At 66.6% G+C, this 55709-nt stretch carries 54 protein-coding genes (1 of these 54 running past the window's edge); 24 read left to right on the top strand and 30 right to left on the bottom strand.

Features of this window, described 5'->3' with window-relative positions; genetic code table 11:
- The 4 genes from Q0Q36_RS11630 to Q0Q36_RS11615 all read left to right on the top strand — a co-directional run.
- On the top strand, positions 1 to 1645 hold the 3' portion of the coding sequence (locus tag Q0Q36_RS11630) for a xanthine dehydrogenase family protein molybdopterin-binding subunit (protein WP_293798294.1). Its footprint begins 665 nt before the window's first position; the window shows 1645 of its 2310 coding nt (coding positions 666-2310); its start codon lies off the left edge, out of view; the stop codon is at positions 1643 to 1645.
- Positions 1646 to 1775: 130 nt separating this feature from the next.
- Positions 1776 to 2207, top strand: a complete 432-nt coding sequence (locus Q0Q36_RS11625; protein ID WP_293798292.1) for a cytochrome c — start codon at positions 1776 to 1778, stop codon at positions 2205 to 2207.
- A 182-nt stretch (positions 2208 to 2389) separates the two neighbouring features.
- Complete coding sequence (locus Q0Q36_RS11620) at positions 2390 to 3331, top strand: cytochrome c (protein WP_293798290.1); 942 nt, start codon at positions 2390 to 2392, stop codon at positions 3329 to 3331.
- 20 nt (positions 3332 to 3351) lie between these two features.
- A complete protein-coding gene (locus Q0Q36_RS11615; RefSeq protein ID WP_293798289.1) occupies positions 3352 to 3972 on the top strand; it encodes an HAD-IA family hydrolase in 621 nt (206 codons plus the stop codon).
- Here Q0Q36_RS11615 and Q0Q36_RS11610 read toward each other — a convergent pair.
- Entirely contained in the window at positions 3969 to 5138 is a 1170-nt protein-coding gene (locus Q0Q36_RS11610; RefSeq protein WP_293798288.1) for a diguanylate cyclase, read from the bottom strand. The genes Q0Q36_RS11615 and Q0Q36_RS11610 overlap by 4 nt on opposite strands.
- 165 nt (positions 5139 to 5303) lie before the next feature.
- Between Q0Q36_RS11610 and Q0Q36_RS11605 the strand changes: the two genes are divergently transcribed.
- Positions 5304 to 5687, top strand: a complete 384-nt coding sequence (locus Q0Q36_RS11605) for an SgcJ/EcaC family oxidoreductase (RefSeq protein ID WP_293798286.1) — start codon at positions 5304 to 5306, stop codon at positions 5685 to 5687.
- A gap of 30 nt (positions 5688 to 5717) precedes the next feature.
- On the opposite strand, the gene Q0Q36_RS11600 is transcribed toward Q0Q36_RS11605, so the two are convergent.
- The 3 genes from Q0Q36_RS11600 to Q0Q36_RS11590 all read right to left on the bottom strand — a co-directional run bounded on the left by Q0Q36_RS11600 (position 5718) and on the right by Q0Q36_RS11590 (position 8262).
- On the bottom strand, positions 5718 to 6338 hold the full coding sequence (locus Q0Q36_RS11600) for an XRE family transcriptional regulator (RefSeq protein WP_293798285.1): 621 nt from the start codon (positions 6336 to 6338) through the stop codon (positions 5718 to 5720).
- Between the two features lie 99 nt (positions 6339 to 6437).
- On the bottom strand, positions 6438 to 7361 hold the full coding sequence (locus tag Q0Q36_RS11595) for a DMT family transporter (RefSeq protein ID WP_293798284.1): 924 nt from the start codon (positions 7359 to 7361) through the stop codon (positions 6438 to 6440).
- 121 nt (positions 7362 to 7482) lie between these two features.
- Positions 7483 to 8262 (bottom strand): SDR family oxidoreductase, encoded by a 780-nt coding sequence (locus Q0Q36_RS11590; RefSeq protein WP_293798283.1) that lies wholly within the window; start codon positions 8260 to 8262, stop codon positions 7483 to 7485.
- Between the two features lie 394 nt (positions 8263 to 8656).
- Between Q0Q36_RS11590 and Q0Q36_RS11585 the strand changes: the two genes are divergently transcribed.
- Together Q0Q36_RS11585 and Q0Q36_RS11580 are read left to right on the top strand one after the other, a co-directional pair.
- Entirely contained in the window at positions 8657 to 9487 is an 831-nt protein-coding gene (locus Q0Q36_RS11585) for a UDP-2,3-diacylglucosamine diphosphatase (protein ID WP_293798282.1), read from the top strand.
- On the top strand, positions 9487 to 10599 hold the full coding sequence (locus tag Q0Q36_RS11580; protein WP_293798281.1) for a glycosyltransferase family 1 protein: 1113 nt from the start codon (positions 9487 to 9489) through the stop codon (positions 10597 to 10599). The genes Q0Q36_RS11585 and Q0Q36_RS11580 overlap by 1 nt, the downstream gene beginning before the upstream one ends.
- On the opposite strand, the gene Q0Q36_RS11575 is transcribed toward Q0Q36_RS11580, so the two are convergent.
- Positions 10535 to 12328: a cation:proton antiporter gene (locus Q0Q36_RS11575; RefSeq protein ID WP_293798280.1), complete on the bottom strand. Its 1794-nt coding sequence runs from the start codon at positions 12326 to 12328 to the stop codon at positions 10535 to 10537. The two genes, Q0Q36_RS11580 and Q0Q36_RS11575, sit on opposite strands and share 65 nt — an antisense overlap.
- A 216-nt stretch (positions 12329 to 12544) precedes the next feature.
- On the opposite strand from Q0Q36_RS11575, the gene Q0Q36_RS11570 reads away from it, so the two are divergent.
- The 7 genes from Q0Q36_RS11570 to Q0Q36_RS11540 all read left to right on the top strand — a co-directional run bounded on the left by Q0Q36_RS11570 (position 12545) and on the right by Q0Q36_RS11540 (position 21547).
- On the top strand, positions 12545 to 13390 hold the full coding sequence (locus tag Q0Q36_RS11570) for a MoxR family ATPase (RefSeq protein ID WP_293798279.1): 846 nt from the start codon (positions 12545 to 12547) through the stop codon (positions 13388 to 13390).
- Positions 13391 to 13434: 44 nt separating this feature from the next.
- On the top strand, positions 13435 to 13962 hold the full coding sequence (locus Q0Q36_RS11565) for a histidine phosphatase family protein (RefSeq protein ID WP_293798278.1): 528 nt from the start codon (positions 13435 to 13437) through the stop codon (positions 13960 to 13962).
- Between the two features lie 73 nt (positions 13963 to 14035).
- Positions 14036 to 15421, top strand: coding sequence for a YcjX family protein (locus Q0Q36_RS11560; RefSeq protein ID WP_293798341.1), 1386 nt, complete (start codon positions 14036 to 14038; stop codon positions 15419 to 15421).
- 13 nt (positions 15422 to 15434) lie between these two features.
- Entirely contained in the window at positions 15435 to 16451 is a 1017-nt protein-coding gene (locus tag Q0Q36_RS11555; protein WP_293798277.1) for a YcjF family protein, read from the top strand.
- Positions 16452 to 16627: 176 nt separating this feature from the next.
- Complete coding sequence (locus tag Q0Q36_RS11550) at positions 16628 to 18028, top strand: flagellar hook protein FlgE (RefSeq protein WP_293798275.1); 1401 nt, start codon at positions 16628 to 16630, stop codon at positions 18026 to 18028.
- A 59-nt stretch (positions 18029 to 18087) separates the two neighbouring features.
- Positions 18088 to 19959, top strand: a complete 1872-nt coding sequence (flgK, locus tag Q0Q36_RS11545) for a flagellar hook-associated protein FlgK (RefSeq protein WP_293798274.1) — start codon at positions 18088 to 18090, stop codon at positions 19957 to 19959.
- Between the two features lie 7 nt (positions 19960 to 19966).
- Positions 19967 to 21547 (top strand): flagellin, encoded by a 1581-nt coding sequence (locus tag Q0Q36_RS11540; RefSeq protein ID WP_293798273.1) that lies wholly within the window; start codon positions 19967 to 19969, stop codon positions 21545 to 21547.
- Between the two features lie 83 nt (positions 21548 to 21630).
- Here Q0Q36_RS11540 and flaF read toward each other — a convergent pair whose 3' ends face one another.
- The 8 genes from flaF to Q0Q36_RS11500 form a co-directional block, all read right to left on the bottom strand.
- Positions 21631 to 22002, bottom strand: coding sequence for a flagellar biosynthesis regulator FlaF (gene flaF, locus Q0Q36_RS11535; protein ID WP_265060141.1), 372 nt, complete (start codon positions 22000 to 22002; stop codon positions 21631 to 21633).
- Positions 21986 to 22378 (bottom strand): flagellar biosynthesis repressor FlbT, encoded by a 393-nt coding sequence (gene flbT / locus Q0Q36_RS11530; RefSeq protein WP_199092993.1) that lies wholly within the window; start codon positions 22376 to 22378, stop codon positions 21986 to 21988. Before flbT ends, flaF begins: the two co-directional genes overlap by 17 nt.
- Positions 22379 to 22427: 49 nt before the next feature.
- Complete coding sequence (locus Q0Q36_RS11525) at positions 22428 to 23777, bottom strand: flagellin (protein ID WP_265060140.1); 1350 nt, start codon at positions 23775 to 23777, stop codon at positions 22428 to 22430.
- 223 nt (positions 23778 to 24000) lie between these two features.
- Positions 24001 to 25320 (bottom strand): flagellin, encoded by a 1320-nt coding sequence (locus Q0Q36_RS11520; RefSeq protein WP_265060139.1) that lies wholly within the window; start codon positions 25318 to 25320, stop codon positions 24001 to 24003.
- 245 nt (positions 25321 to 25565) lie between these two features.
- Positions 25566 to 26018 (bottom strand): hypothetical protein, encoded by a 453-nt coding sequence (locus Q0Q36_RS11515; RefSeq protein WP_293798271.1) that lies wholly within the window; start codon positions 26016 to 26018, stop codon positions 25566 to 25568.
- Between the two features lie 231 nt (positions 26019 to 26249).
- Positions 26250 to 26738, bottom strand: coding sequence for a hypothetical protein (locus tag Q0Q36_RS11510; protein WP_293798269.1), 489 nt, complete (start codon positions 26736 to 26738; stop codon positions 26250 to 26252).
- A complete protein-coding gene (locus Q0Q36_RS11505; RefSeq protein ID WP_293798268.1) occupies positions 26725 to 27081 on the bottom strand; it encodes a rod-binding protein in 357 nt (118 codons plus the stop codon). The genes Q0Q36_RS11510 and Q0Q36_RS11505 overlap by 14 nt, the downstream gene beginning before the upstream one ends.
- Positions 27081 to 28166, bottom strand: a complete 1086-nt coding sequence (locus Q0Q36_RS11500; protein WP_293798340.1) for a flagellar basal body P-ring protein FlgI — start codon at positions 28164 to 28166, stop codon at positions 27081 to 27083. Before Q0Q36_RS11500 ends, Q0Q36_RS11505 begins: the two co-directional genes overlap by 1 nt.
- A 369-nt stretch (positions 28167 to 28535) precedes the next feature.
- Here Q0Q36_RS11500 and Q0Q36_RS11495 point away from each other — a divergent pair, with 369 nt between their 5' ends.
- Complete coding sequence (locus Q0Q36_RS11495) at positions 28536 to 28943, top strand: flagellar assembly protein FliX (protein WP_293798267.1); 408 nt, start codon at positions 28536 to 28538, stop codon at positions 28941 to 28943.
- Positions 28944 to 29056: 113 nt separating this feature from the next.
- On the opposite strand, the gene Q0Q36_RS11490 is transcribed toward Q0Q36_RS11495, so the two are convergent.
- The 3 genes from Q0Q36_RS11490 to Q0Q36_RS11480 all read right to left on the bottom strand — a co-directional run bounded on the left by Q0Q36_RS11490 (position 29057) and on the right by Q0Q36_RS11480 (position 31330).
- A complete protein-coding gene (locus Q0Q36_RS11490) occupies positions 29057 to 29602 on the bottom strand; it encodes a 2,4'-dihydroxyacetophenone dioxygenase family protein (protein WP_293798265.1) in 546 nt (181 codons plus the stop codon).
- A 90-nt stretch (positions 29603 to 29692) separates the two neighbouring features.
- A complete protein-coding gene (locus Q0Q36_RS11485; RefSeq protein ID WP_293798264.1) occupies positions 29693 to 30430 on the bottom strand; it encodes an SDR family oxidoreductase in 738 nt (245 codons plus the stop codon).
- A 78-nt stretch (positions 30431 to 30508) separates the two neighbouring features.
- The gene (locus tag Q0Q36_RS11480) at positions 30509 to 31330 is read right to left on the bottom strand and encodes a hypothetical protein (RefSeq protein WP_293798262.1); all 822 of its coding nucleotides are present in this window, start codon (positions 31328 to 31330) and stop codon (positions 30509 to 30511) included.
- 326 nt (positions 31331 to 31656) lie between these two features.
- Between Q0Q36_RS11480 and Q0Q36_RS11475 the strand changes: the two genes are divergently transcribed.
- Positions 31657 to 32871, top strand: coding sequence for an NADP-dependent isocitrate dehydrogenase (locus tag Q0Q36_RS11475; protein ID WP_293798260.1), 1215 nt, complete (start codon positions 31657 to 31659; stop codon positions 32869 to 32871).
- 80 nt (positions 32872 to 32951) lie between these two features.
- Here Q0Q36_RS11475 and Q0Q36_RS11470 read toward each other — a convergent pair whose 3' ends face one another.
- The 11 genes from Q0Q36_RS11470 to flgB form a co-directional block, all read right to left on the bottom strand.
- Positions 32952 to 33587, bottom strand: coding sequence for a bifunctional 2-polyprenyl-6-hydroxyphenol methylase/3-demethylubiquinol 3-O-methyltransferase UbiG (locus tag Q0Q36_RS11470; RefSeq protein ID WP_293798259.1), 636 nt, complete (start codon positions 33585 to 33587; stop codon positions 32952 to 32954).
- An 84-nt stretch (positions 33588 to 33671) separates the two neighbouring features.
- Positions 33672 to 34331 (bottom strand): hypothetical protein, encoded by a 660-nt coding sequence (locus Q0Q36_RS11465; RefSeq protein ID WP_293798257.1) that lies wholly within the window; start codon positions 34329 to 34331, stop codon positions 33672 to 33674.
- Positions 34331 to 36973, bottom strand: a complete 2643-nt coding sequence (gene alaS, locus Q0Q36_RS11460) for an alanine--tRNA ligase (protein WP_293798255.1) — start codon at positions 36971 to 36973, stop codon at positions 34331 to 34333. The genes Q0Q36_RS11465 and alaS overlap by 1 nt, the downstream gene beginning before the upstream one ends.
- 188 nt (positions 36974 to 37161) lie before the next feature.
- Entirely contained in the window at positions 37162 to 38247 is a 1086-nt protein-coding gene (recA, locus tag Q0Q36_RS11455; RefSeq protein WP_293798253.1) for a recombinase RecA, read from the bottom strand.
- Between the two features lie 191 nt (positions 38248 to 38438).
- Positions 38439 to 40943 (bottom strand): cell cycle histidine kinase CckA, encoded by a 2505-nt coding sequence (gene cckA / locus Q0Q36_RS11450; RefSeq protein WP_293798251.1) that lies wholly within the window; start codon positions 40941 to 40943, stop codon positions 38439 to 38441.
- 72 nt (positions 40944 to 41015) lie between these two features.
- Positions 41016 to 42083, bottom strand: a complete 1068-nt coding sequence (gene flhB / locus Q0Q36_RS11445) for a flagellar biosynthesis protein FlhB (protein WP_293798249.1) — start codon at positions 42081 to 42083, stop codon at positions 41016 to 41018.
- A 7-nt stretch (positions 42084 to 42090) separates the two neighbouring features.
- Entirely contained in the window at positions 42091 to 42846 is a 756-nt protein-coding gene (fliR, locus tag Q0Q36_RS11440; RefSeq protein WP_293798339.1) for a flagellar biosynthetic protein FliR, read from the bottom strand.
- A 77-nt stretch (positions 42847 to 42923) separates the two neighbouring features.
- Positions 42924 to 43190: a flagellar biosynthesis protein FliQ gene (gene fliQ, locus Q0Q36_RS11435; protein ID WP_265060125.1), complete on the bottom strand. Its 267-nt coding sequence runs from the start codon at positions 43188 to 43190 to the stop codon at positions 42924 to 42926.
- A 24-nt stretch (positions 43191 to 43214) separates the two neighbouring features.
- Entirely contained in the window at positions 43215 to 43538 is a 324-nt protein-coding gene (locus tag Q0Q36_RS11430; protein WP_265060124.1) for a flagellar hook-basal body complex protein FliE, read from the bottom strand.
- A 44-nt stretch (positions 43539 to 43582) separates the two neighbouring features.
- Positions 43583 to 43993 carry a flagellar basal body rod protein FlgC gene (gene flgC, locus Q0Q36_RS11425; RefSeq protein ID WP_293798248.1) on the bottom strand — a complete coding sequence of 137 codons (411 nt, stop codon included), beginning with the start codon at positions 43991 to 43993 and terminating at the stop codon, positions 43583 to 43585.
- Between the two features lie 17 nt (positions 43994 to 44010).
- Positions 44011 to 44412, bottom strand: a complete 402-nt coding sequence (flgB, locus tag Q0Q36_RS11420; protein ID WP_265060122.1) for a flagellar basal body rod protein FlgB — start codon at positions 44410 to 44412, stop codon at positions 44011 to 44013.
- Between the two features lie 218 nt (positions 44413 to 44630).
- Between flgB and Q0Q36_RS11415 the strand changes: the two genes are divergently transcribed.
- Together Q0Q36_RS11415 and fliP are read left to right on the top strand one after the other, a co-directional pair.
- On the top strand, positions 44631 to 45971 hold the full coding sequence (locus Q0Q36_RS11415) for a flagellar biosynthetic protein FliO (protein WP_293798247.1): 1341 nt from the start codon (positions 44631 to 44633) through the stop codon (positions 45969 to 45971).
- Between the two features lie 206 nt (positions 45972 to 46177).
- Positions 46178 to 46900 carry a flagellar type III secretion system pore protein FliP gene (gene fliP, locus Q0Q36_RS11410; RefSeq protein WP_293798337.1) on the top strand — a complete coding sequence of 241 codons (723 nt, stop codon included), beginning with the start codon at positions 46178 to 46180 and terminating at the stop codon, positions 46898 to 46900.
- 132 nt (positions 46901 to 47032) lie between these two features.
- On the opposite strand, the gene rnd is transcribed toward fliP, so the two are convergent.
- Complete coding sequence (rnd, locus tag Q0Q36_RS11405) at positions 47033 to 48172, bottom strand: ribonuclease D (RefSeq protein ID WP_293798246.1); 1140 nt, start codon at positions 48170 to 48172, stop codon at positions 47033 to 47035.
- A 142-nt stretch (positions 48173 to 48314) separates the two neighbouring features.
- Between rnd and aspS the strand changes: the two genes are divergently transcribed.
- The 5 genes from aspS to Q0Q36_RS11380 are packed head-to-tail and all read left to right on the top strand — an operon-like array spanning position 48315 to position 52750.
- Positions 48315 to 50093, top strand: coding sequence for an aspartate--tRNA ligase (gene aspS, locus Q0Q36_RS11400; protein WP_293798335.1), 1779 nt, complete (start codon positions 48315 to 48317; stop codon positions 50091 to 50093).
- A 5-nt stretch (positions 50094 to 50098) separates the two neighbouring features.
- Positions 50099 to 50467, top strand: a complete 369-nt coding sequence (locus Q0Q36_RS11395; RefSeq protein WP_293798245.1) for a hypothetical protein — start codon at positions 50099 to 50101, stop codon at positions 50465 to 50467.
- 7 nt (positions 50468 to 50474) lie between these two features.
- Entirely contained in the window at positions 50475 to 50783 is a 309-nt protein-coding gene (locus tag Q0Q36_RS11390; RefSeq protein WP_293798244.1) for a hypothetical protein, read from the top strand.
- 42 nt (positions 50784 to 50825) lie between these two features.
- Positions 50826 to 51707: a glycosyltransferase family 2 protein gene (locus Q0Q36_RS11385; protein WP_293798243.1), complete on the top strand. Its 882-nt coding sequence runs from the start codon at positions 50826 to 50828 to the stop codon at positions 51705 to 51707.
- The gene (locus tag Q0Q36_RS11380; RefSeq protein ID WP_293798241.1) at positions 51704 to 52750 is read left to right on the top strand and encodes an acyltransferase; all 1047 of its coding nucleotides are present in this window, start codon (positions 51704 to 51706) and stop codon (positions 52748 to 52750) included. Before Q0Q36_RS11385 ends, Q0Q36_RS11380 begins: the two co-directional genes overlap by 4 nt.
- Here Q0Q36_RS11380 and Q0Q36_RS11375 read toward each other — a convergent pair.
- Positions 52722 to 53435 (bottom strand): CatB-related O-acetyltransferase, encoded by a 714-nt coding sequence (locus Q0Q36_RS11375; RefSeq protein ID WP_293798240.1) that lies wholly within the window; start codon positions 53433 to 53435, stop codon positions 52722 to 52724. The genes Q0Q36_RS11380 and Q0Q36_RS11375 overlap by 29 nt on opposite strands.
- Positions 53425 to 55263: a hypothetical protein gene (locus Q0Q36_RS11370; protein ID WP_293798238.1), complete on the bottom strand. Its 1839-nt coding sequence runs from the start codon at positions 55261 to 55263 to the stop codon at positions 53425 to 53427. The genes Q0Q36_RS11375 and Q0Q36_RS11370 overlap by 11 nt, the downstream gene beginning before the upstream one ends.
- Positions 55264 to 55468: 205 nt before the next feature.
- Here Q0Q36_RS11370 and Q0Q36_RS11365 point away from each other — a divergent pair.
- On the top strand, positions 55469 to 55709 hold a 241-nt coding region (locus Q0Q36_RS11365; RefSeq protein ID WP_293798236.1), incomplete at its 3' end, for a DUF192 domain-containing protein.

Here is a 55709-nt window from a genome sequence, read left to right as displayed (position 1 = left end):
TAGCCAGGGCAGCCACGGCATGCGCGATCTGATCGCGACCTATGTGCTCAAGGTCGACCCCAAGCGCATCCGCGTGGTGACGCCGGATGTCGGTGGTGGCTTCGGCACCAAGATCTTCCTCTATCGCGAATATCCGCTGGCGATGATCGCGGCCGAGAAGCTGAAGCGGCCGGTGCGCTGGGTCGCCGATCGCAACGAGCACTTCCTCGCCGACACGCATGGCCGCGCCAATCTCGCGACGGCGACGATGGCGCTCGACGCCAAGGGCAAGTTCATCGGCCTCAAGGTCGATCTCTCGGCCGAGATGGGCGCTTACCTCTCGCAATATGGGCCCTTCATTCCTTGGGTCGGCACCACGATGACGCCGGGCTGCTACAACATCCCGGCCGTGCATGTCGTGTTCCGGGGCGTGCTCACTCACACCACCCCGGTCGATGCCTATCGCGGTGCCGGCCGTCCCGAGGCCGCCTATCTGATCGAGCGGCTGGTCGATGCGATCGCGCGCGAGACCGGCAAGGCGCCGGATGCGGTGCGCGCCCAGAACTTCGTCAAGCCGACGGAAATGCCGCACAAGACGCAGACCGGCCCGGTCTATGATTCCGGCGAATTCGAGGGCCATATGCGCCGCGCCATGGATGTGGCGGACTGGAAGGGCTTCAAGGCCCGCCAGAAGGCCTCGGCCAAGGCCGGTAAGATCCGCGGCATCGGCCTCGCCAGCTATATCGAGGCCTGCGGCGGCGGCGGGCCGGAGAGTTCGACCGTCATCCTCGAGAAGGACGGCATGGTCACCGTGCTGATCGGCACGCAGTCGAACGGGCAGGGGCATGAGACGGCCTATTCGCAGCTCGTCTCGCAGCATCTCGACATCCCGATGGACCGCATCCGAGTCGTCCAGGGCGATACCGATCGGGTCGAGACCGGCTCGGGTACCGGCGGCTCGCGCTCGATTCCGGTCGGCGGCGCCGCACTCGACAAGGCGACGGGCATTCTGACCGACAACCTCAAGCAGCTCGCCTCCGAGAAGCTCGAGGCGGCGGTGGGCGATCTCGAGATCGCCGATGGTGCGGTGCGGATCGTCGGCACCGACAAGTCGCTCGACCTCGCCGCGATCGCGGCACTGCCTGGCGCGACGCCGGCCATGCTCAAGGTCCATCAGAGCTGGACGCCGCCGGAGGCGACTTATCCGAACGGCACTCATGTCTGCGAGCTGGAGATTGATCCGGGTACCGGCGGCACGGAGATCCTCAACTATGTCGTGGTCGACGATTTCGGTGTGACGCTGAACCCGCTGATGCTGCAGGGCCAGGTCCATGGCGGCTCCGCGCAGGGGATCGGCCAGGCGCTGATGGAGGAGATCCGCTTCGATCCGGACGGGCAGATGCTGACCGCGACCTTCATGGACTATGCTCTGCCGCGCGCCGTCGACATCCCGAATTTCCATTTCGAGACGCGCAATGTCCGCTGCCTGACCAACGCCATTGGTGTGAAGGGGGCGGGCGAGGCGGGTGCGATCGGTGCCTGCCCGGCGGTCATGAATGCGGTGGTCGATGCGCTCGACCGGGCTGCCGGTATCAAGGCTATGGACATGCCGGCGACGCCGCTCAAGGTGTTCACGGCGCTGAAGGAGGCCGGTTATCGGCTTTGATGCAAGAAAGAGCTTGCGATCCCGCAAGCTCTTTCACGCAAAAGCGACTTGGCTCTGTTGCGATCATCGTTTGATCTGGACAAGTTCGAAATTGCGCATCTCGCGCGGACTTGTCTTTGAGGGGAACTGAATGATCCGTACTGCTCTCGTTCTTGCCGGCCTCGGGCTTGGCCTCACCGCCGTGATGGCGCAGTCGAACCCGATCGCGGAGCGCCAGCAGACGATGAAGGCCGTCGGCGCGGCGACGCGCGAGGGCGCGGCCATGGCCAAGGGCGATGCTGCCTTCGATGCGACGAAGGCGCAGGCCGTCTTCAAGACCTATGCGGATGCGGCCAAGAAGATGCCGACCCTGTTCCCCGATTCTTCCAAGACCGGCGGCGAGACCACGGCCGCACCGAAGATCTGGGAGGATCAGGCCGGGTTCAAGGCGGCTTTCGCCAAGTTCGAGACCGATGCGTCCGCCGGCGCGACCGTCGCGAATCTCGACGGCTTCCGCACCGCATTCGGTGCGGCGACGAAGAATTGCGGCACCTGCCACGAGGCCTATCGCATCAAGAAGTGACCGGCCTCACGGCTGATCGAGCGAGCGGGCGCCAGCGATGGTCGCCCGCTTTTTCATGTCTAGCGGAGCCATCCGTGGCTCACGGGCGTTGGAAAACGGGCAGTTTGGAATTGCTGCGTTTTCAGGGTTGCCGACGCGAGGCCGGCCCGTCCAATCTGTCGACCTGCCGACGGGAGACCTCGATGCTGCTGCTGCGCCGCCTTTTCGTGACCCTCGTGCTGCTGGCAGTCGTGGGCTTCGCGGGCTTCTACGTGCTCACCGATCCGCGCGTGGTCTCGCCCTCGCCGGAGATCGGGGCTCTGCCGGCGGCGGATGTCGAGAACGGCAAGCTGCTGTTCTCGGCCGGCGGCTGCACCTCCTGCCACGCGACGCCGGGGCAGGACGACAAGTGGAGGCTGGGTGGCGGGCTCGCGCTCGAATCGCCCTTCGGCACCTTCCACGCACCGAACATCTCGCCGCATACGCGCGACGGCATCGGCAATTGGGGCGTGCAGGATTTCGTCGATGCGATGGCGGCGGGCGTCTCGCCCTCCGGGCAGCATCTCTACCCGTCCTTCCCCTATACCTCCTACCGGCTAATGCCGCCCAAGGCGCTGGCCGATCTCTTCGCCTATATCCGCACGCTGCCGCCGGTCGAGGGGAAGGCTGCGCCGCATGACTTGCGCTTCCCCTTCAACATCCGCCGCGTGGTCGGCGGCTGGAAGCTGCTGTTCTTCGAGCGCGCGCCGTTCCGGCCCGACCCGGCCAAGAGCGAGGCCTGGAACCGCGGCGCCTACCTGGTGAACGGTCCCGGCCATTGCGCCGAGTGCCATTCCGCCCGCAATGCACTGGGCGCCATCGTCCCCTCGACCCGCTTCGCCGGCGGGCCGGACCCTGAGGGCAAGGGCTGGGTGCCAAACATCACCCAGTCCGAGAAAGGGCTGGCCAAATGGTCGAAGGAGGAGATCGCCGAGCTCCTGAAGACCGGCTTCACGCCGAGCTTCGACAATGTCGGCGGTTCGATGGCTGCGGTGGTGCGCAATATCGCGCAATTGCCCGAGGCGGACCGGATGGCGATGGCGGAATACCTGAAATCGTTGCCGGCAATCGAGGGACCGGAACGCCCGCAGGCCAAGGCGCCCTGAGGCAGCGGGCGAGGAGCGGCATGCGCTTCAAGGCTGTGATGGTCGATGTCGACGGCGTCGTGATCGTGCATCCGGATCCAAGGGGCTGGGCGGCCTATCTGGAGCGCGATCTCGGCCTGTCGCCGGCACTGCTGCAATCCGCGTTCTTTGCGCCGCATTGGCCGGATGTCATCCTCGGCCGTGCCGGTTTGCGCGATCGTCTTGTGCCAGTGCTGGCCGAGATCGCGCCGAAACTAAGCGCCGACGCGCTGATCCGGTACTGGTTCGAGAACGACGCCCATCTCGACCAAAGCCTGCTGGCGCAGCTGGCGTCGATCCGGGCGAGCGGCGTGAAGCTCCATCTCGCCACCGTGCAGGAACACGAGCGTGCGCGCTACGTCTGGGGAGAGCTTGCGCTGAAGCAGCATTTCGATGCGATGCATTATGCGGCGGAGCTCGGTTGGGCCAAGCCCGCGGGGGAGTTCTTCCGCGCTGCCGCTGCGCGGTCCGGCTTCGCGCCGCACGAGATCTTTTTCATCGACGACAAGCAGGCGAATGTCGACGCGGCGCGCGGAGAAGGATGGAGTGCGGCCCTCTGGGACGGCTCACGGCCGCTCGGGGATCTGATCACCGAAGCGGCGAGCGCCAAACAGGGACTTTAGGCCGCTCGCGCGACCCGCTCCGGCTTCGCGATCTCGATGCGGTTACGGCCAAGCGTCTTGGCCTGGTAGAGCGCGCGGTCGGCGGCAGCCAGAAGGGTCGCGAGGTCGGGCTCGCTGCCGCTGGTCTCGGCAAGGCCGATGCTGACGGTCGCGGGGATGCCGAGCCCGTCGCTTCGCGCAGCCGTCTCGGTGAAGCTGCGGGCAATGCTTTGCCCGATCGCATGGGCATCCGCGCCCCTGGTCTGCGGCAGCAGGATCGCGAACTCCTCGCCGCCGAGCCGGGCGCTCATGGCCCGCTGACCCGCCACCTCGCGCGCGATATCGGCGAAGAGCTTGAGAACGCGGTCGCCCACATCGTGACCGTAACGGTCGTTGATGGTCTTGAAGTGATCGAGGTCGAAGGCGAGCAGGGAATGCGCGGCGTCCCTGCTCGCACCGCTCAGGTGTCGGGGACCGAGTTCGAAGAAGCCCTGGCGGTTGTTCAGCGTGGTCAGGAAGTCGGTGCGCGCGGTTGCCAGGAGGCTCGCCCGGTCCTCCTCCCGCACAAGCGCCAGAAGCGACATCGGCATCGCAACGGTGACCAGCACGGCCTCGTACATCGTGATCTCCGCCACGAGCGCGAGCACGTCCTCGCCATGGATCGCGGTGATCACGGGAACGACGAAGGTACGGGCGGCGTAGAACAGGCCGTGTCCGGCGAAAACGGCGACGGCGATCGGGCGCGAGCGCAGCGCCCGTACGGTCCGGCTGCGCAGCAAGGCGAGCGCCGTCAGGCCCGAGACCACTGCGATCGGAAATGCGCTGACATGATTCCAGAGGAGACCGGCCGCATCGACGCCGGCGGAGAACCAGGCGATGCCGATGGCGGTGAGCAGTCCGGCAATGAGGAGAGGGTGGAGCCTGCGGCCGTCCAGTGCCAAGGCGCCCTGAAGCATCACGAGATAGCCGAGCATCATCACGACATTGGTGACGGCGAAGCCGGTTATGCCTGGAAGTGTGTTGCGATTCATGGCCAGAACGCAGCCGATCGCGAAGACGGCGTAGGCGGTGGCCCAGAGGCCGAGTTCGCGTGCGCGCTGGGCGTGTGCCTTGCGCTCCCACAGGGTCATGACTGCGGCGATGAGCGCCGTTCCCGTCGTCAGATACCAGAGGGTTGCGAGATCCATCGCTATCGCCGTCAGTGCTGCCAGCGTCCGGCTTCAGGCATGATCAACTGCTCCCACGCACCCAAGCCAGAGTTCTACCTACGCGAGAGAAGTTAACTCCAGCTTGTGCCGATACGCGACCGAGGGGGTATCCTGACGGAGCGCAGAGGAAGAAGGAGGAACGACATGAACGATGACAAACGGGCGATCCGGCAGGTCGTCGAGACCTGGATGGCGGCGAGCCGGAGCGGCAACCTCGATACCGTCCTCGGCCTTATGACCGAGGATGTCGTCTTCATGGTTCCCGGGCAGGAGCCCTTCGGGAAGGCGGCTTTCGCGGCGCTCTCGAAGGGGGCGAGCGGAAGCGGGATCGAAGGTACGAGCGAGATTGTCGAGCTCAAGATCCTCGGGGAGTGGGCATTCATCCGCAACCGCATCGCGATGCAGATGACGCCACCGGGCGGCGAGGCCATCCGTCGTGCGGGCTATGCACTGACCCTGTTGCGCAAGGAGGCCGACGGCCAGTGGCGGCTCGCGCGCGACGCGAACCTGCTGACCTTGCAGAGCTGATTGCGGGTTCCGCCGAGCGGGAGCGGGCGGCTACTCCATCACCGCCGCTTTGAGGATACAGACCATCAGGGCCGTTCCGGCCTCGTTGCCGACGCAGCGGACGACGTGGCGGCGGTCGCAACGGTAGCGCAGGGTCTCACCGGCCTTGGCGCGCTGGACGATGTCGCCGACCTCGACCTCGAATTCGCCGGAGGTCACCGAGAGCGATTCGATCGAGCCGCGCTGGTGGCCCTCGGAATCGAGCTCGCCGCCGGGCTCGGCGCTGACCTCGTACCATTGCAGCCACTCGACCGTCTTGATCCAGCCGACGATGGCGAGGCGCAGCTTGCCGTCCTCGGAGACGAGGATCGGCGTGTCGGCGCGGGTGGTCTTCTCGATGAAGGGCTCTTCCTCGCCGCTGGAGAGCACGCGCTCGATCGAGATGTCGAGGGCCTGCGACAGCCGCCAGATCGTCGCCAGCGTCGGATTGGTCTCGTTGCGCTCGATCTGGCTGATGATCGACTTGGCCACGCCGGACTGCTCGGCGAGGTCGGAGAGCGAGAAATTATACGCTTTGCGCAGGCGCTGGATGGTCTTGCCGAGCTGGCCCGAGATCACCTGAGCCCCGGATTCAAGCTCCCGCCCGCCGCGCTCTTTCGTCTCGATTCCCATCCGTCCGGCCCCTTTTCGACTGTGATGTCGTTTGTAACGGCGGACGATCGTTTGAACAAGCGAACTGTGCCTGACGCAGACCTTTCGGTTCTCCGGCGGTCAGGTCATGCGGCTGGGGCCGACCTCGCGCTGCTCGCGGCGGGCGAGGCCGAGCTGGCGCTCGCGCAGGATCACGTAGATGCCCGAGGCGATCACAATGGTGGCGCCGATCAGGATCGTCAGGGGCGGCCATTCGCCGAACCAGAACCAGCCGATGGCCACGGCCCAGAGCATGGTCGAGTATTCGAAGGGCGCGACCAGCGAGGCGTCGCCATAGCGATAGGCCTGGACGATCAGGATCTGGCCGAGGCCGCCGAGAATACCGATCACCACCATCATCACGGCATCCCGGAGGTCTGGGATATGCCAGCCGAGCAGGATGGTCGTGAGGCCGAGCAGACTGGTCAGCAGCATGAAGTAGAAGACGATGGCGCCTGTCCGTTCCGTCGCGGTCAGGAGGCGCACCTCCACCGAGGCGAAGGCCGAGCAGAAGGCGCCGGCAAGTCCGAGCATGGCTCCGATCGCGGCATTGCTGCCGACCGGATGGGTGCCGGCGCCCAGATGTGGCGAGAGCATGATGAGCACGCCGACGAAGCCGATCGTCACAGCCGTCCAGCGATAGATGCGGACCCGTTCCTTGAGGACGAGTGCGGCCAGCACCACCACTGCGAGCGGCGCGGCGTAGCCGATCGCGACAGCCTCTGAAAGGGGCAGGAACTGCAGGGCCGCGAAGCCGCAGAACATGCCGGTCGAGCCCATGATGCCGCGCTTGAGATGGCCGCGCAGGTTGCTGGTCTTCAGAGCGGCTGGCAGCTCGGCGCGCCATACCAGCCAGATGAGGAGCGGGATCATCGCGAAGAAGGAGCGGATGAAGACGATTTCGCCGGTCGGATAGCGCGTCGAGATCGACTTGATGCCGGCCGACATCAGCGTGAAGGCCAGCGCCGAGACCAGCTTGAGGGTGATGCCGAGAAGAGGGGACAAAGCGCGCGGCCGGAGAGCTGGGACGGTTTCGGGCGAAACCGTCCCTCTTTAGATCATGTCGAATCCGGGAAGCGAAGCGTGAACTCTGCAACCCGGCTAGGCCATTGGTGTGGGGCTTGTGTCAGAACGTGCCGCGGAAGGCGCCGCCGTCGATCAGGAAGTTCTGGCCAGTGAGGTAGCCGGCATGGGCGCTGGCGACGAAGGCGCAGAGCTTGCCGAACTCGTCGGGCGTGCCGAGGCGGCCGGCGGGCACCGCCGCGAGCCTGCGCTTCACGGCCTCGTCCATGCTGATGCCCTGCATCTCCGCGGCCTTGGTGGTCGCGACCTTGATCCGGTCGGTGTCGAAGACGCCCGGCAGGATGTTGTTGATGGTGACATTGGCATGCGCGACCTCGCGGGCGACGCCCGAGAGGAAGGCCGTGAGGCCGGCACGCGCGGCCGAGGAGACGTCGAGCCCGGTCAGCGGGGTCACGACGCTCGCCGAGGTGATGTTGATGATGCGACCGAAGCCGCGCTCGACCATGCCATCGATGACGCGCTGCACCAGCTCCAGCGGGGTTGCCATGTTCTGGACGATGCCTTCGAGCAGGCCTTCGCGCGTCACCTGGCGGAAGGGCTTGGGCGGCGGGCCGCCATTGTTGTTGACGAGGATGTCGGGGTTCGGTGCCGCAGCCAGCAAGGCATCCTGGCCGGCCTTGGTCGAGACATCGGCGACGACGGCGACGACCGTCGCGCCGGTTGCAGCGCGGATCGCGGCGGCGGTGGCTTCCAGGGTGGTGGCGTCGCGACCGTTGATCACGACGGTGCAGCCGGCCTGCGCCAGCGCCTCGGCGCAGCCGCGGCCCAGCCCCTTGCTGGAGGCGCAGACGATGGCCGTGCGGCCGGCAATTCCCAGATCCATGATGGTCTCCGATCAGCGTGGAGGTGTTCGAGGCTTAGAGCCTCCGACAAAATCCTGAGGGGTCTCGACGCCGGCAATTCGTCCGCTCCGCCAGGAGCGGGGTGAAGCCGATACCGTTGGTATCGGCAAGCGCCGCGACGCCGCGGGCGGTCGAATTCCCGGCGCCGAAGGTGGGCTTTGGAGGGCCGCCTGCGGCGTCGGAGCGACTTGCCGATATCGATGGATATCGGCTGCGCGCTCCTCCTGGCATTCGGCTCCTCCAATGCCCATCGAGACCCCTCAGGATTTTGTCGGAGGCTCTTATACCCTGAGCACGGATTGGCCGCGCCGTCATCAAAGCGCAACGCAAATCAGACACACGGCCCTCGCATCGCAGCAGCAGGGGCTTTCCGGCATGAGCGACGAGGACGATACCAAGCGGGTCCGCAGCATCTTCATTTCGGATCTGCATCTGGGCACCCGTGGGGCCCAGGCCGATCTCGTGCTGGAGTTCCTGCGCGCCTATGATGCGCCGCAGATCTATCTCGTCGGCGACATCATCGATGGCTGGCGGCTGAAGAGCGGCTGGTATTTCCCGCAGACTCATAACGACGTGATCCAGAAGCTGCTGCGCAAGGTGCGCAAGGGCTCGAAGCTGATCTACGTCACCGGCAATCACGACGATTTCCTGCGCGACTTCACCGGCCTGCAGTTCGGCGGCATCACGCTGGTCGACGAGATCGTCCACGAGGCGGCCGACGGCAAGCGCATGCTCGTCATCCATGGCGACCTGTTCGATCTCGTCGTGCGCAATGCCAAATGGCTCGCGCTGCTCGGCGACTGGGCCTATACGGTCGCGCTCGCGCTCAACATGGCGATCAACCGGGTGCGCCGTGTCCTGCGCCTGCCGCACTGGTCGCTTTCGGCCTGGGCCAAGGCCAAGGTCAAGAATGCCGTGAACTATATCGGCGAGTTCGAGACCTGCCTTGCCGCCGAGGCGCGCCGCCACAAGGCCGACGGCGTGATCTGTGGCCATATCCACCATGCCGCCCAGCGCGAGATCGAGGGCCTGACCTATATCAATACCGGCGACTGGGTCGAAAGCTGCACCGCCTTCGTCGAGCACGAGGACGGTCGCTTCGAATTGATCCGCTGGCCGCAGGGCCGGTTGAACACGACGCCTGCGGTGCCTGTATCAGTGCCGGCACGGCCGGCTCCGGTCCGGGACCTGATCGAGGCCGCGTGATGCGCGTGCTGGTCGCGACCGATGCCTGGCGGCCGCAGGTCAACGGCGTCGTGCGCTCGCTGGAGCAGATGATCGCGGCGGCGCCTGGCCTCGGCATCACGGCCCACGCGCTGACGCCGGAAGGCTTCCATCAGGTCGGCCTGCCGAGCTATCCCGATATCCGGCTGGCGCTGGCGACGCGCCGGACGCTTGCCGCGCGGATCGCCGATTTCGCGCCCGATCATATCCATATCGCGACGGAGGGGCCGATCGGCTGGCTGACGCGGGCGGTGTGCCTTGCCCAGAAGCGCCCGTTCACGACGAGCTACCATACGCGCTTCCCGCAATATATCGCGGCACGCTGGCCGATACCCGAGAGCTGGAGCTATCGGCTGCTGCGCCGCTTCCACGGTCCTGCGGCCGCCGTGATGGTCTCCACCGGGACGGTGGAGGAAGAACTGCGCCAGCAGGGCTTCGAGAAGCTGGTGCGCTGGGGGCGGGGCGTCGATCTCAGCCTTTTCCATCCGCGCCCGCAGAGCCTGCTCGACCTGCCGCGGCCGATCTTCCTCTATGTCGGCCGCGTCGCAGTCGAGAAGAATGTCGAGGCTTTCCTGTCGCTCAAGCTGCCAGGCAGCAAGGTCGTGGTCGGCGACGGGCCGGCGCGGGCCGATCTCGAACGGGCCTTTCCCGAGGCCCGCTTCCTCGGCCTGAAGGAGGGCGAGGAGCTGGCGGGGATTTATGCGTCGTCGGATGTCTTCGTCTTCCCAAGCCTGACAGACACCTTCGGAATAGTCTTGCTGGAAGCGGCGGCGAGCGGTTTGCCCGTTGCCGCCTTCCCGGTGCAGGGGCCGCGCGACGTCTTTGCCGGCAGCGGGGCCGCGGTGCTGGACGAGGATCTGCGCAGCGCCGCCATGCGGGCGCTCAGGGTGCCGCGCGAGGCCTGCCTCGAATTCGCGGCGCGCCATAGCTGGGCGGCGAGCGCGGCGCAGTTCTATGGGCATATCCGGCGCGTGGCGCGTGAGGCCGGCTATTTCCCGCGCGAGCCGGAAACTCCGGCTGCCACGACGCTTACAGCCTTCGCGAGCGGGCGTGGCGTGGAAGGGCGCGTGCTGCCGCGGCGCCTGCCGGCTTGAGCTGGGCGCGGAAGCCGTCGCGCCGTTCGTGAACCGAGGCGATGACGAGGCCCATCGGCACGCCAAGCCCGACCAGCGCGGCTTCCGACAATTGCAGGCTGGCCTCGATGGTTTCGGGCACCGCGTCGTTGACGCCGATCTCGTAGAGATGGCGGGCATGCGCCGCGTCGCGGGCGCGGGCGACGATGACGATGTCCTGCCGCAGCGAGCGGGCGGCGAGGACGATGGCATCGACGGCGCGCGAATTGTCGATCGTCACGATCAGCGCCGTCGCTTCCTCCAGGCCGCACAGGCGCAGGAATTCGGGTTTGGTCGCATCGCCGTAATAGGCCGGGCGGCCGGCGCGACGCTGCGCCGTGATCAGCGTCGCATCGGAGTCGATGACGATATGGGACTTCCCGTGCTCGTCCAGCATCGAACCGACGAGCCGGCCGACGCGTCCGCCGCCGACGACGATGGCGCGGGGCGCATGGTCGTCCGGCGGCAGGACCGCAGCCTCGTCGGGCAGAGCCACGGGGGTAGCGAGCTTCTGGGCGAGGTTGCGGGCGACCCGTGCCAGCAGCGGCAGGGCGACCATGGTGAGTGAGACTGCAGTCAGGACGATGCTGGTGGCGCCGGGGTCGATCAGCTTGGCGCCTGTCGCGGCATTGAGCAGCACGAAGGCGAATTCGCCGCCGGGCGCGACCATGATCGCGGTTTCCAGCGCTGTCGCAGGCGCGAGCCGGAACCGGCGGGCCAGCACGAAGATGAGGGCGCCCTTCACCAGGACGAGGCCGATCGCCCCGCCGACGATGGCGAAGGGATGGGCCGCGATATCGGCCGGATTCACGCCCATGCCGACGGTGAGGAAGAAGACGCCGATCAGCAGTGACTTGAACGGATCGATCGTGACTTCGATGGCGCGGCGGAACTCGGTCTCGGCGAGGAGCAGCCCGGCGATGAAGGCGCCCAAGCCCATCGACAGGCCGGCGGTGGCGGCGATCAGGCCGGTGCCGAGCGCGGTCAAGAGCGTCGCTGCCATGAAGCTCTCGGTCGAATCGGTCGAGGCGACCAGCCGGAAGAGCGGGCGCAGCGCCAGCCGGCCGATGACGACGATGACGGCGATCGCGACGAAAGCCTGGATGAAGGCCTGCGCCAGGCCGGCGAGCAGGGAGCCCGAACCGTTCTGCGAATCGAGCACGCTGATCAGGAACAGCAGCGGGATGACGGCCAGGTCCTGGCACAGCAGGATCGCGAAGCTGGACCGACCGGCCGAGGTCGTCATCCGCTTCTTCGCCGCCAGCAATTCGACCACCATCGCCGTCGAGGACAGGGCGAGGCCAAAGCCGATGATGAGGGCGGCCGCCGCCGGCTGGCCGAGCGCATAGGCGAAAAGTCCGATCGCGGCGGCGCAGAACCCGACCTGTCCGAGGCCGAGGCCGAAGACGAGGCGCTTCATCGTCATCAGACGCTCGAAGGAGAGCTCCAGCCCGATGACGAAAAGCAGGAAAGCGACGCCGAGCTCGGCCGGCCCGGCGAGCGCCTCGGCATTCGAGACGGTGATCGTGCTCAGCAGCGGGACCTTGGAGACCAGCCCGCCGAGGCCAAACGGGCCGAGCAGGGCGCCGCAGGCGACGAAGGCGATGATCGAGTTGACCTTGAGGCTCTTGGCCAGCGGCACGACCACGCCGGCCGTCGCGAGCACGACGACGGCATCCTTGTAGACGGAAGGGTCGACTGTGCCGGCCAAAGGGCTGCCTTGCGATTCGAGGGCTTGCGGGATGCGTCTGCAATTCTTGCGGTTTGCGGCGGCGCAGCACAACCTTGGAATCGTCATGACCGGCAGAAATTCGCCTTGCGGTGCGAGCCTTTAGGCGAGAGGGCTAAGATGCCCCCGGCGAAAAAGCGGTTTCCGCGCGCGAGACGAATGGGATAGCGTCCCGCCAATCGTTCAGAAGGACCGTCCATGCGCTTTGCCGGCACCGAAAACTACGTCGCGACAGAGGACCTCACCGTCGCCGTCAATGCCGCGATCCGGCTGGAGCGTCCGCTGCTGGTGAAGGGCGAACCCGGCACCGGCAAGACGGTGCTGGCCGAAGAGATCGCGGCGGCGCTCGGCGCGCCGCTGATTACCTGGCACATCAAGTCGACGACCAAGGCGCAGCAGGGCCTCTACGAATACGACGCGGTGAGCCGCCTGCGCGACAGCCAGCTCGGCGACCCCCGCGTCTCCGACATCGCCAACTACATCAAGCGCGGCAAGCTCTGGGAGGCCTTCGAGGCGCCGGTGCGCCCGGTGCTGCTGATCGACGAGATCGACAAGGCCGATATCGAATTCCCGAACGACCTGCTGCTGGAACTCGATCGCATGGAATTCCATGTCTACGAGACTGGCGAGACGATCAAGGCGGCGCAGCGGCCGGTGATGATCATCACCTCCAACAACGAGAAGGAATTGCCGGATGCGTTCCTGCGCCGCTGCTTCTTCCACTATATCCGCTTCCCCGATGCCGAGACGATGCAGGCCATCGTCGAGGTGCATTTCCCCGGCATCAAGAAGCGCCTGATGGAGGAGGCTCTGCGCCTGTTCTTCGAGGTGCGCGAGGTGCCCGGCATCAAGAAGAAACCCTCGACCTCCGAACTGCTCGACTGGCTGAAGCTGCTTGTCGCCGAGGATATCGGACCGGAGGTGCTGCGCGAGCGCGATCCGCGCAAGCTGATCCCGCCGCTGCACGGAGCGCTGCTCAAGAACGAGCAGGACGTCTCGCTGTTCGAGAAGCTCGCCTTCATGGCGCGGCGCGAGAGTCGCTGAGACTGCCCCTCGCAAATCGGCTCCGTCATCGCTAGGTTCTCTCCATGCGACGCCTCATGCTTCTGCGCCATGCCAAGTCCCACTGGCCCACGGGTGTGGCCGATCGCGACCGGCCGCTCGCGGCGCGCGGACGCGAGGCCGCCCCGGTGATGGGGCGCTATCTTGCCGATGAATTGCTCCTGCCCGATCTCGTGCTGATCTCGCCGGCCAAGCGCACGGTCGAGACCTGGGAGATGGTCGCGCCGATGCTGCCCGAGAAGCCGGCGACGCAATACGAGCCGCGCATCTACGAGGCCAAGGTCGAGCGCCTGCTGGATGTCGTGCAGGAAGTCGAGGGCGAAGTCCGCACGCTGCTGATGATCGGCCATAATCCCGGCTTCGAGGAATTGGCCCATCTGCTGACCGGCCATGGTGACCGCTACGCCTCGGCGCGGATGAGCCAGAAATACCCGACCTGCGGGCTTGCTGTGATCGATTTCGCGGTCGAGCACTGGTACGCGGTCGCGGCGCGCGAAGGCCGGCTCGATCGCTTCGTCACGCCTGGATCACTTGGTGAGGGGCCGGACGAATGAGCGCTGCGGCGCCGTGAGCGATACCTCCTATCTCGACAGCGCTCGCAACGCAGCGCTTGCCTTCGGGGACAGTCTGCTGGGGCTTGCGCGCCCGCGCCTGCGGATCGGCGTCACCGGACTGTCGCGCTCGGGCAAGACGGTCTTCACCACCGCGCTGATCCAGAACCTGATCGAGGGGGCGAAGCTGCCGGTGCTGAAGGCTGCCTCCGAGGGGCGGATCGCCCGCGTGCGTCTGGTGCCGCAGCCCGACCCGGACGTGCCGCGCTTTCCTTACGAGGCGCATCGCGCCGCCATGAACGGGCAGGACCGGCGCTGGCCGGAATCGACGCGGCGCATCTCGGAGCTCAGGGTCGAGATCGATTACGAGCGGGCCGCCGGCTGGTTCAAGGGGCCGGCGACGCTGACGCTCGACATCGTCGACTATCCCGGCGAGTGGCTGCTCGATCTCGCGCTGATCGGGCAGGACTACAAGGCATGGTCGGCGCAGGCGGTGGCTGACGCTCGCAAAGCCCATCGGCGCGAGGCTGCGGCGGAGTGGCTTGCCGACTTGCCTGGGCGGAACCCGGACGGAGCACCGGATGAGCTTGCGGCGGAAGCTGCGAGCGATCTGTTCAAGGGCTATCTCGCCCGGTTGCGTGCCGATCCGGAGGCCGTGGCTGTGACGCCGCCGGGGCGCTTCCTGATGCCGGGCGATCTCGAGGGGTCACCCGCCCTGACCTTCGCGCCGCTCGATCTCGGCCATGATCGGGACGTACGGCCGGGCACGCTTGCGGCGCTGATGGCGGACCGGTTCGAGGCTTATAAGCGCGTCGTGGTGACGCCGTTCTTCCGCGATCATTTCGCAAGGCTCGACCGGCAGATCGTGCTGGTCGACGTTCTCGCTGCGCTCGATGCCGGGGCACCGGCCCTCGCCGATCTTGAAACCGCCTTGGGGCAGGCGCTCACGGCCTTCTCGGTCGGGCGCAATTCCTGGCTCACGAGCCTGTTCGCACCGCGGATCGAGCGCGTGCTCTTCGCCGCGACCAAGGCCGATCATATCCACCATTCGAGCCACGACCGGCTGGCGGCGGTGATGTCGCATCTGGTCGGGCGGGCGCTGTCGCGGGCACAAGGAGCCGGCGCAACGGTGGAAGCGATGGCGCTGGCTGCGGTCAGGGCGACGCATGAGGTCCGGATCAAGGAAGGGCGCGAGGAATTGCCGGCCATCGCCGGCGTTCCGGAAGCGGGCGAGACGATCGACGGGCAGGTCTTCGACGGCGTCGCGGAAGCGGCGATCTTCCCCGGCGAATTGCCGGAGCGGCCCGAAGCGATCTTCGATCCCAAGGTGCATTGGCAGGTGCGGGCGCCACGCTTCCGGCCGCCGCTGGTCGCAGCCGACGCGGGCGGGCGCCTCAAGCCGCCGCCGCAGATCCGCCTCGACCGTGCGCTGGAATTCCTGATCGGCGACAAGCTGGCATGAACGGGGTTTCGCGATGAGCAAGGCGCCGCGCGCGATCCGCCTCGACAACGCTCAGCCGGGCGAGCCGCTCGGCGAGGCTCCGCTGCGGCAGGGCGATCTCGCGATCATGCCGGAGAGCGAGCCAATCGATGCCGCCGCGCCGGCAGTTCCCATCAAAGCCAAGCGCGGCTTCTCCTGGGGCTCGCTGTTCGTGGCCGGCTTGTCCGGCTTCCTGGCGCTGGCGGCCGGAGTCTGGGCCGAGAACACCATCCGCTCGCTGATGAGCCAGAATCCGGCGCTGGGCTATGCCGCGCTGGCCTGCGCGGCCGTCGCGGCGCTGGCGCTGCTGGTCATGCTGGCGCGGGTGCTGCGCGACATCCTGCGCGAGCGCAAGGTGGAGGCTTTGCGCGAGCGCGCCGTCGCGGCTCTGGCGACCGGCACGCCCGACGAGGGCCGGGCCATCGCGGGCGAACTCGTCTCGCTCTACAAGGGACGGGCGCAGACGGCGCAGGGCCGTGCCGCCTTGCAGGAGGCGCTCCCGCAGCTCTTCGCCGCGCGCGACGTGTTGACGGTGGCGGAGCGCAGCCTGCTTGCCCCGCTCGATGCGCTCGCCACGGCCCAGATCGCGCAGGCGGCACGGCGGGTCTCGCTGGTCACGGCGGTGAGCCCGCGGGCGCTGGTCGATGTGATCTTCGTGCTGGTCGCCTGCGCGCGATTGCTGCGCTCCATCGCCGGCATCTATGCCGGGCGGCCCGGCACGCTCGGCCTGCTCCGTCTGGCGCGGCAGGTGATGAACCATCTCGTGCTTACGGGTGGCATGGCGGCGGGCGATGCCGTGATCCAGCAAGTGGTCGGGCAGGGGCTTGCCGCGCGCCTCTCGGCCAAGCTCGGCGAGGGCGTGATCAACGGCATGCTGACGGCCCGGATCGGGCTTGCTGCGCTCGCGGTCTGCCGGCCCTTGCCCTTCGTCGAGGCTACCCCGCCGACATTGTCCGATGTCGCTGGCGATCTCGGCGGCTGGCGCGGGGCTGGCCGGGGCGACGAAGCCTGAACCCGGCAGAATCTGCCGGCAGGAGGCGATTCTGCCCGGTTCGGACTGCCGCTAAACCTTTCGTAAACGATCCAACTCCTTGAAATAGCACGAAGCCGCGCATGGCATGCGCCGTGCAGAACCTTGCCTCGAGTTGTGGGCCGCCCTCGGGGGCTGTCGGTTGAGGTGAGGGTTCCATGGGTGTTTTCAGTGCGCTGACCACGGCGGTTTCGGGAATGACGGCGCAGTCCTATGCGCTTGAGAACATTTCCGGCAACATCGCGAATTCGCGGACGGCGGGCTACAAGCGCGTCGATACGAGCTTTGCCGATCTCGTGCCGGATGCGGCGCTGAACCGCCAGGTCGCCGGCTCGGTCCAGGCCTTCAGCCGGGCGACGAACTCGATCCAGGGCGATCTCAACCCGACCAAGATCGACACCAATATCGCGATCAACGGCGACGGCTTCTTCGTGGTCGACCAGCGCGCGAGCGGCGTCGGCGCCAACACGCAATTTGCCAACTCCAACCTCTATACGCGGCGCGGCGATTTCGACTTCGATGCGAACGGCTACCTCGTCAACGGCGCGGGCTACTATCTCAAGGGCCTGAAGATCGACCAGGTGACCGGTCAGCTTGTCGGCACGCAGCCGGACGTGCTGCGGATCACCAAGGATCAGTTCCCGGCCAAGGCCACGACCTCGATCGAGTACCGTGCCAATATTCCTGCGGTTCCGGCGACGACGCAGAAGACGCAGGGCGGATCAGAGTTCCTGAACCCCGCCTCGGTTACCGCGGCCGGCACGTCGCCGAACCCCTATGCCGGTAACGCCGCGGTGATGGGCAACAATATCACCAGCTTCCTGGCGACCTCGATTCCCGGCGGCTCGGTGACGGTCTATGACGCGCTCGGCAAGGCCACCAGCGTCGAGATGCGCTGGGGCAAGATCGACAACGGCGATTCGACTGCGACGCCTCCGACCACGGGTACCTGGGGGCTGTTCGTCGCGCAGGATACCAGCGCGACCGGCGCCAGCCAGGTTGCTTATGTCCAGACCGGGCAGAACGTGACCTTCGGTACCACCGGCCAGATGGTCAGCCCGGCGAGCGGCGACATCACACTGCCGACTATGACCATCAACGGAACCACCATCACCGGCATCAATGTGTCCACCGGCGGCAATGGCGTGACCCAGAATGGCGATGTCAGCGGCCAGATCGACGCGCGCAGCATCCGCCAGGACGGCTATACCGCCGGCACGCTCGACCGCGTGTCGGTCTCGGCCGAGGGCCAGGTGGTCGGCACCTTCAGCAACGGCCAGGTCGTGGCGCTGGCGCAGGTCTCGGTTGCCCGGTTCAATGCCGACAATTCGCTGAAGCGGCTCGATGGCGGCGCCTTCGAGGAGACGATCGAATCCGGCCCGCCGATCATCGGTCTCGGCACCTCGCAGATGGTCGGCGGCAGCGTCGAGCAATCGAACACCGATATCGCCGACGAATTCTCCAAGATGATCGTCACCCAGCAGGCCTACTCGGCCAATACCAAGGTCATCACCACCGCGCAGGAGATGCTGACCTCGGTGTTCAACATCATCCGCTGAGCGGCGGATCTGCCTAAGCTGCGGCCCAGGAGGGCCGCTTCTCGCGACAGGAGTTGGCGATGGGTCTGAGCACTTCCCTCAACACCGCGATCGGCGGACTCAACGCCGCGCAGGTCGGCATCGGCGTCGTCTCGCAGAACGTCGCCAATGCCGGAACGACGGGCTATGTCCGGCGGACGGTCTCGACCGCCGACAGCTTGACCGGGCTGACGATCGGCGTGCAGAGCACGCAGGTCCAGCGCCTGCTCGACAAGATCGTCCAGCACCAGCTCTGGCAGGAAGCCTCCGGCGCCGCCTATACCTCGACGCGCGCGGATTCTCTGTCCAATCTCGACAAGCTCTACGGCCAGCCCGGCAGCTCCACGGCGCTGGACACGATCTTCAACAAGTTCACCAGCGCGCTGCAGTCGCTCCAGAACGACCCCTCATCCTACAGCCTGCGCTCGCAGGTGCTCGACAACGCGACGCAGCTCGCCAGTCAGCTCAACACGCTCTCCAACGGTGTGCAGGCCCTGCGCAGCCAGGCCGAGACCGGCATCTCCAGCGCGGTCACCAAGGTCAACGACCTGCTGGGCGCGCTTGCGAAGGTCAATACCCGCATCGTCGGCAGCCCGAACGACAGCGCGACGGCCAGCCTCAAGGACCAGCGCGACCTGATCCTGTCCGAGCTGTCGCAGTATGTCGACATCAAGACGACCGAGGATGCGCGCGGCTCGGTCAGTGTCGTGACCGGCTCGGGCACGCAGCTCTTCGACGGTACGGCGGCCGTCACCTTCAAGTTCGACGAGCATGCCGGGATCGGGCCAGACGACCAGTGGGATATCGATCCCGCCAAGCGCGGCGTCGGCACGATCAAGATCGTCGACGCGTCCGGCAACACGTCGGACGCGATCGCCAACCGGATCTTCCGCTCGGGCGAGATCGCGGCCAATATCGAACTGCGCGACAAGACGCTGGTCCAGGCCCAGGCGCAGCTCGACGAGATCGCGGCGCAGATGTCGAAGGCGCTCTCGGACCGCGAGATTGCCGGCACTCCCGCCACGGCGGGAGCAGCCACCGGCTTCGATGTCGATCTGACGGGTCTGCAATCCGGCAATTCGGTGACGCTCGACTACAAGGTCACCCCAGGCGGGCAGACCCAGCGCTTCACCTTCGTGCGCGTCGACTCCGCGGCGTCGCTGCCCTTGCCGGCCTCGGCCAGCGGCGATGCCAACAATCGCGTCATCGGCATCGATTTCTCGGGCGGCCCCGCTTCCGTCGCCGCACAGATGCAGGCGGCGGTGGGGACCGGTTTCACCGTCTCGAACACCGGCTCGACGCTGCGCATCGTCGATGACGGCGCGGCCGGGACGCGCGATGTCGTCGGATTGACCGCGCGGCCGACGAATTCGGTCCTGGCTTCCGCGGGCGGGACGCCCGAGCTGCCGTTCTTCGTCGACGGGCCTTCGGGAAACGCGTTCACCGGCTCTTATGACGGCGGTTCTCAGACCACCGGATATGCCGCCCGGATCACGGTCAACCCGGCCCTGATCGCGGATCGCTCGCTGCTGGTCGCCTACAATACCTCGCCGCCGACTGCGCAGGGCGATCTCACCCGGCCGCAGCTTATGCTGAACCGGCTGACGCAGAGCCAGCGCGCCATTACCAATGCGTCCGGACCGGACGGCAACACTGCGACCTCCAGCACGACGGTGGCGAATTTCGTTCAGCGCGTGGTCTCCTCGCAGGGACAGGCCGTCGAAGCGGCCAAGCGCCTGGACGAAGGTCAGCAGGTCGCGCTCGCCTCGGTGCAGAGCCGCTTTCAGGCGACGTCTCAGGTCAATGTCGACCAGGAGATGTCGATGCTGATCGAACTCCAGACTGCCTATGCCGCCAATGCCCGCGTCATCTCCACGATGAAGGAGATGATGGACGTGCTGATGAGAGTGTGAGGCCGCGATGACCATCACAGCCTATGGAACCGGCGCCTACCGCGCGGCCAAGCCCAACGAGTTCGTCTCGACGCGGGCCCAGTTCGACGACCTGCAACGCCAGCTCGATACCAAGCAGCGCAGCACCAGCTATGGCGACCTCGGCATCGACCGGCGCATCAGCCTCGATCTCAACAGCAAGATCTCGTCGCTGGATTCGCTGCTTTCGGGCATCCAGCTCAGCGGTGTGAACCTGAAGCTCCAGGCGGATGCAGCGTCCACCTTCGCCAAGCTGGCGAGCGACTCGCGCAACGACATGCGCTCGAACAGCTATGTGCAGACCTCCAGCGGACGGACGGCGCCGCAACTGCTGGCGGAGGACAAGTTCAAGCAGGTGCTCGACCTGCTGAGCACCGACGTCAACGGCCGCTACCTGTTTTCCGGAAAGACGTCGGATACCGCACCGGTCGAGAGTTTCGACACGATCATCAACGGCGATGGGGCCGGCAAGGCCGGGCTCAAGCAGCTTATCGACGAACGCCGCCGCGCCGATCTGGGCAGCAACGGGCTCGGCCGCCTGACGACCGGTACGGCTGGACCCACGACCGTCACCCTGGCGGATGGCGACCATGATTACGGCTTCAAGATCGGCGGCGTCAGCTCGACCGGGGCCGGGGTCGCCGTCACGGCCCAGACGCCGCTTCCTTCGGGTAGCAGGGCGGCCTTTTCGCTCTCCGTTACCGGCCAGCCGCTGCCCGGCGACAAGGTCACGGTCAACCTGAACCTGCCGGATGGCACCCAGACACAGGTCACGCTGACGGCACGCGCACCGGGAACGACCGGCTCCGATGCCGATTCCTTCGAGATCGGTGCCGACGTCAACGCAACGGCGGCGAACCTCAAGACCTCGCTCGAGGCCGGGCTCGGCAAAGAGGCGAAGACGACGCTCTCGGCCGCCTCGTCTCAGGTAGCGGCGCAGGATTTCTTCGACGGCAGCGTCAACAATCCCCCCCGTCGCGTTCCGGGGCCGGATTTTGAGAACGCGACGGCGCCGCCGACCAAGGTGGGGGCGAGCGACACCACCGTCATCTGGTACAAGGGCGATGACGGGATTCCGCCGCTCGACAAGAATGATCCTGCGCTGGACACGCGCACGATCGCGCCGACTTCCGCGCGTACGACCGCGATCGTGCAGCTCGACCAGGGCCAGTCGACCGGCGTCGGTGCACGGGCCAATGAAGGGGCCTTCCGTACCGGGTTGGCGCAGTTCGGCATCATGCTGAGCGAAACATTCCCGGCGAGCGATCCGAACTCGCAGGATCGCTATAACGCGATGGCGGAGCGGGTCGGCGACAAGCTCGGCTTCGGCGGCTCGACGCAGAAGCCGGCGGAGATCATCACCGAGTTCGGCTCGGCGCAGTCGGCCTTGTCCAGCGCGAAGGACCGCCACCAGAGCACCAAGGACTATCTGACCACGACGCTGTCCGGCGTCGAGAACGTCACGACCGAAGAGGTCGCGACACAGATCCTCTCGCTGCAGACGCAATTGCAGGCGAGCTACCAGGTGACCTCGATGCTCTCCAAGCTGTCGCTGACGAATTATCTCTGAACGCAGCGAGGGAAGCTCTCCCAAACGAAAACGCCGCCCCGAAAGGGCGGCGTTTTCGTTTGGTGTGGCGACCGGCTGGCGGTTCAGCGCCCGCGCAGGCCTGCCGCGATGTCGCGGTTGATGTTGATCAGCACACCCAGGGATTGCGGCTGCGGATCCGCCGAAATCCTGAAGGTCTGGTTGAAGATGAAATTGGCGAGGCTGAGGATGTTGGTCTTGATGCCGACCGGGAGCGGATTGTCCTCGGCGATGACGGCGGAGACCAGCAGGGTCCAGAGGCGGCGGTTGTAGGTCAGCGCCTCGTCGAGCTCACGGTCACTCAGGCTCCAGTCGTCGGCGACGGTCTGGAGCCGCATGGCGGCCTTGATCAGAAGGGAGGCTTCGAGCTCGCGGGGCGAAACGACGGACTGGGCTGCCTTGGCAGCGGCGGCGTAGGCGTTAAACCCGTTTTGCATTCTCGATCAATTCCGCTTCATAGACGATCAGCTTTCTGGCCGCCTTGAGAGCTTTGTAGAGGTCGTCGCTTAAGATGCGGTTATTGATCTCGTGAATATGCGGCAGAGCGCTGGGCGCTGCGTTGATGAAATCGCGCACGAGCTGGAAATAAGTCTCGTGCTCGTGCGTCGGATCCTGCGCCAGATACATGAGCTGGATCGCGAGATAGATCTTCTTGGCCGGGGTATCGGCGGTCGCCGCGGTCAGAATGTCCTTCTCGCGCAGGATGGGCGCTTCGCCCTCGATGAAGAAGCGCGTGCGCTGCTCGTCGTTGCGGATCACCACCTGGCCGATGATGATCCGTTCGCGCGGCTTGAGCTCGACCTTGAGGGCCATGGCGGTCCTGCCTTCTGGCTGGAGGGGAGGGCGGGCGGCGGCTTCGGCGTCAGCCGAAGAGCCGGAGCACGCCCTGATCGGCCTGGTTCGCCAGAGACAGCGCGGTCTGCGAGAGCTGCTGGCGGGTGTTGAGGGCCAGCAGGCTGGCGCCTTCGGCGTTCGAATCCGCGGCCACCAGATTGTCGGCGCCGGTGGTCAGCGTGTTCGACAGGTTCTTGGTGAAGTCCTGGCGGGTCTGCACGATCGAGAGGCTCGAACCGAGCGTCGAGGAGGTCGAGCGCAGCGAGGTCAAGGCACCCGTCAGAATATCGGCCATGTTGTTCAGGGCGTTGTCGTCCTGAATATTGAACTGGCCGGTGGTCGCGGTGCCGCTGGTGGCTTGCAGGATGCCCAGATTGGCGGCCGTGATGGTCTCGCCCTGAACGTCCAGCTTGGCCTGGTTGGCGCCGGTCTTCTCATTGAAGATGATCGAAAGCTTGTCGCCGGACAGCAGGTTCTTACCGTTGAAGCCGGCATCCTTGGCCAGCTGGTCGATCTGCTTGGTCAGGTCGTTGAACTGGTTGATCAGGTTGGTGCGCACGGTCGAGTTGCCGGCGGCGGCCGGAATACCAGTATTGGCCGTCGTCAGCGGCAAGCCGAGCAGGTCGTTCTGGCTGAGCGTGTCGCTCTGCGAGTTGGCGAGCGCCGTCGCGGCGCTGGCGTTGCTGGCGATGCCGATCTGCAGGGTGCTGGAGCCGGTGCCCGTGACGTTGAGCTTGCCGCTGCTGTCGACCGAGGCATTGGCGATGCCGGAGCGGTTGATCTCGTTGACGACGTCGCGGATCGTCGAGGTCGCGGTCAGGGTCGTCGAGACGAAGGTCGTGTCGCCGGCCTTGATCGACAGGGTGATGTTGGCGCCCAGGCCGAGCGAGGCGTCCGTGGTGACGCCGGTCGTCGAGTTGTAGCTCGCCGCTGCGCCGGCGCCGCCCAGGGTCGTGTCGAGGGCGATGTCCTTGGCGCTCTTGTTGCCGGTATAGGTGTTGCCGCCGATCTTGCCGCCGACGGTGATCGTGCCGTTGGTCGCGCTGCCGATCACGTTCGGGCGGTTGCTGGCGGTGTCGGCCTGCGCCTGCTTGATCGTCGACTGCAGCGACTGCACGAGCTTGGCGATCGAATCGACGCCCTGCGAGGCGGCGGTGATGGTCTGGATGCCGTTCGAGATGCCGTCGAGCAGGCCGGTGAGGGCGCCCGAGCGGTCGTTGAGGCCCAGCGCGGTGAAATAGTTCACCGGGTTGTCGATGGCCGAATTGACCTTCTTACCCGTCGAGAGGCGGTTCTGGATGACGGACTGCTGGTCGCGGGTCTGCTGCAGGGTGAGAAGGTTCTGCCTGACGCCGCTGGTTAGAATCGGATTGGCCATCGTTCGGTCCCCTACAGCGCGATTCGGCGCTTGCGGTTTGATCTCGGGGCCGACAATGCTTTGTTAAGGATAAGAAATGGTTAATGCCGCGGTTTCTCCGCGGCCATTGGGCTCGGCGGCCGTTACACCCCCCTTCAACGAAAAAAAACGGCGGAGCTTTCGCTCCGCCGCTTCGGTTCTTCGGCCCGCGTCCTGCAGGCAGCCCGCTTCTGCGGACGAAGGATCAGAACAGGCGCAGGATCGCCTGGTCGGCCTGGTTCGACAGCGACAGAGCGGTCTGGGACAGCTGCTGGCGGGTCTGCAGGGCGAGCAGGTTTGCCGCTTCCTGATTGGTGTCGGCGGAGACGAGGTTGTCGGCGCCGGCAGTCAGGGTGTTGGCCAGGTTCTTGGTGAAATCCTGGCGGGTCTGCACCGTCGAGAGGCTCGCGCCCAGCGACGAGGAGGTCGAACGCAGCGAGGAGAGCGCGCCGGTCAGCGTGTCAGCCATGGTCGACAGGGAGGCGTCGTCCTGGATGTTGAACTGACCCGTCGTCGCAGTGCCGTTGACGGCCTGGTCGATCCCGAGATTGGCAGCGGTGATCGTCTGGCCCTGAACGTCGAGCTTCGACTGGTTCGTGCCGGTCTTCTCGTTGAACACCACCGAGAGCTTGTCGCCGGTCAGCAGGTTCTTGCCGTTGAAGCCCGCATCCTTGGCCAGCTGGTCGATCTGCTTGGTCAGATCGTTGAACTGGTTGACGAGGTTGGAGCGAACGGTCGAGTTGCCCGAGGCCGAGATGCCGGTGGAGTAGTCCGTCGCGGCGAGGCCGAGAGCGGTGTTCTGACCACCCGCCTGAGCATCCGTGAGGGCAGCGCCGGCGTTCGCACCGGCGCCGAGGCCGATCTTCAGCGTGTCGGAACCCGCACCGGTGACGTTCAGCTTGCCGGAATCGTCGATCGAAGCGGTCGCGATGCCCGACTTGTTGATCTCGTTGACGAGATCGCGAACCGTCGAGGTGGCGGTCAGCGAGGTCGAGGTGAAGGTCGTGTTGCCGGCCGTGATCGTCAGGGCCAGGTTGGTCGTGGTGCTCGCGATGCCGAGGTTGCCCTTGGCGCTCGCGGTCGCCGCGTTGTCGGTGCCCGTCGCGTTGTCGTCGACGAGAGCCTTGTCGAGGGTAACGTCCTTCAGGCTCTTGCTGGTCGCGGCGGCTTCAGCCGCGGTGGCAAGCGCCGTGCCGGCCTTGGTCGGACGGTTGGCGGCGTTGTCGGCCTGAGCCTGCTTGATGGTCGACTGCAGCGACGACACGAGCTTGGTGATCGAGTCGATGCCCTGCGAGGCGGCGGTGATGGTCTGGATGCCGTTCGAGATGCCGTCCAGATTCTTCGTCAGCTGCGAGGCGCGATCGTTCAGGCCGGCAGCGGTGAAGAAGTTGACGGGATCGTCGACTGCGGAGTTGACCTTCTTGCCCGTGGACAGACGGTACTGCGAGGTCGCGGCGTCGGCCTTGACGGAAGACAGCGAGCCGAGCGCGGCGCGAACGCCAGCAGAGAGAGAAATCGTCGACATGGAAAAAACCCTTCTGGGATGGTGCCTTCTGGCGTCGAAGCCATCCTGGCTGCGACGGGGCGACCCTGCTGTCCCAGCCCGTAACAAGAGGTAAATTTCAGCCGGCGAATTGAGACGGATCGGTGGCTTGTCGGAGCGTGGTTAAGCAGTCTCTAACGGTGGTGGATTTGGCAGAGCGCCCAAACGCAAACCGCCCGCGCGGGGCGCGGGCGGCTTGACATGCACTGGAAGGGGGGAGGCGGCCGTCAGGCCGTCCGTTCGACCTGATGATGAGCCTCTGCGGATTCGCGTGCCCGCTCGGTGAGTTCCCGCGAATAAGCGCGCAGTTTCAAAAGGACCTCATCCGGCAATTGCGAGATCGTTTCGCCGGTGTGCGGGTCCTTCTTCTGAAGCACGATCGCGCGGGTCTGCGGATCGATGATCAGCTTGCGCTCGACCGTATCGTCTGCGGTGCGCGTCGCCGCGCGATTGTTCTGGTCGTTCGCCTGGGCGCGGCGCTCGCCATTGGCGCGGCTTTGCGCGTCACGCGTCTCGGCGCGGACCTCGACATTGACGGCGGAGCCTGCAGGGGCGGACTGCACGGTCTTTTCGGGAGGGAGCTCCACGGCGACGCTGCCGGCCTGGGCCGTTACGTCTGCGCGGGAAACGGGCGCCGCGCCGGTCACGGCTGCGAGCCTGGGTGCGTTGCCAAAATCCATGACCACTCCTTCTGGAGTCGTTCACGGCGCCGTCGCGCCGTTCTCACCAGGTGCCGGGATCAGGACGAGACTACCCGACACTGGGGAGAATGGCAGAAAAGATTGAATCCAGAGTCAAGAAATTAGGTAAATCTTTAGGGTTTCCGGCGCAGCCGGCGCGTAAACCCTTTATATACCAAGGCGCTGCCGTTTTCGGCGCCGGGCGGGCCGGTTCTCCCGACGCTACGTCGCTTACAGCCGGCGCGAAACGACCAGCGGACCGGAATTGGGGCGCGCAAAGACGCCGGCTCCGACGGTCGCGGCCGGGCCATAACCATTGGCGCGCATCGGCTTGTTGGCATCGGCGGCGAGGTCGCGGACGATCGATTCCGAGACGGCGCGCGCCGTCGCCAGTACGATCTGGTTGGTCTCGATCAGGCCCTGGAAGGCGAGATGGGCGTCCTTCAGCCGCTTGACCTGGTCGGGCACGAAGCGGGCGAGGGCCACGGCATTCAGCTTCACCTGCTCGACGCCGCGCATGTAGATGCCGGCGAGCTCGGTCTTGCGCGGCTCGCGGGTCATGGCTTCTGGCAGGCGGCCGGCGCGGACCAGCTCCGTCTCCTCTCCGACGAGATGCGAAAGCGCGCCGAGCGCCTCCAACACGGCCTCGACCAAGGCGCGGGCGCTGAGGGCGTCGGCGATGCGCGGGCGTTCGTCGAGGATAGGCTTAGCTGCCAGCATTCTGAACTCCGCCGGCGGCCTGCTCCTGGAGGCTGAGCAGGTCACGCATGATCTGGTTGGAGAGGCCGATACCGCCGGCCTTCTGAATCTGCTTGGCGTATTGCTGGCTGAGCTGGGAGCGCCAGATGCCGCCGCCTGTGCCGTTCTCGCCGAGCGGGCCCTCGGTGCCTTCGCTGGCGGTGAGCCGGTCGGTCATCTGCTCGAGGAACATGGTCTCGAAATCGTCGGCCTGCTTCTTCGCCTTGGCCTTGGCCGGGTCGAGCGCATTGGCGATACCGTCGACGACCTTACCGGCGACGCCGAGCGCGAGGTTCGCGGCGGGAAGCGCGAGGGCAGCAGTCATCACATCACCTCGATTTCGGCCTGCAGGGCGCCTGCCGACTTGATGGCCTGGAGAATGGAGATCAGGTCGCGCGGGCCGATGCCGAGCGCGTTGAGCCCGTCGACCAGCTCGGCCAGCGTCACGCTTTCGCGGACGAGGGCGAGCTTGTTGCCGCCGCCGGTATCGACCTTGACGTTGGTCCGCGGCGTCACGACCGTCTGGCCGCGGGAGAGCGGTTCGGGCTGCGAAACCTGCGGCTGCTCGCTGATCGTGACGGTGAGGTTGCCCTGCGCCACGGCGACGGTGGAGACGCGGACGTCCTTGCCCATGACGATGATGCCGGAGCGCTCGTCGATGACGATGCGGGCGAGCTGGTCGGGCTCGACGCGCAGCTGCTCGATATCGGTGAGCAGCTTGATCATGTTGCCCTTGAAGCGGGCGGGGATCTGCAGGACGACCGTCGAGGGATCGGTCGGCTCGGCCGAGTCGCCGCCGACGAATTCGTTTATCGCGGCAGCCATGCGGCGCGCGGTGGTCAGGTCGGGATTGCGCAGCGACAGGCGCAGCGTCTGAAGCTTGTTCAGCGCGAAGTCGATCTCGCGCTCGACGACGCCGCCATTGGCGATGCGGCCGACGGTCGGCACGCCGCGGGTGATCTTGCTGGCGTCGCCCTCGGCCGAGAAGCCGGAGATCGCGACCGGGCCCTGCGACACCGCATAAACCTCGCCATCGGCGCCGAGCAGCGGGGTGACCAGCAGCGTGCCGCCCTGCAGCGACTTGGCGTCGCCCATGGCCGAGACGGTGACGTCGACGCGCGTGCCCTGCGTGGAGAAGGGCGGCAGGTTGGCCGTCACCATCACGGCGGCGACGTTGGCGGTGCGCATGTTGGCGCCGCGGGTGTTGACGCCGAGACGCTCCAGCATCGCGGTGAGCGACTGCTTGGTGAAGGGCGTGTTGTTGAGCGTGTCGCCGGTGCCGTTGAGGCCGACGACGATACCGTAGCCGAGCAGCTGGTTGGTGCGGACGCCTTCGACCGAGGCGAGGTCCTTGATGCGCGAGAGTGCGAACACCGGCTGCGACGACAGGCCGACGACCACGGCCAGCATCGCGGCCAGCGGCTTCAGCAGCGTCTTCAGGGCGGGGTTGCGGAACATGCGTCTGGCACCAGCGGGTAGTTGAACTCGCCCGAGCCCTTGCGAGGGCCATGCCAAACCGCTCGAATTTGAAAAGCCTTGTTTGTCAGTCCTTTGCAGTTCGGCGGCATGTTGGGGAGGCCCCCGCGGAGCCTGCGCTTCCTGCCGGGGCGGCAGTTTCTGCCGGGCAGTTTACCGGCTGTTAACCGTCTTCCGGCAAGAGTTCGTTAACCCTTCCAGATCGTCTGATGTCGTTAAGTGACGATCTGGATCCTAATCATGGCATCGGATTCGTCCGAAAAGTGGCATTCACTTTTCGGTCCGATGCTCCAGAGGCCGCCGATGATCAGGATCGACCAGCGCGCGCCCATCTCGAATGCCGGCCCGGCCAGTTCCGCGAGGCGCTCGAGCGGCGCGGCCTTCACGCTTCCGACGCAGGAATCCACGACCGCGACCCGCAACAGCGGCGTCAGCGCGGCCGGGCCGCTCGACACCTTGCTCGCCGTGCAGGCGCAAGAGGACTCGCAGGACCGCAAGCGCCGGCAGGCAAGGCGCGGGCATGACCTGCTCGACGGGCTCGACCGTTTGAAGGCGGCGCTGCTTTCCGGGCGGGTGCTGCCCTCCGAGCTGGAGCGACTGCGCACGACGCTGTCGCTCCGGCGCGAGACCACGGACGACCCGCGGCTCGACGAGGTTCTGGCGCATATCGAACTGCGCGCGGCGGTCGAGCTGGCGAAGCTGAAGCGTTGAGCTCTTCAGGCACCATCATGCTCGCCCTTGTGGCGAGCATCCACGCCTTGAACACAGCCCTGCATCGGTAAAGACGTGGATGGTCGGGACAAGCCCGACCATGACGGGAAGCGTTACCGGATAAACTGATCGACATACTCTGCGCCGAGCCCGTTCCGGGCGTAATGCGCGCGGCATTTGTCGATGCGGGTGAAGACGTCGTCATAGCCGAGGCATTTGCCGTCCGGATCGACATAGATCATCGCGCCGTTCACCTGGAACATGGTGATCATCTCCTCGACATCGGGATCGACTACCAGCGTATGGGTCTCCCCCGGTGCCTCGTAGACATAGGAGCCTTCGGTCGCGACCCAGTCGTGTTCCAGATAGCGCCATTGGCCCTTGAGCACGTAGCCATGGACCGGCAGCGGATGACGATGGCGCGAGAGCACGCCGGCGCGGCGGACCTTGAGCAGGTTCATCCAGTAACCGCGCGAGGTGCACAGGAGCAGGGGGCGAAACCAGACATCGTCGTCGACCGGGACCCAGACGCGCTCGTCGGTCGGGATCACGTTGGGGACGATCAGTTCCGGCGGCGATTCCTTCGGTTGGGCATGGCGGTAGGGCGTCCAGCGCTCCTCCTGCGTGGCCGCGACGGGCATCGGGCTCGTCGTGTTCATGGTGTCTCTCCCGTGCTGATGTTCTGATTCAATCCGTGCACAATTCGCTTCATGTTCCCGGTCCAAGTTCTTGAGCGGGAATCGGATTTCCTAGACGGCGAGATAGCCGCCATCGACCGGCAGGATCGCGCCGGTGACGAATTGGGCTGCGTCCGAAAGCAGGAAGGCAATGGCGCCGCCGACATCGCCCGGCTTGCCCCAGCGGCCCATCGGCGTGCGGGCAAGGATCGGCGCCGAGCGCTCGGCATCCTCGACCAGCGGACGGGTGAGCTCGGTCTCGATCCAGCCCGGCGCGACCGCGTTGACGCGGATGCCGTCCGGCGCCCAGGCGGCGGCGAGCGATTTGGTGAGCTGGCCGATGCCACCCTTCGAGGCCGCATAGCCCGGCGCGAAGGGCGAGCCGTGGAAGGTCAGCATCGAGGCGATGTTGACGATGGCGCCGCCGGCCTTGTCCGCGCCCTTGGCGGCAAGCTTGTCCTTGGCGGCGAGGCACACCCGCATCGTGCCGTTGAGATTGACCTCGATGGTCAGGCGGAACGCGTCGATCTCGAATTCCTTGCCGCCGCGCTGGATCATGCCGGCGCAGTTCACCAGCGCGTCGAGGCGAGGGCAGGTCGCGACGATGGCCGCGACCTGATCCTCGCGGGTGACGTCGAGGCGGGCATGGCGGATCGCGGGATGGGCGGGCGCCGCCGCCACCTCCTCCTCGGTCAGGCCGGTGGCGAGCACGTCATAGCCGGCTTGAGCCAAAGCGAGGGCTGCACCGGCGCCGATACCGCGCGTGCCGCCGGTGACGAGAGCGAATTTGGTCGAGGTCGGATGTGTCATAGGGCGAGGCTAGAGCGGCCTACGCCCAGGGGGAAGGCGGGGAAGATGCAGGCCGCCATGCGATGGCGGCCGTGGCGGTCAGTTCCACTTGTATTTCAGGGAGAGCATGGCCCGGCCGCGCGTCTCGAAATCGCTGGCGACGAGCGGCACCTTGCGCGCCAGCGTGACGTCGAAAGAGGTCTGCCAGGGCAGGTCGGCGAGCCTGGCAAGATCGACGGAAAGCTTCATCTCCGGTGTCAGCGCGGTGTGAAGGCCGTCGCCCGGTGCGAAGACATAGTTGCCGGCCATGGCGAGCTGTGACGTCAGCGTGAGGTGCGGAAACAGCTCCTGCCGGTAGCCGATGAGCGCTTCCCCGGTCTGTTCGGGGCTGCCATAGAGCGCGCTGCCGCCGCCGGTCGCGAGGCCCCAGATGAAGCCGTTTCCGCCAGCGACGGGCTGCGCCAGCCGCCAGCGCAGTTCGGCGTTGCGCGTCGTGCCGGTGCTGGCCGGCTCGGAAAGCGTGGTCGAGAGCGAGAAGATGTCCTGACCGAGCTTGAAGCCGACCGAACGATCCTGCTCCGCGCTCGTCATGGTCTGGCGCGCAGCGAAGCCCTTGCGGATGATGTCGACGGGAATGGGGGCCCGCGCCCGCAAATGAGCTCCCGACTCCGCCGCCGCTCGACCAATCGCGGCGAGTGCCGGATCGAAGACGACGGCGTCGGGGTCTGCTGCCGCAAGCGACGAGGTCGCCATCACGTCGGCATCGGGGTCGACAAGCGCGCCACGCGGAATCGGCAGCGGCCTGGCCGGGGCTTCCTCAGCCGTTATAGGCGCGGAGGCGAGGGCGGGGCCAAGCGTCGCCGCGAGAAGGATCGCGGCCGGCTGGAGGCAGGCGCGAAGATCGAGAATGAAACGGAACACGTCGTTCGTCCTGTCGCTATGACGAGCGGCAGGTCAGGCTAGGCGCGGAAGGTGCCGATTTTGCGGCGGTGCAGCATAATCCTGCCCCGCTGGATTGCCCGAAAGCTGCGCTTCCCCCGCCGCCCTTAACCCGCGGCGCGCTTTCCCTTCGGCTGAAGCAGCCGAAGGAGAAGAATTCGCGCCTAATCAAATCATTGAGCATGTTCTGGGCCGCAAAAGTGGTTTCCACTTTTGCGGAACATGCTCTAGGAAGCGACCCAGCCGTGGGCCGTGGCCGAGAGCCACCGTTTCGGATCGTTCTATCTGGAGAGAACAGGGGTCATCGCATGAGCAAGATCAAGGTCGCCAACCCGATCGTCGACATGGACGGCGACGAGATGACCCGGATCATCTGGCAGAAGATCAAGGACACGCTGATCTTCCCGTATCTGGACCTCGAGCTCGACTATTACGACCTCTCGGTCGAGAACCGTGACGCGACCAACGACCAGGTCACGATCGACGCCGCCAACGCCACCAAGAAGCATGGCGTTGCCGTGAAGTGCGCGACCATCACGCCGGACGAAGCCCGCGTGAAGGAGTTCAACCTCAAGGAGATGTGGAAGTCGCCGAACGGCACGATCCGCAACATCCTCGGCGGCGTGATCTTCCGCGAGCCGATCATCTGCAAGAACGTGCCGCGCCTCGTGCCGGGCTGGACCCAGCCGATCGTCATCGGCCGCCATGCCTTCGGCGACCAGTACCGCGCGACCGACTTCAAGTTCCCGGGCAAGGGCACGCTCTCGATCAAGTTCGTCGGCGAGGACGGCAACGTCATCGAGAAGGAGGTCTTCAAGGCCCCTGAGGCCGGCGTCGCCATGGCGATGTACAACCTCGACGACTCGATCCGCGACTTCGCCCGCGCTTCGCTGAACTACGGCCTGATGCGCAAGTATCCGGTCTATCTCTCGACCAAGAACACCATCCTCAAGACCTATGATGGCCGCTTCAAGGACATCTTCCAGGAGGTCTACGAGAAGGAGTTCAAGGCCAAGTTCGACGAGCTCGGCATCACCTACGAGCACCGCCTGATCGACGACATGGTCGCTTCGGCGATGAAGTGGTCGGGCGGCTATGTCTGGGCCTGCAAGAACTACGACGGCGACGTGCAGTCCGACACCGTGGCGCAGGGCTTCGGCTCGCTCGGCCTGATGACCTCGGTGCTGATGACGCCGGACGGCAAGACCGTCGAGGCCGAGGCCGCGCACGGCACGGTGACCCGCCACTACCGCGAGCACCAGAAGGGCAAGGAGACCTCGACGAACTCGATCGCCTCGATCTTCGCCTGGACCCGCGGCCTCAGCCACCGCGCCAAGCTCGACAACAATGCCGAGCTGGCCAAGTTCGCCTCCCTGCTGGAGAAGGTCACGGTCGACACGGTCGAGGCCGGCGACATGACCAAGGACCTCGCCCTGCTGGTCGGCGCCGAGCAGAAGTGGCTCTCGACCACGGGCTTCCTCGAGAAGGTCAGCGACAACATGCGCAAGGCGATGGCCGCCTGATTTCGGGCGCATCGCTGCGTGGAATGAGAAGCCCGGCCGAAAGGCCGGGCTTTTTCATGCGTTGAATCTGTCTGCGGCGATCAGCTCTTCCGCGCCACGATGTAGGGACGTCTGTCCTCCCCTCGGGCCGCGTGGCTTTCCATCGCCAAGATCACGAAGCCCGCCGCGGCTATGCGCTCCTTCAACTCTGCCGCGCGAAAGACGCCGGCATAGGGCGCCAGGCGGAGCGCCCGCATCACGGGCAGCACTCCGTATCCGAGGAGCGGATTCATGTCCCCGATGCAGGGCGTTTTCGAAACGAATAGCCCGCCCGCTGCAAGCAAGCCGTGGATGCGGTCCAGTGTACCCGGCAGATCACGGACCAGATGCAGGTAGTTGAAGCCCAAAACGACATCGAAGCCCATATCGGGCGCTAGCGTTTCCGTTGTGGCGACGCGAAAGCTCAATCCTGGGATCGCGACAGCCGCATGTCTCTCCTCGGCGATCGCGATCATGCCGGGGGAGATGTCCGTCGCGAGATAGCTTTGCACGCAATTCGCGAGCCGCAGCGCCGTCGTTCCGGTGCCGCAGCCGAGTTCCAGCACCCGGCCCTGCGGTTTCAGCAGCCGACGGGTCCGATCCAGCGTGCGCTCATAGCCGGTACGATCTGCGATATTGCTGCGGGCGTAACGCCGGGAAGTCCGATCCCAGAAATGGGCATCGCTCTCCGCATTCATGACGGGTCGCTCCCTGCTGCCGGGCCACCATAGGTGTCGAAGGTTGCACGAGCTTTGACAGGGGCGCAGCCCGCTGGCCGTGAATTACTCTATCCTGACCGGCCGTCGCGCCAGAATCCGATGCTCCGCCAGCGGTGCATGCAGTACGTAGCGCAGTTCGTAGACGCCGGGCTGGTCAGGCGCCTCCAGCATCGCCTCGACATTCTCGGCCGGGAAGAAGCGCGGGCCGTCCGCATCGGCCGGCGCGTCGGGCTTCACCAGCATCACGCGGTCCTGCTCGCCATTGGGGCCGATGCCGCGCACTGGCAGGCCCTGACCGCGGCTGATGCGCTCGGGTGCGGCCAGGGTCGCGCTCGGCTCGGTCGTAGCGAGCGGCTGGCGCAGCAGGATCACGGCGGCGCCGTCCTTCTCCACCGTCAGGCGCAGTTCGTAGGTGCCGACAACGCCGGGTGTCGGCAGGTTCGGCACCGTGTTCTTCAACTCGACGACGACGATCGCCCTGTCCGCCGGATCGTCCGGCCGGGCGATGGCAAGGCGGGCGCCTTGCGGTGCGTTGCTCAGGAGCACGCTGAGCGGCGCGCCGGCCATGATGCTGCGCGCCGCGGAAAGCGAGGGCTGCGACGGGCGCGGTGCGGGCTTCTGCTGCTTCTGAGCGGCAGCCGTAGCCGGCCAGAGGCCAGCCGCGATCAAGAGGGCGCGGCGGGAGAGGGCACCGATGGAGGCGCCGCTTTTCCCAGTCGCCATCAGCCCATTGCGGCCGCGACGGCGTCGAGCGCTTCCTGCGCCTTGCTGCCGTCCGGCCCGCCGGCCTGGGCCATGTCGCGGCGGCCGCCGCCCCCCTTGCCGCCAAGCTGCTCGGAAGCGGCGCGCACCAGCGCGACGGCGTCGAAGCGCTCGGTCAGATCGGGCGTGACACCGACCACGACGCCGGCCTTGCCATCATCGGCGACACCGACGATTGCGACGACGCCAGAGCCGACGCGGGCCTTGGCCTCGTCGGCGAGGCTCTTCAGGTCCTTCATCTCGATGCCCGTGACGGCACGCGCCAGCAGCTTGGCACCGGCAATCTCCTGGATCGGTTCCTCGGTCGCGCCACCGCCGCCCATGGCGAGCTTCTTGCGGGCCTCTGTCAATTCGCGATCGAGCTTGCGGCGCTCCTCGATCAGCGCGGCCAAGCGATTGCCGGCTTCGGCGGCGGGTACCTTGAGCAGGCTCGCGAGCCCGTCGAGCAGACACGATTCCTCGTTGAGGCGCAGGCGGGCGCCATTGCCGGTCATGGCTTCGAGACGGCGCACGCCGGCCGCGACGGCGCCTTCACCGACGATGCTGACGAGGCCGATATCGCCGGTGCGCGCGGCATGGGTGCCGCCGCAGAGCTCGACCGAATAGGCCTTGCCGGCCGGGTTCTTGCCCATGGCGACGACGCGGACCTCGTCGCCGTATTTCTCGCCGAAGAGCGCGCGGGCGCCTGAGGCGATCGCTTCGTCGACGCTCATCAGGCGGGTGGTGACCGGCTCGTTCTGCAGGATGATCGCATTGGCGATCTCCTCGACCTCGCGCAGCTCCTCGGCGCTGATGGGCTTGGGATGCGAGAAGTCGAAGCGCAGGCGATCGGCCGAGACCAGCGAACCTTTCTGCGCGACATGGTCACCGAGGACGAGGCGCAGCGCCTCGTGCAGCAGGTGGGTCGCCGAGTGGTTGGCGCGGATCGCGGTGCGGCGCTCATGGTCGACGACGAGCTCGACGGCGGCGCCGAGCTTCAACTCGCCTTCCTTGACGGTGACGCTATGGGCGAAGACATCGCCGAGCTTCTTCTGAACGTCGGAGACCTCGACCACCGTACCGGGCGCCTTGATCAGGCCGGCATCGCCGACCTGGCCGCCGGACTCGCCATAGAACGGGGTCTGGTTGACCAGCATGAAACCGCTCTCGCCGGCCTTGAGCGAGGGCACCTCGGCATTGTCGCGGATCAGCGCGGTGACGACGCCTTCGGCGGTCTCGGTGTCGTAGCCGAGGAATTCGGTCGCGCCGACCTTGTCGCGCAGCGGGAACCAGAGGGTCTCGGTCGCCGCCTCGCCGGAGCCGGACCAGGCGGCGCGCGCCTTGGCCTTCTGCTGCTGCATGGCAGCGTCGAAGCCCTCGACGTCGACGGTGATCTCGCGGGCGCGCAGCGCATCCTGCGTCAGGTCGAGCGGGAAGCCATAGGTGTCGTAGAGGGTGAAGGCGACATCGCCCTTGAGGCTCTGGCCGGCGGTCAGATCCTTCGAGGCGTCGTCGAGCAGAGTGAGGCCGCGCGCCAGCGTGGTGCGGAAACGGGTTTCCTCCAGCTTCAGCGTCTCGGTGATCAGCGCCTCGGCACGCAGCAATTCGGGATAGGCGCGGCCCATCTCGCGGGTCAGCGCAGGCACGAGCTTGTAGAGCAGCGGTTCCTTGGCGCCGAGGAGCTGCGCATGGCGCATGCCGCGGCGCATGATGCGCCGCAGGACGTAGCCGCGGCCTTCGTTCGAGGGCAGCACGCCGTCGGCGATCAGGAAGGCCGAGCAGCGCAGATGGTCGGCGATGACGCGATGGCTCGCCTTCATCGGCCCGTCCGGATCGACCGAGGTCAGGTCGGCGATGGCGGTGATCAGCGCGCGGAACAGGTCGATATTGTAGTTGTCATGCGTACCCTGGAGCACGGCCGCGATGCGCTCCAGCCCCATGCCGGTATCGATCGAGGGGCGGGGCAGGTTGGTGCGGATGCCGCCGGCCGCTTCCTCGTATTGCATGAACACGAGGTTCCAGATCTCGATGAAGCGGTCGCCGTCCTGCTCGGCCGAGCCGGGCGGGCCGCCCCAGATATGGTCGCCATGATCGTAGAAGATCTCGGAGCAGGGGCCGCAGGGGCCGGTATCGCCCATCCGCCAGAAATTGTCCGAGGTCGGGATGCGGATGATCTTGTCGTCGGTCAGGCCGGCGATCTTCTTCCAGAGGGCGTGCGCCTCGTCATCCTCGGAATAGACGGTGACCGTCAGCTTGTCCTTGGGCAGGCCGAACTCGCGGGTGACCAGGGTCCAGGCGTGATTGATCGCCTGCTCCTTGAAGTAGTCGCCGAAGGAGAAGTTCCCCAGCATCTCGAAGAAGGTGTGGTGGCGGGCGGTGTAGCCGACATTGTCGAGGTCGTTGTGCTTGCCGCCGGCGCGCACGCATTTCTGCGCGGTGGTAGCGCGCGAATAGGGGCGCTTCTCCTGGCCGGTGAAGACGTTCTTGAACTGCACCATGCCCGAATTGGCGAACATCAGCGTCGGGTCGTTGCGCGGCACGAGCGGGCTCGACGGCACGATCTCGTGGCCCTGGGACTTGAAGTAGTCGAGGAAGGTCGACCGGATATCGTTGACGCCGCTCATCGCTCTTTTGCGCTCTGATCTGGGGCAGGAGGCCGGGCGCACCCGGCAGGAAGGTCCGGTTCTAGTCAGGCCGCTCGCCGCTGTCCAGAAAGCTCGTTGCAGCGCACAGCCCGCAAGGCCTTATCGGCAAACGAAAACGGGCGGCCCGAAGGCCGCCCGCGCATTCGCCCCTGATCGGGAGGGTCGTCTCAGGCTTCGCCTTCGTCGAGATCGTCCGCGGTCGGGTCCGCCTGGTCGAGAATGCGGTCGGCGACGAGGCCGGAATTCTGACGGATCGTCGCCTCGATCTTGGCGGCCATGTCCGGGTTGTTCTTGAGGAAGGTCTTGGCGTTCTCGCGGCCTTGGCCGAGGCGCTGGCTGTCGAAGGAGAACCAGGCGCCGGATTTCTCGACCATGCCGGCCTTGACGCCGAGATCGATCAATTCGCCGACCTTCGAAATGCCCTCGCCGAACATGATGTCGAACTCGACCTGTTTGAAGGGTGGCGCGACCTTGTTCTTGACGACCTTGACGCGGACCTGGTTGCCGGTCGCCTCGTCGCGCTCCTTCAGCGTCGAGACGCGGCGGATATCGAGGCGCACCGAGGCGTAGAACTTGAGCGCGTTGCCGCCGGTCGTGGTCTCAGGCGAGCCGTACATCACGCCGATCTTCATGCGGATCTGGTTGATGAAGATGACCATGCAATTCGAGCGCGAGATCGAAGCGGTGAGCTTGCGCAGGGCCTGGCTCATCAAACGGGCCTGGAGGCCGGGCTGGACGTCGCCCATCTCGCCCTCGATCTCGGCGCGGGGCGTCAGTGCGGCGACGGAGTCGACCACGAGCACGTCGATTGCGCCGGAACGGACGAGCGTGTCGGTGATTTCCAGTGCCTGCTCGCCGGTATCGGGCTGCGAGATCAGCAGGTCGTCGAGATTGACGCCGAGCTTGCGGGCATAGACCGGATCGAGTGCGTGTTCGGCATCGACGAAGGCGCAGACGCCGCCCTTCTTCTGGGCCTCGGCGATGGTGTGCAGGGCGAGCGTGGTCTTGCCCGAGGATTCCGGCCCGTAGACCTCGACGACGCGGCCCTTGGGCAGGCCGCCGACGCCGAGCGCGATATCGAGGCCGAGCGAACCGGTCGAAATCGTCTCGATCTCGATCGCCTGCGGGTTCTTGCCGAGCCGCATGATCGAGCCCTTGCCGAAGGCGCGTTCGATCTGGGAGAGCGCCGCATCGAGCGCCTTGGCCTTGTCCATCGAGGAGCCTTCCACGAGTTTGAGATTCGCCTGATTCACGTTTCGGGCTCCTTATGACAGGGCGAGGGGGACATCTCAATGCGTCTTGACATGAGCATGGTCACGCTTTGTTCTTGCCTGCAAGTTCTTTTTTTGTTCTCGGTGTCAGTTTCTGTCAGGAGGCGTGTCAGGAGCTGTCACAAGAGGCATGGGCGCAGTCGTCCGGCGCCCCGTCACGGGCGCCGGCCGCTTCAGCCCATCGCCGCCTTCACCGTCTCGACGAGCTGCTTCATCGTGAAGGGCTTGGGCAGGAAGTGGAATTCCTCGCCCTCGGGCAGGTTCTTGCGGAAGGCCTCCTCGGCATAGCCGGAGACGAAGACGACCTTGGTGTTCGGGTTGCGCTTGCGCAATTCGCCGAGCAGCGTCGGGCCGTCCATTTCCGGCATCACCACGTCGGAGACGACGAGGTCGATCTTGCCATCGTTCTGCAGGAAGAGGTCGAGCGCCTCGACGCCGGAGGCCGCCTCATGGACGGTGTAACCGCGCGAGACCAGCATGCGGGCATTCAGCGCACGCACCGCGTCCTCGTCCTCGACCAGCAGGATGATTCCGGCGCCGGTATGGTCGGCAGCGAGCTTCTTCGGCGCTTCCTTGGCGGCGGCCTCGGCGGCGATCTCCTCCTGGCTCGGCACATGGCGCGGCAGGAAGATCTGGAAGGCCGTGCCCTTGCCGATGGTCGAGTCGACGAAGACATAGCCGCCGGTCTGCTTGACGATGCCATAGACCATGGAGAGGCCAAGGCCCGTGCCCTTGCCGACCTCCTTGGTGGTGAAGAAAGGCTCGAAGATCTTGTCGAGATGTTCTTGCGGGATGCCGGTGCCGGTGTCCTCGACCTCGAGCAGCACGTAATCGTCGGTGGGCAAGGCCTCGTGGCCGAAGGAGGCGCAGTCCTCGCGGGTGACGTTGCGGGTGCGGACCGCGAGCTTGCCGCCATCCGGCATGGCGTCGCGGGCGTTGACGGCGAGATTGACGATGACCTGCTCGAGCTGGCCGAGATCGGCCTTGACCGGCCAGAGATCGCGGCCCTGGCGGACGTCGAGCGTGACCTTGTCGGCGACGACGCGCTTCAGCATCAGCGAGAGATCGGAGAGCACCTCGCCGAGCTCCAGCACCTGCGGGCGCAGTGTCTGGCGGCGCGAGAAGGCGAGCAGCTGCCGCACCAGCGCCGCGGCGCGGTAGGCGTTCTGCTTGATCTGCATGATGTCCGGGAAGGACGGATCGGTCGGCCGGTGGCTTGCGAGCAGGAACTCGGAGGCGTTGATGATGACCTGCAGCACGTTGTTGAAATCGTGCGCGATGCCGCCGGCGAGCTGGCCGACCGCCTGCATCTTGCCGGCCTGGTCCATGTTGTCGCGCAGCTTGCGTTCGGCCGTGGTCTCCAGCGCGTAGACGATGGCGCGCTCGCCATCGTTGCCCTCGGTGCCGGCAACGGGGGTGAGGTAGAGCTTGGCCGAGCGGCCGTCCTCCCCGGCAAGCGCGAGGTCGAGCGGGGCGCCACCGGAGCGTCCGGCGACCACCTCGGCCAGAGCCTGGTCGAGCCCGGCGCCGGACGCGACGAGGTCGTGGATCGTGCGCGGCCGCAAGCCCGCCGGGATCAGCCGTGCGAAGGCGGCGTTCGAATGCAGGATGGCGCCTGCCTCGTCGATGGTGGCGATCGCCATCGGCGTCGAATGGAAGAAGCGCGCGAAGCGGACCTCGGCGTCGCTGCCGCCATCGGCACCGGCCTCGCCGGCCGTGCGGTTGAGGACGAGGGTGCGCGAGGGTCCTGCGCGGCCGTCCTGGCCGAAGGCGACCTGATGATGCAGGCGCACGGGCAGGGGGGCGCCGTTGCGGCGCTTCAGGTCGACATCGAGCACCTCGACGCGGACATCGCCGGGCTGGCCGCGGATCGCCTGGATCAGGGCGGCGGCGGAGGGCGTGCAGACATCGTCGAGATGCAGGCCGCCGGAGCCGAAGCGGGCGAGGTCGAAATCGAGCCAGCCCGAGAGGGTTGCGTTGAGATAGGAGATCTCGCCATCGGCATCGATCGAGATGAAGCCGGCGGGCGCGTGGTCGAGATAATCGATCGCGTGCTGGAGCTCCTGAAAGGCGTTCTCCTGGCGCTCGCGCTCGGGCGTGATGTCGGAAACGGACCAGATCGTCGCGGTCGAGGCTTCCCTGCGCACCGGCGATACACGGACACGATACCAGCCGACTTCGCCGCGTCCGTTGAGGGCGGGTTCCAGTCGAACTTCCTCGACGAGGCGGCGATGCTCTCGGGCGGCGGTGGCGAGCCGGTAGATCGCCTCGGAGACGTCGGCGCGGCCGGTGAGCAGGCGACCGACCGGCTTCAGGTCGTTGGCACCGGTGGCCCCCGCCAGCGCGAGATAGGCCTCGTTGGCGTAGACGATCTCGTTTTCGCTCTCGGTGACGACGATGCCGTCATCGGCCCGGTCGACGATCGCCTTGGTCAGGTCGTTGCGGGCGGCGCGGCCGGAAAACTGTACGAGCCCGATGGCGAAGGCGAAGAGGCCGAAGACACCGACGACAGAGAGCAGCGCGAGCAGGCCGAGGATCAGCGGCTGTGCCCATTCATTGGCAAGGAAGCCGAGCGCGATCGCCGCGCCGACGAGCAGCGCTGCGACGAACAGGATGATCCCGATATGGCCGGGCTTGTCCGAGCGATCGATCGTGTTGGTCGCCGTGGTGCCGCTCATTGCGGTGGAGTCCGTTCCCTTGCGGCCGCGCCGATGACCGGGCAGCCAAACTTCCTTCGCATCCTCGCCGAGTTAGGCGCGCCGGCCCTTCAGGCGCAAGACGTATCCGATGACTTCGGCGACAGCCTGATAGTGTTCGACAGGAATTTCTTCGTCGATGTCGACAGTGGCATAAAGCGCACGCGCCAGCGGCGGATTTTCGACGATCGGCACGCGATGTTCGCCGGCGACCTCGCGGATCTTCAGGGCCATCGCGTCGACCCCCTTGGCGAGGCACAAGGGCGCGGCCATGCCGGGCTCGTATTGCAGCGCGACCGCGAAGTGGGTCGGGTTGGTGATGATGACGGTCGCCTTCGGGACGGCGGCCATCATGCGCTTGCGGACGCGCTGAGAACGGATCTGGCGCAGCTTGGCCTTGACCTCGGGATTGCCTTCCGAGTTCTTGAACTCGTCCTTCATCTCCTGCTTGGTCATCTTCTGGCGCTGGTACCAGGAGAAGCGCTGCCAGCCGAAATCGCCGATGGCGATGATGGCGAAGAGAGCGAGCACCGCGCCCATCAGCTGGATGGCGAGGGAGAGCGTCGCTGGCATCAGCGCCTCGACCTGCATCTGGGCAAAGCCCTCGAGACGGTCGTGCTGTTCCCAGAGCGTGTACCAGACGACGATGCCGATCAGCCCCGTCTTGGCGAGGCCCTTGGCGAAATTGACCCAGGCCTCCTTGCCGAGGAGCCGCTTGGCCCCCGCCATCGGCGATATCCGGCTGAACTTCGGCATCAGCGGCTCGAAGGTCCAGAGCGGCTTGTGCTGGAGCAGGGCGCCGGCAAGCCCGGCGCAGAGGATGAAGGCGAAGGGCATGCCCAGCGCCATGAAGCCGGTGAGCACGCCGCGCTGCGTGACCTGCATGAAGGAGGCGCCGTCGGCGGGGACCTGATGCGCGTTCATCAGGAAGGAGCGCAGCGAGAGCATCGCCTCGCGGGCCGACCAGCCGGCGGCGACCATCAGGGCGAGCGTGAAGCCGCAGAGCACGAAGAAGGTCCCGATCTCCTGCGATTTGGGGACGTCGCCTTTCTCCGTGGCTTCTTCCAGCTTTCGCTGGGTCGGGTCTTCTGTTCTGTCTTCGTTTTCGGCTTCCTCGGACATGATTTCCTCAGCCTGTGAACTGGCGCAGGAAGGTGCCGAGATCGTCGATGAAGACGCTCATCATCACGCCGATCACGACGAGCAGGACCAGCATCCCGCCCATGATCGAGGCCGGTGCTGCGAGGAAGAAGACCTGCAATTGCGGCATCATCCGCGCGAGCACGCCGAGGCCGAGATTGAAGAGGAGGCCGAAGACGAGGAAGGGCGCGGAAATCTGGATGGCGAGCGCGAAGCCCCGTGCGGTCGAGCGGATCGCCAGCGCCATCGTGTCGGTGAGGTCGACGGCGCCGCCCGGCGGCAGCAGGCGGTAGCTCTCATGGATCGCGGCGATGGCGATGTGGTGCAGGTCGGTGGTCAGGATCAGCGTGATCCCGAGCATCGTCAGGAAATTGCCGATCGAAGGGTTCTGCATGCCGCCGGTCGGATCGACGGTCATGGCGAAGCCGAGCCCCATGGTCTGGGCGACGAGCGTGCCGGCGGTCTGCAGGCAGGCCATCACCAGCCGGGCGCAAAGCCCGATGACGAGGCCGATCAGCAATTCTCCGATGAGCAGCGTGACGACGCCGGAGACGTCGCCGGGTACGCGCAGCGAAGGCCGCGCCACGGGTACGATCATCAGCGCGATGAAGAAGGCGAGCGACAGCCGCGCCCGCGAGAAGATGAAGCGCTCGCCGATGCCGGGCATGAGCATGACGAGCGTGCCGACCCGCGCGAAGACGAGCACGAAAATGGCGCTGATCTCGGGCAGGATCGCGATCTGCATCGTGCCGCGGGCACCCTCGCGCCAAGGTGGGAGCCGCGGTGCCGTGCCGGCGAAAGCCGGCAACAGGCGCGACAGGCTCATCCGCCCGTGGCGATTCGGGCGGCGACTCGCCCCATATAACCCGCCATGGCGTCTCCCATGAACGGGAGAAACAGCAGCAGGGCGGCAAAGACGGCGACGATCTTCGGCACGAAGACCAGGGTCTGCTCCTGGATCTGGGTCAGTGCCTGGATCAGCGAGACTATGAGGCCGACCGCGAGCGCGATCACCATCAGAGGGCCGCCGACCTTGAGGAAGACGACGATGCCGTCGCGGGCGACGTCGAGAATGGCTCCGGAAGTCATGGTCTCAATCCGATCCGTTGGCCGTCAGACCGGCATCCGCATGATTTCTTCATAGGCCGCGATGACGCGGTCGCGCACGGCGACCAGTGTCTCGATCGCCGCTTCGCTCTCGGCCACTGCCGTCACGACATTGACGATATCGGCCCGGCCGCCGGCGACGCTCGCGGTCTGGGTATCGGCCTGGCGCCCGGCGCTGGCGGTGGCGTCGAGCGCCTTGCCGAGCAGGGCGGAGAAATCCGGCCCGCCCGCCTCCGCTGCGCCCGTGGCGAGCGGCTTGCGCATCAGATTGCCGGCGCCCATCCCCTGGATGGAGGCGTAGGCGCCCGCAGCGAAACCCGGAGTGGCCATGTCGGTCTAGTCCCCTTCTGGAGCGCTTTATTCGGAGCCGCGCGTCAGGCGCGCAGGATGTCGATGGTGCGCTGGATCATCCTGCGCGTCGAAGAGATCAGGTTGAGATTGGCTTCGTAGCTGCGCTGGGCCTCGCGCATGTCGACCATCTCGACCAGTGCATTCACATTCGGCATCTGCACGTCGCCCTTGGCGTCGGCGGCCGGGTTGCCGGGCTCGTGCTTGACCTTGAAGGCGCTCGGGTCGCGCTGGACCTTGCCGAGCGCGACGAGCTGGGCATCGAGCGTACGGTCGAAATGGCGCTGGAAGGTCGGCACCTTGCGGCGATAGGGCTCGGCGCCGGCCCGCTCCGGGCCGGAATCGGCGTTGGCGATGTTCTCGGAGATGATGCGCATGCGCCCGGACTGGCTGCGCAGGCCGGAGGCGGCAACGGCGATGCTCTTGATCAGGTCCATGATCAGCGACCCATCCTTTAACGCCCCTTGCCGATCGCGATCTTCATCAGGCCGAGACCCTTGCTGTAGAGCGAGGCGGCGAGCTGATAGTCGGACTGATTCTGTGCGACCTTGAGCATCTCGTCCTCGAGATTGACCGCGTTGCCGTTGGGCGTGGTCTCGAAGCGCGGGGCGCCGGTGCCGTCGAAGCCGCCATTGGCGCTCGTCAGGCTCATATGGCCGGCATTCGTTTGGGCGATCGCGACACGGGCGCGAGCGGGATCGACGCTCGGCGGCTTCAGATCGACCGGGCGGAAGCCGGGGCTGTCAGCATTGGCGACGTTCTCGGCGAGGATCTTCTGGCGCGACTGCTGGTACTGCATGCGCGTCTTCAGCGCCTGCATCAGGCCGCCGCCGACGCTGAATCCGTCGTTCGCCATGGCTCCCGCTCCCCGTCTTCGCCCCCGGCGATGCCGGACAACTGGGCAAATCCTGCCGGGTGCATGGTTAACATCCGGTTAAAGGGGCGAGTTTCACGGGTGTGGTTAACCACGCGTTCACCATGTTTCCCGATAGCGAAAGCGTTATGCTATACGCAAGGTGTTGAACCATGGACGGGACTTAGCGGCCGTCCGGGCCGTTGCGTAAGAGGCAGACCTTGCAGAGCTTGTTCGGATTGGAACTCTCGACCGCGCAGAAGGTGATCGTCGCCTCTGTCGTCATTCTCGTGCTCCTCGCGCTGCTCGGCCTGTTCGTGCGGCAGATCCAGGGCGGGCGCCTGCGGCTTCGCGGCCAGGCTGGCGGGAGGCAGCGCCAGCCGCGTCTCGGCGTCATCGATACCTATGATCTCGACCGCCAACGCCAGCTCGTCCTGATCCGGCGCGACAATATCGAGCATCTGCTGATGATCGGCGGTGCTTCCGACGTCGTGGTCGAGACCAATATCATGCGCAGCGGAGGCCGGGCCGCGCCGCCGAGCTATGTCGACACCGCCGCGGCGGACCGGCCCCTGCCGCCGTTCGAGACGCTGGTTCCCCCGAGTGAACCCGCCATGCGGGCGGGCGAGGAAGCGCGCCGCGCCGGTTACCCGGAAGGGCCGGAGTTGCTGCCGCCACTACCAACCCGCCCCGTTTCGGTTCCGGTCGAGCCGGTGACGGCGACCGCCGCAGCCACGGTCGCGACCGCTGGCGTTGCCGCCGCGCTCGGCGTCGCGGCGGCGGCCGAGGCGGCCGCTGCTTCGGCCAAGCCTGCGATGCCCGCAATGCCGGCGCCGCCCGTCACCACCGGCCCGGCGCCGAGCTTCGCCCGCGAACATGCGCCGCAGCCCGCCGTCAGTGCCGGCGAGTTGGATGACATGACGCGACAGCTCGAAGAGGCGCTGAAGCGGCCCTTCTCCGCGGTGCGTCCGGCCAATCTCCCGAACGAGGCGCCGGTTCCGAGCCAGGCTCCTGTGGTGGAGCCGCCGGCTCCGGCCGAAAAATTCTCTCCCGCACCAGTCGCCGAGGAGAAGGCGCGGTCGGTCGAAGCGGTCGCTCCTTTCGCCGAGCCGCCAGCGCCCGAGCCTGAAATCGTGTCCAAGCCAGAGCCGGCACCGGTCGTACCGCCTGCTCCCGCCGTGGCTGCGCCACGCCAGAAGCCGATTCCGAGCGATGTCGAGGCCGAACTCGCCGCCGCGCTCGGACTGACGCTGGATCGGCCCCTCTCGAAGGCGCCGGAGCCCAAGCCGGTCGAAGCCAAGTCCTCCGAGCCGAAGCCGGCCGCGATGCATCATCCCGAACCGCCGCCGGCCCCGGAACCGATCATCGAGGATGAGGCCGTCGACGAGACGGTGTTGGACGAGGTCGTGGAGGAGCCTGCTCCCGCCGAGGCGACGAAGCCGCAGCCCGAACCCGAGAAGGCGGCCGAGCCCGCTCCGAAGGAGATCGATCCTTTCTCGGTCGACGCGATCGAAGCCGAGTTCGCCCGGCTGCTTGGCCGCGATCCCAAGGCCAAGTCCTGAGGCGATACGCTGTAGCCTGAAGGCCGGTTGCCTCCAGGCTGCCGCCATCAACAGAATTGTCGGCCATCCGGCCTTGTGACGCCGCGCATCGGTTGCGCGGCGTTTTCGTGTGACTAGCCTCAGGCGCATCCGATCGGTTGAGTCGGGCAGTGGCGGCGCGCGTGAAGTTCTTCGGCAGACGAGCAAGAGGCTTTCGAGGCGGGCGCATCCTGGCTGCTGCCGCGCTGCTGCTCGCGCTCCAGACGGTGCCGGCACTGCCGCAGACTCTCTCGCTCGACCTGGGGCAAGGCGGCGGCGTGGCGGAGCGGGCGCTCCAGCTCATCGCCGTCATCACGGTCCTGTCGCTGGCGCCGTCGATCCTGATCATGGTGACGTCGTTCACGCGAATCGTGGTGGTGCTGTCGCTGCTGCGCTCGGCGCTGGGGACGCAGACCGCGCCGCCGAACGCCGTGATTCTCGGGCTCTCGCTGTTCCTGACGGGCTTCGTCATGGCGCCGACCTTGCGCGAGGCCTACAGCACTGCGGTCCAGCCGCTGATCGCCGGCCAGATCCAGCCGCAGGAGGCCTATAATCGCGGCGTCGTGCCGTTCAAGGCCTTCATGCTCAAGCATGTCCGCGAGAAGGACCTCTCGCTGTTCCTGGACATGTCGCAGGGGCCGCGTCCGCAGCAGCCGCAAGATGTCGGCGTCGAGGTGCTCGTGCCGGCCTTCATGATCTCGGAGCTCAGGCGCGCCTTCGAGATCGGCTTCCTGCTGTTCGTGCCCTTCCTGATCATCGACCTCGTCGTGGCCTCGATCCTGATGTCGGTGGGCATGATGATGCTGCCGCCGGTGACGGTGGCATTGCCGTTCAAGCTGATCTTCTTCGTGCTGGTCGACGGCTGGGGCCTGGTCGCCGGCTCGCTGGTAAAGAGCTACGGCGGCGGGTGAGCGGAAGCTCGTCGTGCTCGGGCTTGAGCCGAGCATTTCGTGACGCGGAGGCTCGGGAGCCTCAAATCAGGAGAGATTTTCGGGTCTGCGCTGCGCTTCGCCCGAGAATAGCGGCTGGGGGCGGGCGCTCCCTCAGCCCACCACCACCCGGCCGCGCTGGATGCGCAGGCTGAGCGAGCCGTTCTTCAGCGCCAGGGCCTTCTCGCCGAAGACGCCGCGACGCCAGCCGTGCAGGGCCGGAACATCCGCGAGATCGTCGGAGGCGATGGCGTCGAGATCGTCGCTGGAGGCGATGATCTTGGGCGCGACGCGCTCGGCATCGGCCACCGCCTTGAGCAGGACCTTGAGCAGGTCGAGCACCGCGGCGTTGGTCGGGCGGCCACGCTCGCGCTCCAGCCGGGGCAGGGTCTTGGGATCGAGGGCAGCGGCGCGCTCGATCGCAGCGAGGACTTCGGCGCCGTTGCGCGAGCGCTCGAAGCCGTTGGGGACGGAGCGCAATTCGGCCAACGCCTCGACCGAGCGCGGGCCGCGCTGGACGATGTCCATCAGCGCGTCGTCCTTGAGCACGCGCTGGCGCGGCACGTCGCGGGTCTGCGCCTCGCGCTCGCGCCAGGCGGCGATCTCCATCAGGTTCGGCAGTTCGCGCGGCTTGCGGATGCGGCCCTTGAGGCGCTGCCAGGCGTTCTCGGGCTTGACCTCGTAGGTCGCGGGCGAGGTCAGCACCGCCATCTCCTCGGCGACCCAGCTCTCGCGGCCGCTGGCGTCGAGATCGGCCTTCAGGGCGAGATAGATGTCGCGCAGATGGGTGACGTCGGACTCGGCATAGGAGAGCTGTGCCTCGGTCAGTGGGCGGCGCGACCAGTCGGTGAAGCGCGAGGACTTGTCGATGCGCGCCTTGGCGAGGTCGTTGGCGAGCTGCTCGTAGCCGACCGAGTCGCCATAGCCGCAGACCATGGCCGCGACCTGCGTGTCGAAGAGCGGGTGAGGCAGCACGCGCCCGAGCAGCCAGACGATTTCCAGGTCCTGCCGGGCGGCGTGGAAGACCTTCACGACGTTCTCGTTGACCATCAGCCCGAAGAAGGGGGCGAGATCGAGATCGGGCGCGAGCGGGTCGATCAGCACGGCCTCATCGGGGGAGGCGAGCTGGATCAGGCAGAGCTTGGGGTAATAGGTGGTCTCGCGCAAGAACTCGGTATCGACCGTGACGAAGGGATGGGTCGCGAGACGATCACAGGCGGCGGAGAGCGCGGCGGTATCGGAAATCAGATGCATGATGTCGTCGTCTTAGCAGAGAGAGCCGCAGGATGTCGCGGGCGTTCTTGACATTTCGGGCGCGCGCGTGTGGTTAGCCGCAAGCTGTGGCTGGCCTCTGAGCTGGCCGTTGACGCATTTCCGAAAGACTGATCCCGTGACCCTGCATCGCTATCGTTCCCACACCTGCGGCGCGCTCCGCGACAGCGACATCGGCAAGACCGTGCGCCTCTCCGGCTGGTGCCACCGCATCCGCGACCATGGCGGCGTGCTCTTCATCGACCTGCGCGACCATTACGGCATGACGCAGGTGGTTATCGATCCTGATTCGCCGGCTTTCGCGGATGCCGAGACGCTGCGCTCGGAATGGGTCGTGCGCATCGACGGTAAGGTCAAGGCCCGTCTCGCCGGCACCGAGAACGCCAATCTGCCGACCGGGGCGGTCGAGGTCTTCGCGACGGCGATCGAGGTGCTCGGCCCCTCGGCCGAACTGCCGCTGCCGGTCTTCGGCGATCTCGAATATCCCGAGGACACCCGCCTCAAGTACCGCTTCGTCGACCTGCGTCGCGAGAAGCTGCACAACAACATCATGCTGCGCACCAAGGTCATCGACTCGATGCGTCGCCGCATGAAGGATTCGGGCTTCTCCGAGTTCCAGACGCCGATCCTGACGGCGTCCTCGCCGGAAGGCGCGCGCGACTTCCTGGTGCCGAGCCGCCTGCATGCCGGCAAGTTCTACGCGCTGCCGCAGGCGCCGCAGCAGTACAAGCAGCTCCTGATGATGGCGGGCTTCGACCGCTACTTCCAGATCGCGCCCTGCTTCCGCGACGAGGACCCGCGCGCCGACCGCCTGCCGGGCGAGTTCTACCAGCTCGACGTCGAGATGAGCTTCGTCGAGCAGGAGGACGTGTTCGCGACGATGGAACCGGTCATCACCGGCGTATTCGAGGAATTCGCCGAAGGCCGGAGCGTCCAGAAGAACTGGCCACGCATCCCCTATGCCGAGGCGATCGCCAAATACGGGTCCGACAAGCCGGACCTGCGCAACCCGCTCGTCATGCAGGACGTCTCCGAGCATTTCCGCGGCTCGGGCTTCAAGGTCTTCGCGCGCATCCTCGAAGGCGAGAAGAACCGCGTCTGGGCGATCCCCGCGCCGGGTGGCGGTTCGCGCGCCTTCTGCGACCGGATGAACTCCTGGGCGCAGGGCGAGGGGCAGCCGGGCCTCGGCTACCTGATGGTCAAGGAAGACGGCGAGGGCCAGGGGCCGATCGCGAACAACATCGGGCCTGAGCGCGTCGCGGCGATCATCAAGCAGATGGGGCTGAAGGGCGGCGACGCCTGCTTCTTCGTCGCGGGCGACCCGGACAAGTTCTACAAGTTCGCAGGCAGCGCCCGCAGCAAGGTCGGCCAGGAGCTCAACCTGATCGACGAGAACGCCTTCGCCTTCGCCTGGATCGTCGATTTCCCGATGTTCGAGTACAACGAGGACGAGAAGAAGGTCGATTTCTCGCATAACCCCTTCTCGATGCCGCAGGGCGGCCTGAAGGCGCTCAACGAGGAAGACCCGCTCTCGCTCAAGGCCTTCCAGTACGACATCGCCTGCAACGGCTTCGAGCTGGCCTCCGGCGGCATCCGCAACCACCGCCCCGAGGCGATGGTGAAGGCCTTCGAGATCGCCGGCTATGGCGAAGAGACGGTGATCGAGCGCTTCGGCGGCATGTATCGCGCGTTCCAGTATGGCGCCCCGCCGCATGGCGGCATGGCGGCCGGCGTGGACCGCATCATCATGCTGCTGGCGCGCGCGACGAACCTGCGCGAGGTCGCGCTGTTCCCGATGAACCAGCAGGCGGTCGACCTGCTGATGGGCGCTCCGGCCGAGGCGACGCCGAAGCAGCTGCGCGAGGCGCATCTGCGCGTCAACCTGCCCGAGAAGAACGGCTGACGACCATGGCTTCGCTGTCGATCGGGCGGGCGCTGCCGCTCGCCTGTCTTCTTGCACTCTCGCTCGGCGCCTGTGTCGCGGCCGGCGAGAGCAGCTCCGGCCGTGCCTCGGCGCTGGCCACGACGGTGTCGCGCGCCATCGCCTGCAAGGCAGGCTCGCCGCAGCGCTCGACACTCGACCGCTTCCTCGCGGCCGAAAAGGCGCGGGGTGCCGACGATCAGCAGATCGCGGCGGCGCGCTCGGCCTATATCGGCGTGTCCGAGGCCGAGACGATCAACCAGAGTGTGCAGCCTCACGCTTGCACCGCGGAGGAGCGTGCGGAGCTGAAGCAACGCATGGGCCGCATCCGCGCCGGGGATTTCGACACGCTCTGAGCTGCCCGTGCCGATGCCCTCGATCCTCAAGCTCGCCGCCGCTGCGGCCTCGTTCGCCGCGGTCGGTGCCTGCACGGTCGCCGGGCCGGTGCCGGGCACGGTGGAATATGCCGCCGCGACCGTGTCGCGCGCCTATGATTGCGGGTTGCCGGTCGATCGCAGCCGGATTCTCGCACGGCTCGATCGGCAGGATCGGCCGCGTTTCATCGCGGCCAATGCCGGCTATGCCGTGAAGTCCTACAAGGCGCCGCATCGCTGCGAAGCGAGCGAGCGCGAGCGGATCAAGGGCGAGATCGGCGCGCTCGCGCGCCGCTGAAATCGCTTGCGTCCGGCCTTCTGACATGGCCACAAGGCGGCAATGCCCGCCGCCGCCATCACCGCCATCGTCGTCAGCTATGACAGCGCCGATGTCCTGCCCGCCTGCCTCGACGCGCTGGCCGGGGAGGGCATTCCGGCCATCGTGGTCGACAATGCCAGCGGCGATGACAGCCGCGCGATCGCTGCGGCGAAGGGCGCGCGGGTGATCGCCAATGCCTGCAACGAGGGCTATGGCCGGGCGAACAATATCGGCGTGGCTGCTGCCGACACCCCTTATGTGTTGATCGTCAATCCGGACCTGGAAATCGGGCGTGGTGCCGCAGTGGCACTGCTCCAAGCAGCCGAGCGTTATCCCGATGCCGGGATGCTGGCGCCGCGCATCGTCGAGCCGTCCGGCCGCGTCTTCCTTCAGCCGCGCTCACTGCTCTCGCCACCGCATCTCAATCGCTCGGGCGCGATGGCGATCCCGGAGGGAGACGCCTGCCTGCCTTTCCTGTCGGGAGCGTGCCTGCTGATCCGGCGCGAGGTCTTCGTGGCGCTCGGCGGCTTCGATCCGGCTATCTTCCTGTTCTACGAGGATGACGATCTGTGCCGGCGCATGCGCGATGCCGGCCATGCGCTCGTCCATGTCCATGGCGCCGAGGCACGGCATGGGCGCGGGCGCTCGACGGCGCCGTCGCCGCAGCGGCGCTTCAAGGCGCGCTGGCACCTGGCCTGGTCCGAGCACTACATCGCCCGGAAATACGGGCTCGCCGGGCCGGGGCCGATTCGAATGCTGGAAAATGCGGGGAAAGCTGCGGGCTACGGGCTGCTGCTGAAGCGAGAGAAGATGTTCGCGCATGCAGGCTCTGCCGCCGGAGCAAGGGCCTGGCGACGCGGCGAGACGGCATTGGCCCATGAAGGGCTGGGGGAGATGCCATGAGCCGGCCCACGGTCGCGGAGGCGCTGGCCAACCCGCACAATAATTTCGGCCTGCTCCGGCTGATCATGGCGCTTGCCGTCGTTGTGTCGCATGCCTTCAGCGTCACCGACGGGCGGGTGGAGCTGGAGCCCTGGTTCCAGACGACCGGGTTCACGCTGGGCGAGCATGCCGTCAACGGCTTCTTCGCCATCTCCGGCTTCCTGGTGACGATGAGCTTCGTCAGGCGCGGCTGGCGTGACTATGTGGTGGCGCGGCTGCTCAGGATCGCGCCGGGGCTGATCGCGGCTACGCTTCTCGTTGCGCTCGTGCTGGGCGCGTCGATGACGACGCTGGACGTCTCAGCCTATTTCCGCGATCCGCGGCTGTGGCGCTTCATCACGGGCACGCTGACCACCTTCAAGAGCGCTGCCGGTTTGCCGGGCGTTTTCGAGAACAACCCGCTGCCGTTTCCGCTGGGGACGGTGTGGACGCTGAAATACGAGACCTTGTGCTATCTCGGCGTACTCGCCGCGGGGCTTGCCGGGCTTCTGGCGCGGCCGCGTCTCGCGCTGGCTGCGCTCTTGGCGCTGACGCTCGCCCTCGTCCTGCGCGAGGTGCTGGTGCCGCATGGGGCGAAGGGCACCGAGACGGCGCTGCGCCTGCCGCTGATCTTCCTCGCGGGTGGGGTGGTTTATCTCTATCGCGAGAAAGTGCCGCTTTCGCTGCCGCTGCTGATGGTCGCGCTGGCCGCGCTGGTGCTGCTCTCCCTCACGCCGCTCTACAAGGCAGCGCTCTTTCTCGTCACCGCCTGGGGCATTCTCGTGCTGGCGCTCGCGCCGGCCCTGACGCGGCGCTCGGTCGAGCCGCCGGCCGATCTCTCCTACGGCGTCTATCTCTACGGCTGGCCGGTGCAGCAGGCGCTGCATGCGCTCTATCCGGCGCTGGGTGCGGCGTCCCTGCTGTGGCCGTCGCTGGCCGTGACACTCGTCGTGGCGGCGCTGTCCTGGTTCCTGATCGAGAAGCCGGCACTCGGCCTCAAGCGCCGGCTGATGGGCGGCTCCTGAGCGCAGCCAGCAAGTCGTCGATCCGCTCGGAGAGCAGAAAGGGGATCAGCCGCTCGATCTCGGGGCGCGGGCGGTTCCACCAGGAGGTTTCGAGCAGGGATGCGATCCGCGTCTCGTCGAAGCGCAATCTGACGACGCGGGCAGGGTTGCCGGCAACGATCGCATAGGGCGGCACGTCGCGCGTGACCACGGCGCGCGCCGCGACCACTGCACCGTGGCCGATGGTGACGCCCGACATGATCATGCATTGCGAGCCGAGCCAGACATCGTGGCCGATGACCACGTCGCCGCGGGTCGTATCATGGCCGGTCAGGCCTGCAGTCTGAGGCCAGAGCCCGCGCAGGGCGGGGAAGGGATAGGTCGTCGCCCAGTCGAGGCGGTGATTGCCGCCGAGCAGGATCTCGACCCCGTCGGCGATCGAACCATAGCGCCCGATCACGAGCCGGGCGCCGCTCTCGGGAAAGCGCACCTTCGGGCGGCCATAGGTATACGGCCCGATGACGAACTGACCCGGCCTCCGCGCGACGAGCTTCGCGAGATGCAGCCGGGTCTGGTTGTCAGGGTTCAGCCGCTTGCGCAACCAGCCGCGCGGGACTGGCGGCAGGCCCGCCCACCAGGCCTCAAGGCCTGATGGGCGCCACTCGCGGTCTTCGGACGCGACAGCGCCCTTTTCATCACTGCGCATCGGCCTTGAGGTCGATCTTGTCGAAGATCTCGGTCGGTTCGGTCATGGTGATGACGTCGGCGAGGCCGAGACCGGTCGCCGACTTGGCGCTGGCCTGGACTGTCAGAGTGCCGGGCTTGGCGACGAAGCGCGAGGCCGCAGCGGCCACGGCCTTGGCGCCGTCGGACGGGCCGAGGATCGCGGCAAGCCCGAGGCTCGCGACCATCGTGAACTGCTGGCGGACCTCATCGGCCTTGCGCTTGGACTTGCGGGCCTCGTTCTCGATCAGCTTCTCGACCAAGCCGAAATTCTGGACCTTGACCTGGAGGTTGCGGGCGGTCGCGCCGAGCGCCGCCACCTGGGCGAGGGCGAGATCGCTGGCGAACAGGTCCTTGGTGACGTTGCCGAGCGTGCCGGAGGCCTCGATCTGGGCAAGGCCGGCGCTACCGAAGGAGAGCGTGCGGATGGCGATCTCGTTCTTTGCGGCTTCCCAGGCCAGATCCAGCTTGGCCGACAGGTCGAGCGAGCGGATGCCCATCGCGATCATGTCCTTGGCCGCCGGGTTGCCGGTCGCCTCGGAAACGGGGGTGACGAGCTTGTCGATCGTCAGCGCGAGGCTGGTCGGGATGCCGTTGAGCTGCTCGCCCGCCTTGATCTCGAAGGTGCCGAGCGAGATCTTGACCGGCTCCTTGCCGGTGATGATCGCGGGTGCGTCGATCGAGATGCCGGCGAGGCGGACCGTGCCGATCGTCGGGATGAAGCGGCGGAAATCGCCCTCCTCGATCGGCTTGTCCGGCTCATTCAGGGCCGCGCGCAGCTCGCTGATGACCGAGCCGAACTTAAAGCCGGAATAGGCGATCGAATCGACGCCGCCCTTGGCCTCGCCCGAGCGGAACTGGAGGCCTTCCATGGCGAAACCCGATTTCGCCGGGGTGTCCTCGCCGAAGGCCATGCGGGCGATCCGCATGTCGACGGCTTCCGGCTTGGCGCCGGCTTTCGGCGGGGCGCTGATGTTCATGACGAGGTCGCGCGCTTCGCCGCTGCCATATTCGAACATGTCAAAGAGCGCGAGCATGGACAGGCCGAGCTGCCGTTCGGCGTCGGTCTTGGCGGGCGACTTCTCGGAATCCTTGGCCTTCTTGTCCCCCTGCTTGCTCTCGACCTCCTCGCTTGCCTTGGCCAGGCGCGAGAACACGTCGAGCAGCGGCTCGGGGCCGACCTTGGCGGCGAAGCCGCGCGCCGTGGTGCGGCCGAGCGACATCTTGCCGGCCTTGCCCATGTCGAGGCTGTAGCCGTCCTGCTCGAAATTGCCGATGATCGGCAGCATCGCTTCATTTGCGCCGGCCGCGGCCTTCTCGGTCAGGACGCGCGCGATCTGGCGCAGGTCGAAAGCGTCGAAGGCGGTGCGCTTCAAGTCGCCCTTCATCGGCCCGGTGGCGCCGCCGTCGGCCGTGATGCTGCCGCTCGCCGATTCGCCGTGTCCGATCTTGCCCTCGCGGATATCGGTGAAGCGGATGTCGCGATAGACCGTGGTCTGCTTCTGGTCGCCGACCGTCTGCACCAGCGAGAGTTCCGGCGCGCTGATCTCGGCCGCGTTGAGCTTTGCTGCCCGTGCAGCGGCCGGTTCACTGGCGGATGCGCCGGTGAACAGCGCCAGGAAAGCATCCTTCTCCAGCGTCGAGCCCTTGATCGCGATCTTCGGTGCGTTGATGACCAGCTTGCCGAGGTCGATCTTGACATTGTCGAGCTGGAAATCGGCAGCCCAGGCCGAGGACGCGAAGGTCATCAGGATGGCCGCCAGGGCCGTGCCGGCAAGGTGCGTCGTCCGACGAGGGCGCGCAACGATCATGGATATCTCCTACTTCATTAGGCCGGCGAAACTGCCGCAAGCGGGTGACGAAAGAAAGCCGTCAGCCAATGTGGTCTGGCATCCCGCATTCATATGATGACGAAAGGCTTGACCGAAAGGCGGCGAAGGCGGCCATCTGCCGAAGATTTGCCATCGGCCGCTTCTAGAGCAGAACCGGCGATAGCCGCCATGGAGTCAAGAAACGATGCATGCCGTCAGAACCGCTCTCGCCGCCGTCGCGCTGGCGCTGATCGCATTGGCTCCGGCCGGATTGCAGGCCCAGGGCCAGCCCGCGGCTGCCGGAGGCGCCGGCCTCGAATCACTGGTCATCGTCAGCGGCGGCACGCGCCACGCCTTCCAGGTCGAGGTTATGCGCACGCCGGACCAGCGCGCGAAGGGCCTGATGTTCCGCAATTACATGCCGGCCGATCGCGGCATGCTGTTCG

It is taken from the genome of uncultured Allobosea sp. (assembly GCF_945957345.1).
Lineage (GTDB): Bacteria > Pseudomonadota > Alphaproteobacteria > Rhizobiales > Beijerinckiaceae > Allobosea.
This window is presented reverse-complemented; position numbering and strand designations above follow the sequence as displayed.

Excerpts from the sequence above, each read along its gene's own strand:
- Q0Q36_RS11625 (WP_293798292.1), top strand. The coding sequence starts at position 1,776 with ATGATCCGTACTGCTCTCGTTCTTGCCGGCCTCGGGCTTGGCCTCACC.
- rnd (WP_293798246.1), bottom strand. The coding sequence starts at position 48,172 with ATGCATCTGATTTCCGATACCGCCGCGCTCTCCGCCGCCTGTGATCGT.
- Q0Q36_RS11430 (WP_265060124.1), bottom strand. The coding sequence starts at position 43,538 with ATGGCCACTCCGGGTTTCGCTGCGGGCGCCTACGCCTCCATCCAGGGG.
- flhB (WP_293798249.1), bottom strand. The coding sequence starts at position 42,083 with ATGTCCGAGGAAGCCGAAAACGAAGACAGAACAGAAGACCCGACCCAG.
- Q0Q36_RS11510 (WP_293798269.1), bottom strand. The coding sequence starts at position 26,738 with ATGCTGGCAGCTAAGCCTATCCTCGACGAACGCCCGCGCATCGCCGAC.
- Q0Q36_RS11395 (WP_293798245.1), top strand. The coding sequence starts at position 50,099 with ATGGCTTCGCTGTCGATCGGGCGGGCGCTGCCGCTCGCCTGTCTTCTT.
- Q0Q36_RS11520 (WP_265060139.1), bottom strand. The coding sequence starts at position 25,320 with ATGTCGACGATTTCTCTCTCTGCTGGCGTTCGCGCCGCGCTCGGCTCG.
- fliQ (WP_265060125.1), bottom strand. The coding sequence starts at position 43,190 with ATGACTTCCGGAGCCATTCTCGACGTCGCCCGCGACGGCATCGTCGTC.
- Q0Q36_RS11385 (WP_293798243.1), top strand. The coding sequence starts at position 50,826 with ATGCCCGCCGCCGCCATCACCGCCATCGTCGTCAGCTATGACAGCGCC.
- Q0Q36_RS11555 (WP_293798277.1), top strand. The coding sequence starts at position 15,435 with ATGAGCAAGGCGCCGCGCGCGATCCGCCTCGACAACGCTCAGCCGGGC.
- Q0Q36_RS11485 (WP_293798264.1), bottom strand. The coding sequence starts at position 30,430 with ATGACACATCCGACCTCGACCAAATTCGCTCTCGTCACCGGCGGCACG.
- Q0Q36_RS11500 (WP_293798340.1), bottom strand. The coding sequence starts at position 28,166 with ATGCTGGCCGTGGTCGTCGGCCTGTCGTCGCAGCCGGTGTTCGCACTC.
- Q0Q36_RS11605 (WP_293798286.1), top strand. The coding sequence starts at position 5,304 with ATGAACGATGACAAACGGGCGATCCGGCAGGTCGTCGAGACCTGGATG.
- flbT (WP_199092993.1), bottom strand. The coding sequence starts at position 22,378 with ATGGCCCTCAAGGTCGAGCTCAAGCCGCGCGAACGGATCATCATCGGC.
- Q0Q36_RS11475 (WP_293798260.1), top strand. The coding sequence starts at position 31,657 with ATGAGCAAGATCAAGGTCGCCAACCCGATCGTCGACATGGACGGCGAC.
- Q0Q36_RS11590 (WP_293798283.1), bottom strand. The coding sequence starts at position 8,262 with ATGGATCTGGGAATTGCCGGCCGCACGGCCATCGTCTGCGCCTCCAGC.
- Q0Q36_RS11515 (WP_293798271.1), bottom strand. The coding sequence starts at position 26,018 with ATGGATTTTGGCAACGCACCCAGGCTCGCAGCCGTGACCGGCGCGGCG.
- Q0Q36_RS11570 (WP_293798279.1), top strand. The coding sequence starts at position 12,545 with ATGCGCTTTGCCGGCACCGAAAACTACGTCGCGACAGAGGACCTCACC.
- Q0Q36_RS11585 (WP_293798282.1), top strand. The coding sequence starts at position 8,657 with ATGAGCGACGAGGACGATACCAAGCGGGTCCGCAGCATCTTCATTTCG.
- Q0Q36_RS11600 (WP_293798285.1), bottom strand. The coding sequence starts at position 6,338 with ATGGGAATCGAGACGAAAGAGCGCGGCGGGCGGGAGCTTGAATCCGGG.
- Q0Q36_RS11495 (WP_293798267.1), top strand. The coding sequence starts at position 28,536 with ATGATCAGGATCGACCAGCGCGCGCCCATCTCGAATGCCGGCCCGGCC.
- Q0Q36_RS11615 (WP_293798289.1), top strand. The coding sequence starts at position 3,352 with ATGCGCTTCAAGGCTGTGATGGTCGATGTCGACGGCGTCGTGATCGTG.
- Q0Q36_RS11550 (WP_293798275.1), top strand. The coding sequence starts at position 16,628 with ATGGGTGTTTTCAGTGCGCTGACCACGGCGGTTTCGGGAATGACGGCG.
- Q0Q36_RS11525 (WP_265060140.1), bottom strand. The coding sequence starts at position 23,777 with ATGGCCAATCCGATTCTAACCAGCGGCGTCAGGCAGAACCTTCTCACC.
- Q0Q36_RS11465 (WP_293798257.1), bottom strand. The coding sequence starts at position 34,331 with ATGGCGACTGGGAAAAGCGGCGCCTCCATCGGTGCCCTCTCCCGCCGC.
- flgC (WP_293798248.1), bottom strand. The coding sequence starts at position 43,993 with ATGGACCTGATCAAGAGCATCGCCGTTGCCGCCTCCGGCCTGCGCAGC.
- flgK (WP_293798274.1), top strand. The coding sequence starts at position 18,088 with ATGGGTCTGAGCACTTCCCTCAACACCGCGATCGGCGGACTCAACGCC.
- Q0Q36_RS11490 (WP_293798265.1), bottom strand. The coding sequence starts at position 29,602 with ATGAACACGACGAGCCCGATGCCCGTCGCGGCCACGCAGGAGGAGCGC.
- Q0Q36_RS11370 (WP_293798238.1), bottom strand. The coding sequence starts at position 55,263 with ATGATCGTTGCGCGCCCTCGTCGGACGACGCACCTTGCCGGCACGGCC.
- Q0Q36_RS11620 (WP_293798290.1), top strand. The coding sequence starts at position 2,390 with ATGCTGCTGCTGCGCCGCCTTTTCGTGACCCTCGTGCTGCTGGCAGTC.
- fliR (WP_293798339.1), bottom strand. The coding sequence starts at position 42,846 with ATGCAGATCGCGATCCTGCCCGAGATCAGCGCCATTTTCGTGCTCGTC.
- flgB (WP_265060122.1), bottom strand. The coding sequence starts at position 44,412 with ATGGCGAACGACGGATTCAGCGTCGGCGGCGGCCTGATGCAGGCGCTG.
- alaS (WP_293798255.1), bottom strand. The coding sequence starts at position 36,973 with ATGAGCGGCGTCAACGATATCCGGTCGACCTTCCTCGACTACTTCAAG.
- Q0Q36_RS11470 (WP_293798259.1), bottom strand. The coding sequence starts at position 33,587 with ATGAATGCGGAGAGCGATGCCCATTTCTGGGATCGGACTTCCCGGCGT.
- flaF (WP_265060141.1), bottom strand. The coding sequence starts at position 22,002 with ATGCAAAACGGGTTTAACGCCTACGCCGCCGCTGCCAAGGCAGCCCAG.
- Q0Q36_RS11505 (WP_293798268.1), bottom strand. The coding sequence starts at position 27,081 with ATGACTGCTGCCCTCGCGCTTCCCGCCGCGAACCTCGCGCTCGGCGTC.
- Q0Q36_RS11565 (WP_293798278.1), top strand. The coding sequence starts at position 13,435 with ATGCGACGCCTCATGCTTCTGCGCCATGCCAAGTCCCACTGGCCCACG.
- cckA (WP_293798251.1), bottom strand. The coding sequence starts at position 40,943 with ATGAGCGGCACCACGGCGACCAACACGATCGATCGCTCGGACAAGCCC.
- Q0Q36_RS11580 (WP_293798281.1), top strand. The coding sequence starts at position 9,487 with ATGCGCGTGCTGGTCGCGACCGATGCCTGGCGGCCGCAGGTCAACGGC.
- Q0Q36_RS11380 (WP_293798241.1), top strand. The coding sequence starts at position 51,704 with ATGAGCCGGCCCACGGTCGCGGAGGCGCTGGCCAACCCGCACAATAAT.
- Q0Q36_RS11540 (WP_293798273.1), top strand. The coding sequence starts at position 19,967 with ATGACCATCACAGCCTATGGAACCGGCGCCTACCGCGCGGCCAAGCCC.
- Q0Q36_RS11375 (WP_293798240.1), bottom strand. The coding sequence starts at position 53,435 with ATGCGCAGTGATGAAAAGGGCGCTGTCGCGTCCGAAGACCGCGAGTGG.
- Q0Q36_RS11610 (WP_293798288.1), bottom strand. The coding sequence starts at position 5,138 with ATGGATCTCGCAACCCTCTGGTATCTGACGACGGGAACGGCGCTCATC.